Source organism: Bradyrhizobium sp. (assembly GCF_030697065.1).
Lineage (GTDB): Bacteria > Pseudomonadota > Alphaproteobacteria > Rhizobiales > Xanthobacteraceae > Bradyrhizobium.
In genome coordinates this window covers 1-57671 of the sequence record NZ_JAUYQU010000205.1, presented here as the reverse complement: position 1 = coordinate 57671, position 57671 = coordinate 1, and the positions used below count along the sequence as shown (strand labels likewise).

Here is a 57671-nt window from a genome sequence, read left to right as displayed (position 1 = left end):
ATCGCGTCGATCGGTTGATAGTCGACGTCGTTGCGGACCAGATAGCGCGCCGCATCGCGCGGCGACATCGCGATATCGGGTAGATGTTCTGCAAGGAATTGCTTCGCCTGCAGCATGCTCACGCCGGCGTTGCGGAAAAAACGATGCATGTCGGCGCAAAGATCGCGCAGCCGCACGCCGGCATAGCGCGCCGACCGGCGGTTATGGAACTCGGGAATGACCTCTTCCAGCGGCGCATTGTCATCGTGCAGCTTCTTGAAAGCTACGAGGCCGCTGATCAGGGTGCCGGCCTTGCTGGCCTCGACGCCGGGGGTGAGCAGAAACAACAGCGAGTTCAGGTCGTTCTTTTCCGCCACGATGCGGTTTTCGCGCAGATACTGCGCCACGACGGGAGCGGGGATGCCGTGTTCGGCATAGGCGCCCGTCGCAGGGTCGAATCCGGGCGTCAGGACCGTCAGCTTGTTGGGATCGGTCATGGCGAAGCCCGCTGTCAGACCCGGAAAGCCGTGCCAGAGGGAGTCCGGCGCGAGTTGCCAATAGGAAGGGTTGGTGGCGAGAAGGTCGGTGCTGATGCTCTCCCAGGCGACGTTGTGCACGGCGCCCTCGCGGGACACGTCCGGGATCGCCACGCGGTCCGGCACGAACGGCTCGAAGAACCAGCGGCGTTCCGGACGCGTCTCCTTGTCCTCGAATTCGCGCCGGACCGCGCGCAACTTCTTGCGCAGTTCGATTCCGAGGCGGATCGTGTCGTCCCACAGCACTTCGCCGGAGCGGCCTTTCATCATCTGGGCGCCGACATCCAGCGAGGCAAACAGCGGATAGAACGGCGAGGTCGACGCGTGCTGCATGAAGCTCTCGTTGAAGCGCCGATGTTCGATCCGGCGTTTCTGCCCCTTGATGTGGCGGTCCTTGATGTGGATTTGCGAGGCCTGCGAGAAGCTCGCCAGCTGCTTGTGGGTCGACTGTGTCGCGATGATGCCGGGCGCGTCGGGACCGAGATCCGACAGCCCCATGGCGAAACGTCCGGCATAGAGCGGATGGAACTTCATGAAGCCGGCCCAGGCTTCGTCGAACAGGATATAATCGCAGAGATGGCCGATTGCCTTGAGGATCATCTCGGCATTGTGAATGGTGCCGTCATAGGTGCACTGTTCGACGACGGCGACGCGGAACGGGCGCGGCTTGCGCCAGGTTTCGGGGTCCGTGACCAGCGGATGGTTGCGGATCTGCTCGCGCAAGACGGTTTCGTCGAGAGCGTCCCAGCGCATCGGGCCGATCAGACCCCAGGCATTGCGTACCGTCGGAATATAGACCGGAAGCCCGCCGGCCATCATCAGGGCGCCATGATGGGCCGCCTTGTGATTGTTTCGGTCGAACAACACGAGGTCACCATCGGTGACGAGTGCCCCCAGCACCACCTTGTTGGACGTCGAGGTGCCGTTGAGCACAAAATAGGTTTTTTCCGCGCCGAAGATTTTCGCCGCTTCCTTTTGCGCCTGCAGCGCCGGGCCTTCGTGGGTCAAGAGGTCGCCGAGGTCGAGAACCGAATTGTCGAGGTCGTCGCGGAAAATGGCTTCGCCGAGGTGCTCCACGAACACACGGCCGATCGGGCTGCGGCTATAGAACACGCCGCCATTATGGCCCGGGCAGGTCCACAACTGGTTGCCCTCTTCGGCATAGTCGACCAGCGCGCCGAAAAACGGAGTCTTCAGGGTCTCGGCATACTGCTTCAGGCGGCTGATCAGGTTCTTGGCAATGAACGGCGGCGTCTCTTCCGACAGGAAGACGTAGCCGTCGATGAAGTCGAGGACCTCGACCGGCAGGTCCTCGAACCTTTTGCGGCGGATCAGCAGGATGATCGGGAAGTCGAGGCCACGTCGACGCATCAGATTGATCAGGGCCGCGGTCTTGCCTTCCAGGCCCTTCTTGCCCCAGTCGACCACCATGCAGCCGATGGCTGCATCGGTCTGCACCGCGATCTCGGCATCCTCCAGCCGGCGTGCCCTCACGACTTCGAAGCCGGAGCGCTCGATCTCCGCGATGATCTGGTTGAAACGCAGCCCCTCGAGGTCGTCGGTATCGAAGACGGGTGCTGCGAACAGAAATGTGAAGCGCCGGAAGTAGTCCATCACGGTCCTCTAAATGTATGCTGGAACAAGCTGTTGGCGCATTCGATGACAGATCGATGACAGTGATTTGCCGGCCCCATGGTGTCGAAATATCTACTTGAAAGAAAGCGACTTTAGACAGTGCGCCCGTCCAATCCGCCCGCCGTCCAGTTCGGCGCAAAATCCAGCGTGAAGTTCAGGAAGCTCTCCACCGCGGGCGAGAGCGAGGCGCGGCGACGGGCGAACAGCGCGATGCTCCATTTGACGGTAGGCTGCTTCAGCGGCAGGAATGTCAGCCCGAAGCCGGCCACCAGCGCGGCCGCCATCGACGGACAGATCACCGCGCCTTCTCTCACCCGCAGCATCGACAGCGCGGTGTTGACCCGGTGCACCGGCACCATTTCCTTCGGATGATGCCGCGGCGGCACGTGGCTCAGCACATTGATGGCGATATTGGGCATGTAGTTGATCAGCGGCCGCTGGCGCAGGTCCTTCCAGCTGACCGACGGGCCCTTCGTCAGCGGGTCGTCCGGTCGCAACGCCACCCAGATCGGGTCGGCGCAAATCAGATGGGCTTCCACCGACTCGTCCGCCATCACGCCCGCCGGCCCGAAGCCGATGTCGGTCGAACCGTTCTGCAGGCCGGCCAGTACCTGCTGGATCGGCACGTCGTCGAACCGCACATCGACGCCGGGATGGCGGCTGCTGTATTTGGCGATCAGTTCCGGCAGCAGCGTGCAGGAGAGCGTCTCCGGCGCCGCCACCCGCACCAGCCCGCGGCGCAGCTCCTTCAGGCTGGTCACGCTCTCCAGCGCCTCGTCGAGATTGGCGAGCACGCGCCGCACCATCGGCTCGAACGCCTCGCCGACCACCGTGCGGGAAACGCTGCGGGTGGTGCGGTCGAACAGGCGCACGCCCATCCGGTTCTCGAGCTCCTTGATCAGCCCGCTGAGGGCTGCCTGCGACAGGTGCATCGCCTTGGCGGCTTCCGAAAAACTGGCGGCCTCCAGCACGGCGACATAGGCGCGCAACTGCCGCAGCGTCACATCCATCGTCATGCCGTGCTCCCGCGCATCCATCCTTATTCATAAACATAACCTATAAATTGGTCAGAAAATACACATTGTCCTATAGAGCCCGCCTACCTATCGTTGCCATGCTGGTTACGCGACGCAGTTCCCGAGCCAGCCGTGCTATCGCGGCTTGATGTAGCGCAGCGGTCGTGCCGGGCGGCGGCCGCGGCTTGCGGCGGCTCGCCGGTTTTCAGGGGAGGGATTCATGAACGTCACACGCCGTACGGTGCTGGGCACCATCGCCGCCGGTCTCGCCGCCGGCTCCGGTTTCCGGGCGCACGCCCAGAGCGATTGGCCTTCCCGCGTGGTGCGCTTGATTTCGCCCTACGGGGCCGGCGGGGCCAACGACATCTCGTTGCGGATTCTCGCAGACCAGCTGGAACGTCGGCTGGGACAGAAGTTCATCGTCGAGAACAAGGCGGGCGCCGGCACCCGCATCGCCAATGAATCCGTCGCCCGCGCGGCGCCGGACGGCTACACGTTTCTTTACGTGGCCGCCCCCTATGCGACGGCCGAAGCCCTCTACGGCAAACTGAATTACGAGCGCAAGGATCTGCAGCCGGTGGCGATGGCCGTTTCCGCGCCGATCTTCCTGATCGTCAATGCGGACGCGCCGTTCAAGACGCTGAAGGAACTGATCGCCCATGGCAAGGCACAGCCCGACGGCCTGACCTTCGGTTCGCCGGGCGCGGGTTCGCAACCGCATCTGGCCGCCGAACTGCTGTTTCGCGACGCCGGCGTCAAGGGCCTCAACGTCCCGTTCCGGGGCGACAACATGGCCTACACCGAACTGCTGGCAGGCCGCATCGACGCCACGCTGACCGCGATCAGCACGGCCCTGCCGCACATCCAGACCGGCAAGTTGCGCGTGCTGGGCGTGGCATCGGCCGCCCGCAGCCCGATCTATCCCGAGGCGCTCACCCTGCGCGAGCAGGGGCTGCAGAACGTGGTTGCCGCCGGCTGGTACGGTTTTCTGGCGCCCGCCGCCACGCCGGGCACGATCGTCAACCGGCTGCAGGATGAAGTCGTGCGCATCCTTGCCGATCCCGAGGTGAAACAGAAGCTGCTGGTCCAGGGACTGGAAGCACGTGGCGGCACCGCCGCCGAGTTCGGCAAATTCGTCGACGACGAAACCCGCAAATGGACCGAGGTCATCCGCGCCGCGGGCCTCAAGGGGGAATAGATCCTTTCGAAATTGCGGTAGCTGCCGTGCGAGATCGGTTAAGGCCCGTCATTCCGGGATGGTCCGAAGGACCAGACCCGGAATCTCGAGATTCCGGGTTCGCTTCGCGCCCCGGAATGACGAACAGGACATGATTCCGGCTACGGCCTCAGCCGCCCGCCCTCAGGCGGCGCCGCCGAGATAGAGCCGCTTGACGATGTCGTTGCCGCGCAATTCGTCGACCGAATCGGCCGCGACCACGATCTCGCCATGGACGATGATGTAGCCGCGGTCGGCGATCCGGATCGCCTGGTTGAAGTTCTGCTCCGCCATCAGCACGGTGAGGCCGAGATTCCGGTTGAGTTCGCCGATCTTGGCGATGGTCTGCGAGACCAGCAGCGGCGACAGGCCGACCGAGGGCTCGTCGATCAGCAGGAAGCGCGGCGACGACATCAGCGCGCGTGCGATCGCCAGCATTTGCTGCTGCCCGCCCGACATGGTGCCGGCCAGTTGTTTCTGCAGGTCCCTGAGCGCCGGAAAGGTTTCGAAGGCGAGCGCCAGATTGCGATCGATGTTCTGCCGGGCGGCCTTGCGGAAGGCGCCGAGCATCAGGTTTTCCAGCACGGTCAGCTTCGGAAACAGCCGTCGTCCCTCCGGCACCATCGCGACGCCGAGATCGACGATGGCTTCGGCCGACAGCCGGCTCAGATCGTGCGCGGTGCCGTCGATGGTGAGGATCATGCTGCCGCGCTCCGGCCGCACCAGGCCGGCGACGCATTTCATCAGCGTGCTCTTGCCGTTGCCGTTGGTGCCGAGCAGGGCGACAGTCTCGCCGGCCTCGACGTGCAGGCTGACGCCGCGCAGCGCCTTGACGGCGCCGTAGCCCGCATCGAGGTCGCTGATGGCGAGGCTAAGTGCCAAGATAGGCCTCCTGCACGCGCTGGTTGGCCATGACTTCGTCCGGCGTGCCGATCGCGATGATCCTGCCGGCCTCGAGACACATCACGCGGTCGGAAAACCGCATCACTGCCTGCATGATGTGCTCGATCATGATGATGGTGATGTCCTGCCCCGCCAGACTCATCAGCAGGTCGAGTACCTCGTCGACTTCCGAGCTGGAAAGCCCGGCCATCGCCTCGTCGGAAATCAGCAGTTTCGGGTGCGTCGCCATCGCGCGCGCCAGCTCCATCTTGCGCAATTCCACCTGGCTGAGCTGGTTGGCGGATACGTTCGCCTTCGAGGCGAGGCCCATCCGCGTCAGGATCGACATCATGGCCTCGCGCCGTTGCGCCTCCGAGACGATGACGCTGGTGTCCGCCGCGAAGTCGAGCCCGACCATCAGGTTCTCCGCGACCGTCATGCTCCGGAACGGGCGCGGGATCTGGAAGCTGCGGGCGATGCCGCGGCGCGTGCGCATGTGCGGCTGCAGCCGCGTGATGTCCTCGTCGCGGAACGTCACGGTGCCGGGCTCGGTGCGGAACGCGCCGGAAATGCAGTTGATCAGCGTGGTCTTGCCCGAGCCGTTCGGGCCGATCAGCCCAAATCGCTCTCCCGGTCGGATGTCGACGCTGACATTGTCGAGCGCTGTGAAGCCGCCGAAACGCTTTGTCAGCGCCGATATCCGCAGCAAGGGGGCCTGGATTGCCTGGGGCTCGGCTTCCATCATCCTTCGCCCTCGTTGCGTTTGCGGCGAACCTTGCGGACCAGGCCGATGATGCCCTCCGGCGCCGCCACCACGAACAGCACCAGCATGACGCCGAGCACCAGCACGTTGACCTCCGACGAGATGGTGACGGTGAGCAATTGCTGCGTGGTGCCCAGCACGATCGCGCCGATCACCGGACCCGCCCAATGCGCGGTGCCGCCGATCAGCGACATCGCAAGGGTCGAGACGGAATAATTGAGGTTGAACGCAGAGGAGGGGTCGGCATATTGCAGGTACATCGCACCGGGAGCGCCGGCCGCGCACATCAGGGCGCCGGAAATGACGCACGCCATCAGCTTCAACCGCAGCGTCGGCACCCCGGTGCATTCCGCGGCGAGTTCGTCGTCCTTCAGCGCCTGCAGGCCGCGGCCCATCCATGATCTCTGGATGTAGCGCGAGATCGCCACCGCCAGCACCACCAGCATCGCCTGGACGAAGAACAGCATCTCGACGTAGTTGTCGAACGGCGCCGTCACCGCCGGCCGCTGCAACTGGATGCCGGCCGCGCCGCCGACATAGCGCCAGTTGGTGATCGCGGTCTCGATGATGATCGTCGCCGCGATGGTCGCGATCGAGAAGAAGATGCCCTGCATCCGCAGGGTCAGCAGGCCGAGCGCAAATCCCATCAGCGCACCGATGGCGGCGGCTGCCGCGATCTGCACCGGCAGCGGCGCGCCGGTCGCCTTGAATAGGAAGACGGAGGTGTAGACGCCGATGCCGAAGAACGCGGCGGTGCCGAAATTCACATAGCCGGCGTAGCCGCCGAGGATGCTCCAGGCGACCGCGAGCACGATGAACTGCAGGATCACATAGCCGGCAAAGAACGGGTATTGGTTGCCGATCACCTGCGTCATCAGCAGGGCGGCGCCGAGAAACAGCGCCGCGCCGGTCCAGAAATAGATGCCGGTGCGCTTCATGATCGCCTGCCGAACAGGCCCTGCGGCCGGACGGCGAGCACGCCGAGCAGCATCGCAAAGGAAATCGCCGGGGCCCAGGAGGCGCCGAACAGGGTGAGCACGATGGTTTCGGCGACGCCGAGGATGATGGCGGCGACCAGCGTACCCGACATGCTGCCGAGCCCGGCCATCACGACGACGCAGAAGGTCCGCCCGATATAGGCCCGGTCGAGCGTCGGCTCGACCGGGGCCACGATAATGAGCAGGGCGCCGGCGATGCCGAGCACGGCGGTGGCGATGCCGAACGCCCATTGCTTGATCCGGATCGGATTGGCGCCCATCAGCCGCAGCGCCTCCTGGTCCTGCGCCACCGCACGGATCGCGCGTCCCATGAAGGTGCGCGACAGATACAGCGTCAGCAGCACCGTCAGCGCCACCGCGACCACGAACGCGACCACCAGCCGGAACGGAATCCGCATCTCGCCGATCCGCCAGGCCTTGCCGACATAGTCGGCGGTGACCGAGCGCTGGTCGACGCCGAACTGCAGGATGATCAGGACTTCGATGATGAAGGCGATGCCGAAGAAGAACGCGATGCCGCGCACGCCGGCGTCGCTGCCGCGCTTCTCGAAGGTTTCGTAATACAGCCGGTAGGCGACGAGGCCGAACAGGAAGAACAGCGGCGTGATCAGCAGTCCCGCCAGCAGCGGATCGACCCCGTAATGCTCGTTGAGGAAGTACACGACATAGGCCGCCAGCACCAGGAAGGCCGGGTGCGCGACGTGGGGAACGTCGAGCAGGCCGAACGCGATCGACAGCCCGAGGCTGACCGCCGCATAGAAGCAGCCGAGCAGCACCCCGATCAGCACCGCATCGCGCAGCAGTTCAAATGAAAACACGTAAGGTCCCCCCTGACCCGCGCTTCGGCCGCCGTTTTCCGGTCACGCCGTCCATCCCGTCCGGTTGCCGAAGGCGCCGGTGCGCCGATCCCCGATCGGCGCACCGCGGTCGGCCGCGAGTGCTACTTGCGCGCGGCCTCGAAGGGCGTGATCAGATCGCCCGATTTCAGTTTCGCCGGGAACAGGATCACCTGCTTGCCCGGGCTGCGGAACTGCTCGATGTTTTTGTCCTTGACGCCGCGGAACTGGGCCTGCACGACCCCGCTTTCCTTCCACTCGCCGTCCGCCGCGAAGGTGATCGATCCCACGATGGTCTTGTGGGTGTTTTCGCGCAGGTATTTTGCCAGCGCCTTCTGGTCGAGCGATCCCACCGCCTTGATGGCCTGCTCGATCATCTGGCCGCTGGCATAGCCATAGGGCGCCAGATAGTAGCCGAGCGGATCCACCTTGGCTTCGACGGCGCGCTTGGTATAGGTCTCGAAGAACGCCTTGGTGCCGTCATTGTACATCTGCGGTTCGGGCAGCCAGGTATTGTAGTTGACGACGCCGTTCAGCAGCGAGCCGAGGTTCTCCATCACCGTGCCGAACTGTAGGCCCACCATGCCGCCGCCGAACAGCTTGACGTTGTCGCCGATCCCGATCTCGTTCACGGCGCGCAGGATGCCGGCCGAATCCGGCGGATAGGACGCGACATAGACGATGTCGGGCTTGGCGGCCTTGAGCGCGCGCAGGATGCCGGAGAATTCCACCGTGCTCGGCGGATAGGCCTGGTCGAACACGACCTGCATGCCGAGCTTGGTCGCGACTTCCCGGGCGGTCTTGGCCAGGTTCTGGGCGAATTCCTGGTCCGCGGCGAGCAGCGCGATGCTCTTGCCGCCGGCCTTCTGGCCGAGATCGAGGAAGGAAGACGCCCAGCTGTCGGCCGGTCCCCACGGCGCGTTGTTGAACCACATGTCGTGGCCGACCTTGCTGTTCACCTGGAACGAGAAATTGCCGATCAGCAGCATGCCGCGCTGCTTGACCAGCGGCATCAGCGGCGCCGTCGGCACGGTCGCGTAGGGTGCAAAAAGGATATCGACCTTGTCGACATCCAGCAGCTTCGAATAGATCGCCGGCGTCTCCGAAGCGCTCGATTTGTCGTCATAGACGACCAGTTCGACCTTGCGGCCGAGCAGGCCGCCCTTGGCGTTGACGTCGTCCCGCCAGACCTCGATGCCGAGCAGCGAGGCCTTGCCGCCGCCGGCAAGGCCGCCGGTCTGCGCCATGCTCATGCCGATCTTGATCGGCGCCTGTTGTGCGAGTGCGGCTGAATCCAGCCCCAACAAAGCGACGGCGACCGCGCCGCCGAGAAGCGTCCTGCGTTTCATGTGATCCTCCCCTGTGTTTCATTGCCGTTGCCTGGCCGCGTTCGGATGCTTCGCCCCGATTGCCGCGGACAGGATGGTGCCGTGCCGAAATTGGTCTCTTCGTCAGGTTAGAACTAAAGATGGTCTGGCCACAAGCCACGATGAAACCGGGCGCGGCGTATGGGACCGGACAGGGGTATGGCCAGCCTACAGGGGCGCGGGTGCGAAGGTCGAACCGCCGCCAGCCGCCGTAGCCGGTGGGAATTGCCCATTCCGGGTGCAGCCGCCGGCGCACATCAGCCAAGGCGCTTGCTGGAAGCGGGCCCTGCGAAACCCATCATCTCTTGCAACGCAACGACGTTTGCGCCACGCGATGGGTATCGCTGCGCTCCCCCATCTTGCCTCTGCACTTCTCGGCGGCATTTCTCGGGTTTTCGGCGGTAACGAGACCGCCGAATTGCCGGCGTCGCCGCGCCGCTTCGCGTCTCACTTCATCTCCTGGAGCAACTTCCGCACTTCCCCCAGCAACGCCCCGATCTGCTTGCGCTCCGCGATCGCTTTCCCCGTGAACAGTCCGTGCCGGAATGCGTTCCGGTTTCCCCTCGGTGCGCCCGATCCCGGCGCCCCGCCGTGCATGCGGCAGCGCCGCTTGCCGCGCAACGCCGGCGCGCGGCACGACGCGCCAGTGCGGGTTTTGGCGCCGCAACGGCGGCTCGCCATCATCGGATGGACATCGGGTGCGTGATTGCTCAAGTCTGTGCCTTCCGCCGCTGGGCGTCCGCGTCCGAAACCATCACGCTGGCACGCTGCATGTGCCGACGATGGCGTTGCCGCCGTCCTGCACCTGCAACCTCAATGGCCGTGATATTTGGCAGGGTCCATCGGCGCCGCCGAAGCCTAACCGGACCGTGTGCACCATCCCGCGGCAAGTCTCGCGTAGATGTCGGAGGCTTCGCGAATGCGTTGAACGGAACAATACTCATCGGTCTGATGTGCCTTCGCCGCTTCGCCCGGGCCCAGGATGATGGTCGGAGGATTGCCGAAGGCAGGCGTCAGGGCGGACGCATCGGTGAAGTAGGGCGCTGTCCGGGGTTCGGGGCCGGCGTCTTCACCCGTGACGTCGCGGACGATGTCGTAGACCTGCTGGATCCACGGCGAGGACGGGTCCGTCCAGACCGCGCCGACATCGACAATCGGCTCCAGCAGGATCTCGTCTCCCAGCTCGGCCTTCAAATGCTCCTGAATGCGGGAATGATCCAGTCCCGGAATGCTGCGGATATCGATACCGATTTCAGCGAGATCGGGCACCGAGTTCACGTTAAGGCCGGCGCGAACGGTGCCAACGTTGAGGGTCGGCAATCCCAGATAGCGATGCGGCGCCACGTTGAACTGAAAATTCTCCAAGGCCGTGAGGACGCGCGCGGCCTTGTAGGCTGCATTGACGCCCAGATGCGGCATTGACCCATGCGCGGTGACGCCTTTGAGCGTCAGCCGAAGCCAGAGAGCGCCCTTGTGTCCGACCAGTGCCGCATTCGAGGTCGGTTCGGCCACGACGATCGCGCCGGCGGGTCCGAGAACGCCGGCCCGTGCGAGATGAAAAGCGCCCTCGCAGCCGATTTCCTCCCCCGCAGTTATGACGAGAACGGCGCCGCTGGTCTCTTCCAGTTGCCCGGCCATGTTGCCGATGGCCGCTACGAAAGCGGCGACGCCGCATTTCATGTCGGTCGAGCCACGGCCGTACATCTTGCCGTCGATGATCTCGCCCGCAAACGGATCGACGCTCCAGGAAGCGTTTCCGAGCGGGACCGTATCGACATGCCCGGTAAAGCACAGCGGGGATTTGCTGCCAGAACCTCTTGTCCTTGCGATCAAATTGGCGCGTTCCGGAGCGAACTCCTGCAGCGACGTCTGCAGCCCGGCGCCGGCAAGCAGCTTTTCAATGTGCCGGATGCAACTGAGCTCATTGCCGGGCGGGTTGATGGTATTGAACGCAATGAGTTCGCGCGAGAGTTCGACGGGATCAATCGGCATGGGACGTTGCGGCCTCCGCTTGGTGCTCGACTGTATCGATCGGCGCAACTGCCCACCACAAATTCCGTCGTTTCGCCCGTCCGATGGAATGGCAACAGGGGGTAGCCTGCAATCGCGCCGAACAGCTCGTCGGGCGGGAGCGCGAGCGCCTGAAAGTGGTGCGATGCTGCAAAAGTGCCGGTGATTTGCCCGACGTGTCAAAGTTTTCTTCGCGCAAGCCATTGATGCCGGCTGCCCGCGTATCTGTGCATGGGGTTGTTTTCGATATTTTGGTCGGAAGCGGGCAGCAGTCCGTCTGCGCTTTCGCTTCGCTCAGCTCCGCCGGACACCACGCTTCGCCCTTCGGTCTCCGCGCGGCCGCGCCACGCGTAGCCCGAAGGGCGAAGCGTGGTGGGCCCGGCAGGACTCGAACCTGCAACCAGACCGTTATGAGCGCAGCACCCTGGCGGAAAACTCGAACAAAATCAGTGATTCCCGATCAGGATCGTGCACGTTCGTGCGCGTTTGTTCACGGGGTTTCTGCCGGATAGCTGGTGGCATGGAAGACCGCCGCAAGCCGCAACAGGTAGCGGATGGCACGCACGGAATAACGGGGCCCGTCTGTTGATGTCTGTTGTTGGAGGTAGACCGGAAGTGACTCGTGGAGGGCCACACTGACGCGATTGAACCAAAGCGGTCATGGGCTGTGTCTCATGTTGCTATGACGGCTCCAGTCTCTGTGCAGTTGCGTTCTGATCTTCGAGGCTCGGCGACTGAAGGCTTGCTGGACCGGAGCCTCACGCCAAATGCCCCTTTATTGTTGTGACCGGGTGTGCCACAATTATTGGAGGGCGCATGCCCGGTCCGCCTCAATGTTGGGGATGACGATGCGTCTGGGCATTTTGAAGGTGGCCTTGGCAATAGGCTGTGCGGTAGCGCTGATACTGGTGCTCCCTCTTGCACAATCGACGGCGAGAGCGACGACGCCGGTTCGCCCGTCCGACACCGGACTGGTGCTCAAGCCGGCGCCGCCCGAATGGCCCGAAGACATTATCGACAGGTTCAGCAAGCAGACCGCGGACGCTTTGGCGCGCTGCGATGAAGCCAATTTCAATTTTTGGAGAGCGGCCCTCCTGGCGATGGCGCAGTGGGTAACGAACGCGCAACGGCTGTCAGCGCCCGTCGGCCCTACCTCTAACTTTAAGCACACTTGGGTACGCTACGTTCAAGAGGTTTCCGACTGGCAATTTGTGCGCGGACCCAAATGTCCCGGCATGGCATCCGGAACGGGCCAAGCGACGCTTGTGCCACTTCCCGAACAACCCACGCTGCAGCCACGGACCTTCCAGGGGGACGGCAATTACAACTTCGTTCAGGGGCTCGTCGGCTCCAACGTCTCGATCGACAGTCAAGCGGATTGTGAATTTTCCACGGCCACTCCCGCGTTCACCGTTCTTTTCCCGGTCAACGAATTGGGATACCCGCTGTTGCCAATCAACAACGCGCCGTCGACGCCAGACGATCCACCGGCAAATACCGGCCCGGCGCCTCCTGATGGGCCGCCGGCGCCTGCTGCTCCGGAAAAGCTGGCGAGCGCTCCTCATACGCCGCCCTACGATGACGACAACAATAGTTTGGGCGGAACTCCGGGCATCGATCATCTGACCGGTGGAGCGGGAGACGATGAATTTCGATTTGGAGTCAATCCTGACTTCCCGACTGCGACAGGTCCCTCGGTGACGCTGAGCGATGGCGATCGCATCACCGACTACGAGCCGTTTGAGAAGATCATCATCGAAGGCGTTCCACTGTACGGTGAAAACGTCAAGATGCACTATGACCCGGTGAAGAATGAGACTCACATTGACGTTCACTTTGATGATTCTGCGGGACGTCCAAGTGTGGCCCCCAGCAAAACCATAATCCTCAACGGTAAAATCGAGGGCACCGTTCATATTGCCAACGAGTGTTGTCCGGGCTTTGCCAACCAGACCACAATCAGGATTGGCGTCGGGGAACCACCGCCAGCATCCCAACCTCCAGCTTCGACTCCGCCGAAAGTATCGACGCCCGGTGGCGACAAGAGCGTGTCGCCGTCCGACAAATCCGCGCAGGAAGACAAGGCAGACAACAAGGCAGAAGACAAGGCAGTGGAGAAACAGCCAGTAAACTACGAGTCCGGAGATACCATCACGATATCCTTCAAGGCGACACCGACTGCTATTCAGGCTGGGCTGGAAGGCGAGGAGCAGTCGAGCGCGCTGGTGATGCTGATGTCAGCCGAGCCGTCGCAGCCGGGGGCCGACAAATCGGTCAAGACCTCGCTGGACAAGGACTTCGACAAGAAGCCGGTGAAGTGCGCATTGGGCAAGGAGAAGGAATGCACGGTGCCACTTAGTCCCGCGGAGGCCGCATCGCTCGGCATCCCGGTCAACGGCCCGCGGAAGTATCAGGCCTTTGTCGCCCCATCCAGTTCCGGTAGCGGCGTGATTGAAAGGCCCGCCGGGGCCAAGGTGAAACCTGTTGAAACTCCGGCGGGCGCGCAGGTCACAGAGACGGCATTCAGTATTGGCCCGCAGAGCTTCATCCAGGTCGATGTTGTGGGAACGGCCGCCGCCGTAGCCTTGGCAATGACTTCCTATAGCCAAATCTATGGCCCGCTGTTCGCGATCAATTTTTGCCGAGAAAAGAGACTTAACCACTGCAGCGACGAGGATCCGCGATTGCGTCTTGATGCCGAGCCGGATTCCAGCGGTGCATACCCGGCCGAGTTGCCGCATGGAAAGGTCATGGTCGTCACGGGTGCGCGCGTGACGAGCGTGCAGCCATGATCGGACATTCTGTTTGCGTTGTTTTTGGAGTCTTGCTCGGCGCATTGCTTCCCGCAAACGCGCAAACACCGATGCTGGCGCCGCCCGACAATCATTACTTTGTCAACACGGGATCGTGGGGCCAGGCCTATCCAGACCAATGGGCGCTGCAACGCATAGGCTTCGACGCCTCGGCGCAATCGGCGTGGCGGCTGGTCAAGCGCGATGCCGAGCCGGTCATCGTTGCGGTGATCGACACGGGCCTGGACTGGAACCACAAAAGCATCGATTGGGACAAGATTTGGCGTAACCCCAGGGAAATCCCGGATAACGGAATCGACGACGACAAGAACGGCCTTGTCGATGACGTCATCGGATGGGATTTCCTCAAAGGCGAAGCAAAGCCGTGGGACCATGACGGCCACGGGACCTTGATCTCGGGCATTATCGCCGGCGACTGGAACGACAAGTCCGGCGTCGCCGGCATTAATCCGTTTGCTCGTTTGATGATTCTCAAAGCACTCAACAATTTTGGCCACACCCGCGCATCCTACGTGGCGCGAGCAATCGCCTATGCGGCCGACAATGGCGCTCGGGTCATCAATCTCAGCGTGGGCGGCAAGCACATCAGCAAGGTCGAACAAGTCGCTATCGACTACGCCTATTCAAAGGGAGTTGTCATCGTTGTCGCCGCTGGCAATGAAGGCTCGGACGTCAGCAAATTCGGGCTGGCCGGTTCGGATAAGGTTCTTACGGTCGCCGCAACGGGCTTCGACGATCATAGAGTGGTGTTTTCCAACTGGGGCAAGGTTTCCGTAGCTGCGCCGGGGATTGATGTATTGAGTCTGCGCGCACGGCGCACCGACACGATGCTTGGGATTCAAGATGTGAAGTACACGGCGGGCGAGGCTTATGTCGGCACGGACAACCGCTATTACCGCGCGAGTGGAACATCGTTTTCGGCCCCGATGGTGAGCGGTCTGGCTTCGCTGATGATTGCAAACAATCCCAGCCTTACCAATAGACAGGTATTGAACATCATCAAGAGCACTGCACGCGATGTCGGACTTCCCGGCGTCGATCAGTTCACTGGCTACGGGATCATCGATGCGGTGGCCGCGCTCAAGGCCCCGAAGGACTATTTCCTGTTTGCCGGCATCAACCGCGTCGAAGTTGTGCAGACCGGCAAGGCGCAGGCTGTGCGGGTGCGCGGCGCGGCCGATGCAAACTCGCTGAAGGCGGCGCGGATCGAAGTCGGTCAAGGCGAAACGCCCACCAGTTGGAAGCGCGTGAGCGCTGCACGGAAGAACGCGGGGCCGGACGGCGTACTTGGGGATATCCCAGCGGCAGCCCTGCAGGGAGCGAAAGTCTGGCAGATTCGTGTGGTAGTTGAGCACAAGAATGGTGCTGCGAGAGAAGCACGGTTTAAGCTGAGTTTGGGGTAGCAGCTTTCTTTCAGGGGGCGAAGATGAGGAAGTTGAAATTCACGATCGTGGCCTTGGCGGTTCTGGCCTGGATACCTCCAGCATTGGCTGTCGTCGGAGAAACCACCGTCAAGGTCGCCGACGGTGCGGCTCCGATCCCGCAGGCCACGATCACGATTACATTCAAGGACAAGGCGGGCAAGCCACTCCGGACGGTCAAGCGTCCGGCGCTCCGCACCGGGCCGAAGGCGGGAACCCGAACGGTCAAGATTCCCGACAACACGACCACCGCCGATATTACCGTGACGACAGCAACCGGCAGGACGCAGACGCGTAACGGCCTCGACGTTGCGCTGCTTACCGGCAGGGAGATCGTCATCGATGTCCCGGGCGGCGCGCCGCTGCAAATTGCGGGGCCTGCGCCGCGCACGGGCCCTCCGGCCGAATCATTTCCGGCGGTGGTTTATCCGGGGGCCGGTGGATTGCCGGTTGCGTTCGGTAGTAGCTCGACGCAGATTCCGCAGGTCTCCGGCGGGACACGGTTCACCCCGACCGGCGGCGAGACTTCGATCGTCGATAGCCGGCGCCGCATTCCCGGCGTGAGCGCCGCGCTGGGCCTCGATATTCCGACGCCCAGGGATAGGGTCTTCTGGACCGGCGATTATTTCACCATCGCCGCCGGCTTCAACGGTTTCAATGACAGCGTCCGTGGCGACGTTCCGGTCGGCACGCCCTCTGCATTCACTTACATCTTCCCGAACCCGACAAGCAATTCGACTGGCCTCGGCCCCACCGCGACCGGTCAGAGCGTGACGCTCGCTACCAAGGGACAGATCTGGGATCTTGCGCTCGGTACCACGACCCGCGTTCCCGCGGGTCCGATCTTTGCCAGCCCGACCGGCTCGTTCTGGACTTACGGGTTCGGCGTGCGCTACCGCCACATGAATATCGAGCACAACATCACGCAGCAAAGCCTTACCTTCCCGGATCTCAACGTCGCGATTGACCTCGATCTGCAGTCGCATTTCATAGGGCCGAATTTCACAGTCGGCTTCGAAGCGATGCAGCCCTTGCCGTCCGGAGTGTTCGGAGGCGCTTCGGCCTTCGTCTCACCGGGCGCGTTGATTACGGATGCGAGCGCCCGGCAACAAAGCCGATGCGGGCCTTGCGGCGTCGCCAGCCCGGAATTCGACCTCGTCCTGCAGCGCAATTTCAGCGACACCACGTTTGCGGTGATGACCGGCGTCAACGGCTTCATCGGTTACCGGTTCAACCCGAATTTCAGGATTCAAGGCGAAGCCTCTTACCAGTATCTGAGCCACCTGAAGTCCCTCGCTGTGCCTACCTCGCCGGTGCGCCAGCCGATCGGGCTGACCTCGAATTCGTCCGATGTCTTCTCGGTCGGCGGAAGGGTGGTTTTTGACTTCCTTCCGCCCCAGGGTTTGATGCAAGCCGCGCGGTAGCCCGCAGCGCGCAAACGACTGCCGCAGTGCGTTTTCCGCTGATATCCGCTCATCGGCACTTTTCGGAACTGCGGATGTCACCACCGAATGTCCGATCATCGAACAGAAACAGACATCGGTGCGTGCTGACTTCCGCTGTCGGCAAGACCTGCAAGCGCACCGTCGCGCACGGCCCGCTTGTCGTAGGTGCCATTGAGATGACTTGGTTATTTGCGCCGAGATCGTTCCTGATCCTGTCGGAATTTCTGACGGCGTAAAAGTTCAATACCAATAAGTCGTTGATATGTTGGTGGGCCCGGCAGGACTCGAACCTGCAACCAGACCGTTATGAGCGGCCGGCTCTAACCATTGAGCTACAGGCCCCGCCGGGGTGCCGCTGCGGGCGGCACGCAACGGTGCCGCCACCCCTTAACCCGTGGCCGGCGATCCCGCAATGCCGTGTTCCCGGCCGGGAACTTATGCTTGCCGGCGTGCGTTAGCTGGCGAATCGATCACACGGAAGGGTGCGGAATGCTTCGCTGGGCCATCATCTGTCTCGTCATCTCGCTGATCGCGGGCGGCCTCGGGCTGACCAACATTTCGGCCTTCGCCAAGAAACTGTCGATCATCTTCTTCGCATTGTTCTTCCTCGGCTTCCTGGCACTGCTCGGGATTGCCTACCTCTTCACTGCGGCGGTCGCGCAGAGCGAGCTGGTGCCGGCGCTGGTGGCGGTCAGCGTTTAGCCAGTCGTTCCCAATCGTCATTGCCGGGCTTGACCCGGCAATCCATCGTGTTCGGAATGAGCGCTTCGTGCGAAGCCGGCCTCAATCCACCGACACCCCCGCGAACTCCACCACCTTGCGCCACTTCTCGGTCTCGTCGGCGACCAGTTTGCCGAACTCGGCCGGCGTCATCGGCTTCGGGATGCCGCCGACATCGGCCAGCCGCGCCACCAGCTTGGGATCCTTCAGCGCCACGCCGACCGCCTTGTTGAGGGTTTCGATGATCTCGGGCGGCATGCCCTTGGGTCCGGAGATGCCGTAGAATCCGACCGATTCAAATCCCGGCACGGTTTCGGCGACCGTCGGAATTTCGGGCACGGTGGGCCAGCGCTTCGGCGAGGTGACGCCGAGCCCGCGCAGGGTACCGCCGCGCACCTGTTCCAGCGCCGACGGCAGGTTGTCGAACAGCACCTGCACCTTGTTGGAGATCAGGTCCGGCATCGCCGCCGACGAGCCCCGATACGGCACGTGGGTCATCTCGACCTTGGTCAGCGCCTTGAACAGTTCGGCCGACATGTGCACCGAGGTGCCGTTGCCGGAGGAGGCATAGGAGACCTTGCCGGGATTGGCCTTGCAGTAATCGATGAACTCCTGGACGGTTTTGACCGGCAGCCCCATCGGCACCACCATCATGTTGGTCAGTTGCATGATGCTGGCGACCGGCGCGGTGTCGCGGATGAAGTCGAACGGCAGCTTCTTGTAGAGCGAGGTCGAGATCGCGTTGTTGGGCGCGACGAACAAGAGCGTGTAGCCGTCCGGAGCCGAATTGACCGCCGCAGCCGCCGCGATATTGCCGCCGGAGCCGGCACGGTTTTCGACCACGAATTGCTGGCCGAAATGCTCCGAAAGCCACTGCGCCATGATCCGCGCCACGGTATCGACCGGACCGCCGGCGGTGAAGCCGATCAGCCATTTGACCGGGCGGGTCGGGTAGTCGGCGGCGGTGGCGGGCGCGGCGCCGGCCGCAAGGCCCGCCAGGCAGATCAGACTGAAAATCATTGTGCGAAAAAATCGGAGCATCTCTTTCCCTGTCATTTCTTGTTGTTGCCGTCGATAAGCATGCTTCCATAAAATGGCGCGCTTGCCTACAACTCGAGTTGCTCGATGATTGGTCACTTCGACGCTTGAAACGTTGCCGGAGGCCGAAACATGAAACTCGCCCGGATCGTCTGCGTCGGCATTTTGCTGTTTTCGGGCGGTGCTGCGGCGCAGGATGGAGGCAAGGCCATTTCAAAAACCGTGATCAGCCTCGGGACGGCCACGCCGGGCGGCGGCTTTCCGGTCTATGGCAACGCCTTTGCCGAGATCATGAACGGCGCCGATGCGACGCTGTCGATCGAGCCGCGCAACACCAAAGGCAGCAGCGAGAACATTCCGCTGCTGGAATCCGGCGGGCTCGACATCGCGCTGGTCGCGGGCGAGCCGGCCTATCAAGCCTTCATGGGCATCGGGCGGCCGGCCATCCGCCTGAAGATCCTCACCGCGATGTATTCCTCGCCCGGCATGTTCGTGGTGCGCGCCGACAGTCCCTACCGGACCATCCGCGATCTCGTCGGCAAGCCGGTGGCGTTCGGCGCCAGGGGATCGGGTCTGCCGATCCTGTCGCGCTACATGCTCGACGGCATCGGCTTGAAGCAGGACGAGGATTTCCAGTCGATCTACCTCGACCGCGCCGGCGACGGCCCGGCCATGGTGCTGGACGGCCGCGCCGCGGCGCTGTGGGGCGCCGGCGTCGGCTGGCCTGGATTCAAGACCATGGCCGAAAGCCCCGGCGGCGCCCGATTCATCGCCCCGGACGCCAGCGAGATCGCGCTCATCCGGGCCAAGCACACCTTTCTGAAACCGCTGACGGTGCCGGCCAACAGCTATCCGAACCAGCCCGCGCCGATCGCCTCGGTCGGCTCCTGGAGCTTTGTGCTGACCCGCGAAAACCTGCCGGACGATGTCGCCTACCGGCTGGCCAAGTCGCTGCACGGTGCCGAGGCCGCGCTGTGCAGGAAACTGCCGCAGGCCTGCGAAACCACGGCGGTCAATACAATGGCCGCGGCGATCAGGCCGGAACTGATCCATCCCGGGGTGATGAAGTATTTCAGGGAGATCGGGCTGGCGAAGTAAGGAGCCGAATAGCGAGCAGCAAGCGGGCTGCTCGCATTCGCTTGGGTCGCTCATGCCGCGAAGCGGATTTGACCTGCCGGCGTGGCGTCATAGCCGGTGAGTTCGGCGGCGCGCTGCTTCAGCCGTTTCCCGCCGAGGAATCCGATCAGTGCCTGCACCTGCGGGCGGAAATAGCTGCGCTGCCGCATCAACAGATCGAAATTCTCCCAGAGCAGCGGGACGAAATCGAGCCCCGCCGATGTGGCCGCGGCGCGGGTTGCGATGCCGCAGTCGGCCCTGCCGGCGCGGATCGCCGCCGCCAGATCGGGGCCGGTGAGGCATGGCGGCTCGAGCCGGCGCAGATCCTTCGGGCCGGCGCCGGCGCCATTCAGCAGCATGTCGAGCAGCATCTGTGCTCCGGCACCGGGCTGCCGCACCGCCATCTGCGCGCCCGAGGCCAGCACATCCGCCAGGCTGAGCAACTGTTTGGGATTTTCCGGCGCAACCAGCAGCCCCTGTTCGCGCTGCACCATTCCGACCAGCACGGCGTCATGCAGGCCCGGCATCGCGCGCAACGCCGCGATATTGCCGTCCGCCGCAGCGACATCCCTGCTGTGGAAATGCACCGCGGCGGCGATCACCTCGCCGCGCTGCAGCCGCTCGACGCCGCGCGCGGTTCCTTCGGTCAGCGACGCCAGGCCTGAACCGGACTCGCGCAAGGTCCATTCCAGCAGGTCGTCCTGGCTGCCCCCGACAATCGGCGGCGGATCCGCCGCGATCATGCCCGCCGGGCGCGAAAGTCCCGAGAGCACCCACAGATCGAGTTCCTGGCGCGGGAACAGCCACTTGCCGGTGACCTTGCTGCAGGGAATCTCGCCGGAGGTCACGAGCTCATAGAGCTTGCGCTCTCCGAGCCGGACATAGTCGGCTGCTTCGCTGGTGGTCAGAAAATCCATCCTGCATTGATATGCATATTCCTGTTCTTGTTCAACCATTTGACACAGGCGGAAATTGTGCTGAACAACGTGCACGGAGGAAGCGATGTCCGACCAGTTCAGCGCGTGGCAATTGATCCTGAACGGCGACGCCGCGCTGTTTGCGATCGTGCGGCTGTCGCTCGCCGTCAGCCTGTCCGCGGTGGCGCTGGCCGCCATGATCGGCATGCCCCTGGGCGCGCTGATCGCGTTGACCCGCTTTCCCGGACGCTCCGTTCTGGTGGTGCTGCTCAACGCCATGATGGGGCTGCCGCCGGTGGTGGTCGGACTTGCGGTCTACCTGCTGCTGTCGCGATCCGGGCCGCTGGGATCGATGGGCATCCTGTTCACGCCGACCGCGATGATCATCGCCCAGACCATCCTGATCGTGCCGATCATCGCCGCACTGACGCGCCAGACCATCGAGGATCTGTGGGCCGAGTATCGCGATGAACTGACCGCGATGGACGTCAGCCGGACCGGGCGCATGGCGACCTTGCTGTGGGATGCGCGTTTCAGCCTGCTGACGGCGTTGCTGGCCGGGTTCGGTCGGGCCGCCGCCGAAGTCGGCGCCGTCATGATCGTCGGCGGCAATATCGACGGCTTCACCCGCACCATGACCACGGCGGTGGCGCTGGAGACCTCCAAGGGCAATCTGCCGCTGGCGATGGGACTGGGACTGGTGCTGGTCGCGATTGTGCTGGCGATCAACGCCGCGGCCTGGGGAACGCGCATCTGGTCCGAACGGCAGGCGGGCTGACGATGCGCGCAACCGTCAGCGATCTCCCCCTGGTTCTCGACGGCGTCTCGCTGCAGGTGGGGGCCACCACCATCCTCGCTGGCTTGAGTCTTTCCATCACGCCGGGCGCACCGACGCTGATCGTCGGGCCGAACGGATCGGGCAAGACCAGTTTGCTGCGCCTGATGATGGGGCTCGCGGCGCCCACGGCCGGGCGGGTCAGTTGGGGAGGCCGGACCGGGAGCAAGCCGGTGCGGCGCGCCATCCTGTTTCAGCGCCCGGTGATGCTGCGCCGAACCGCCGCCGCCAATGTCGCCTATGCGCTGTCGCAGGCCGGCACGCCGCGCAACGAGCGTGCGGGGCGCGCCGCGGCGTTGCTGGAACGCGTCGGGTTGTCCGACCTGGGGCAGCGTCCGGCGCGAAAACTCTCGGGCGGCGAGCAGCAGCGGCTGGCGCTGGCCCGCGCGCTGGCGCGCGATCCGGAAATCCTGCTGCTCGACGAGCCCACCGCCAGCCTCGATCCGGCCGCGACCCGCGGCGTCGAGGAGATCGTGCTGATGGCAGCGCAATCCGGCATCAAGATCGTGATGGCCTCGCATGATCTCGGCCAGGTCCGGCGGCTCGCGGGCGAGGTGATGTTCATGGTACGCGGCAGCTTGCGCGAGCGCGCCGCCGCCGCCGATTTTCTCGACCGTCCATCGACCCCGGAAGCCACCGCGTTCTTGCGCGGCGATCTCGTGATCTGATTTCGACAACAGGAGCACACCATGGCATCTCGCTTTGCGTCATTTGCATCAGCCCTCGTGTTCGGCGTCCTCGCCGGTCTCGTATCGGCCGGCGCGCAGGATCGTTCCATCGTGGTGGCGTCCACCACCTCGACGCAGGATTCCGGGCTGTTCGGTTATCTGTTGCCGCTGTTCAAGGCCAAGGCCAACATCGACGTCAAAGTGATCGCGCAGGGTACCGGCCAGGCGCTCGACACCGCCCGGCGGGGCGATGCCGATGTGGTGTTCGTTCACGCAAAATCGCAGGAGGAGAAATTCGTCGCCGACGGATTTGGCGTCAAGCGATTCGACGTGATGTACAACGACTTCGTGCTGATCGGGCCGAAGAGCGATCCCGCCGGAATCAAGGGTACCAAGGACATCGTGGCGGGGCTGAAGGCGATCCAGGCCAAGGCCGCGCCGTTCGTCTCGCGCGGCGACAAGTCCGGCACCCATTCGGCCGAATTGGCGTTGTGGAAAGTGGCCGGCGTCGATATCGCCGCGACCAAAGGTCCCTGGTACCGCGAGATCGGACAGGGCATGGGCCCCGCGCTCAACACGGCCGGCGCCATGAACGGCTATGTGCTGGCCGACCGCGGCACCTGGATCTCGTTCAAGAACCGCGGCGACCTCGCGATCGCGGTCGAGGGCGACAGGCGGCTGTTCAATCAATACGGCCTCATCCTGGTGAACCCGGAAAAGTTTCCGAGCGTGAAGAAGGAATTCGGCCAGGCCTTCATCGACTGGCTGATCTCCACGGACGGCCAGGCCGCGATCGCCGCCTACCAGATCGACGGCCAGCAGCTGTTTTTCCCCAACGCGGAGAAGAAGGGGAGCTGACGAGTCGCACGCGGAACCCATCTCAAACGTCGCCCCGGCGAACGCCGGGACGACGTGAGATGGTTGCCAAGGCGACGATCTCTAGTCCACCATCGCCGACATGATCTCACCCCAGCGTCTGCCTGCTTCACTCACCCCGCTCGACGTCGCGCTTGCCGCCTTGACACGCGACCTCGCGCCGGTCGCGCCCACAGAGCTTCAGCTGACCGACGCTCTCGGCTGCATCGCGGCCCAGATGCCGCCGCTCAAGCCACATCCCCCGCATGACGTTGCCGCCGCCGATGGCTGGGCGCTGCGCGCCAACGACCTCGTCGGTGCGTCGTCCTATTCGCCGCTGCCGCTGGCGACATCGCCGGTCTGGGTCGAAGCCGGCGACCGTATGCCGGAGGCATGCGATTGTGTGCTCGATTCCGGTTCGGTCGATCAGTCAGGTCCGCTGGTTCAGGTATTGGCTGATTCGATACCCGGGCAGGGCGTTCGCCGGGCGGGGGGCGATATCGCCGGCGGAACCGCGGTCGCCGAGGCCGGGCGGCGCGTGCTGGCGCGCGAACTCCTGATCGCGCGGGCGGCGGGACTGCAGAAATTGAGCGTGCGCCGGCCGCGTGTGCGCGTCGTCAATGTTCCCGGGCCAGGCGAGTCGGTGACGGCGCATTTGATCGCCGAGGGCGCCCGCAAGGCGGGGACCGACGTCACCTGCGTCGTGGCCGCTTCCCGCGACACAGCCTCCATTGCGAAGGCGCTCGACACCGGCGGATGCGACCTGCTGCTGACGGTCGGCGGCAGCGGTGTCGGCCGCAGCGATGCGACCGTGACGGCGCTGGCGGAGCGTGGCGAACTGATCGCGCATGGCATCGCGTTGCAGCCCGGCCGTACCACCGCGGTCGGCCGAATCGACAAAACGCCGGTCATTGCGCTGCAGGGGGCGCCCGACCAGGCGTTCGCGGCGTGGTGGACGCTGGCGCTGCCGGTGCTCGACCTTCTGGCGGGTCGCCTTCCGCGCAAGTCGCTCAGGCTCCCGCTGCACCGCAAGATCGCCTCCGGCGTCGGCATCGCCGAAGTCGTGCTATTGCGGCGCGAGCACGGCGCCTGGGTGACGCTGGCGGTCGGTGAACTCTCGCTCGATGCCATTGCCCGTGCCGAGGCGTGGCTCGTGGTATCAGGCGGTGCAGAAGGCTTCGCTGCGGGCGCGCCGGTCGATGGCTATATGTTGCGGGAATGATAAAGAGTTGCCGCATGACCAATCCATTGCTGCCCCAAAGCCGCAAAGACGTGGAGCAGGACCAGTTCCTGACCATCCTGTCGCGCGAGGAGGCGCTGGCGCGTTTCGAAGCTGCACTGTTCCCGCGCCCTGTTCCCGCTGAACAGCGATCGCTGGCCGATGCACTCGGCTGCGCTCTGTCGCAGGACATCGTGGCGCCGATCGACGTGCCGCCGTTCGACCGTTCCAATGTCGACGGGTTTGCCGTGCGCTCCGCCGATCTCACTTCCGCCGGCGAAGCGACGCCGGTGCGGCTGATGCTCAACGACGAGGTGATCGCCTGCGGCGTCGCCCCGACTCGGCCGGTGCTGTCGGGCACCGCGACCTCGATTGCAACCGGCGGCCCGGTGCCGCGCGGCGCCGATGCCATCGTCATGGTCGAGCACACCCAGCCCGCGGGGGCGCGCGCGGTCGAGGTTCGCCGCGCCGCCTCGCCGGGGCAGTTCGTGTCCTATGCCGGCTCCGACATCGCGCGCGGCGAGAATCTGTTGCGCGCCGGCACCGTGATCGGCTCGCGCGAGATCGGCATGCTGGCCGCCTGCGGCATCGCGCAGGTGTCGGTAGCGCGCCGGCCGCGCGTCGCCGTCATCTCCACCGGCGACGAACTGGTGCAGCCGGGACAAAAGCTGCGGCCTGCCGCGATCTACGACACCAATGGCGCCATCGTCACCGCGGCCGTCAGCGAGAACGGCGGCGAAGCGCTTTTTCTCGGCGCCATCGCCGATGACGAGGCAAAGCTCGAAGCCGCGATGCGCGAAGCACTTGAAACCAGCGACATGCTGGTATTGTCCGGCGGCACCTCGAAAGGCGCCGGCGACGTCTCCCATCGCATCATCGCCCGACTCGGACAACCCGGCATCATCGCCCATGGCGTCGCGCTGAAGCCGGGAAAACCGCTGTGCCTTGCGGTCTGCGATGGCAAGCCGGTGGTGATCCTGCCGGGATTTCCGACCTCGGCTATGTTCACCTTCCACGACATGATCGTTCCGGTGCTGCGCCGGATGGCGGGCCTGCCGCCGCGCTCCGATGCCAAAGTGTTTGCAAATGTCCCGGTGCGGATCGCCTCGGAACTCGGCCGCACCGAATTCGTCATGGTGTCGCTGGTCGAAGGCGACAGCGGCCTGATCGCCTATCCCTCGGGCAAGGGAAGCGGGGCGATCACCTCGTTCGCGCAGGCCGACGGATTTTTGAAGATCGATGCGCTGGCCGACCAGATGCCCGCCGGCACCGCCGCCGAGGTGACGCTGTTCACGCCACATGTGCGGGTACCGGATCTCGTCATCATCGGCAGCCACTGCACCGGGCTCGATCTCGTCACCGCGCCGCTGGCGCGCGCGGGTGTCGTCGTGCGTTCGATCGCGGTCGGCAGCCTTGGCGGATTGGCGGCGGCCAAGCGCGGCGAATGCGATTTTGCGCCGATTCATCTGTTCGATGAACAGACCGAGAGCTACAACACGCCTTTCCTGTCGGATGGTCTCGAACTGGTGCCGGGCTGGCGGCGGATGCAGGGCATCGTGTTCCGGTCAGGTGATGCGCATTTCGAAGGCCTGAGCGCGCAGGACGCGGTGCGCGCCGCACTCGCCGACCCCGCCTGCATCATGGTCAACCGCAACCAGGGCGCCGGCACCCGCATCCTGATCGACCGGCTGCTCGGCGATATCAGGCCCGATGGTTACTGGAACCAGCCGCGCTCGCACAACGCCGTCGCCGCCGCTGTGGCGCAGGGCCGCGCCGACTGGGGCATGACCATCGCGCCCGTCGCCCATGCCGTGGGGCTCGGCTTTATTCCCTTTGCTGAAGAGCATTACGATTTTGCGCTGGTGACAGCGCGCAAGCAAAGGCCTGCGGTGCAGTCGTTCCTTTCGGCGCTGGCATCGGAGGAAGGGCATGCGGCGCTGACGGGGGCGGGGTTTCGGCCAGCGTGACGGGTTTTCCCGAATTCGGCTCGCGCTCGCAAGGGCTCAATTAAACGCCATGCCGCCATTGAGCATGATCGTCTGCCCGGTCATGTAGTCATTCCCGAGCACCATCAGCACCGCCTGCGCCACTTCGTCCGCCCGGCCCAGTCGTCCCAGCGGGATTCGGGCCGCCAGTTCCGGCCGGCCGCGCATCATGTCGGTTTCGATCAGCGACGGCGCTACCGCGTTGACGGTGATGCCTTCCTTCACCAGCCGCGCCGCATAGCTGCGCGTCAATCCCTCCATGCCGGCCTTCGATGCATTGTAGTGCATGCCGATCGCACCGGCGCCGCGCGCGGCGCCCGAGGAAATGTTGACGATGCGGCCCCATTGCTTTGCCCGCATCGCCGGCAGCACCGCTTGTGTACAAAGAAAAGCCGATTTCAGGTTGACTGCAATGGTGGTATCGAACTCGGCCTCGGTCAGTTCATCGATGCCGCGCACGATCGCGATGCCGGCATTGTTGACGAGAATGTCGATCGGGCCCAGCGCGAAAGCGACGTGATCGACCATTTCGGTAACGGCCGCGGCCTGTGAGACGTCTGCGGCCACCGCGATGGCGCGGCCGCCCCTGCTCTTGATGTCGGCCACCACCGCGTCGGCTTTCGCCGATCGCTCCAGGTAATTGACGGCGACGGCGGCGCCGGCCTCGGCCAGCGCCATCGCAATCGCGGCACCGATGCCGCGCGAACCGCCCGTCACAAGGGCTACGTGGCCGTTCAGGTTGGGCGTGATGGTCATGATCGAATTCCCTCCGCTTAAAAATCAACCTCCATCCAGCACCGCCAGCCGCTCGGCCTCGGCGATGTCGTCCATGGTGTTGGCGTTGAAGAAGGGATCGAGTTCATCTACCGGCCATTCCACCGTCGCGAGTCGGTAGCGCGCGGTCCAGCGATCGATCTTGCGGATGTCTTCCACAACCAGCGCGTGGCGAAGCTCTTCGCGCAGGGCCACGCTCCACAGTCCGATCACCGGATGCGACTGGCCGTCGGAAGCGGCCACCGCGAGTTGCGCGTCTTCCGCGATCCGCGCCGCATGCAGGCGCGCGACCAGGTCGCGCGGCAGGAACGGACAATCCGCCGCGGCACTCAGCATCCAGGCTACGTCAGGGCGGTTCGCCGCCGCCCAGTCGAGCGCCGCCAGGATACCGGCGAGCGGCCCGGGAAAATCGGCGACGCCGTCGGGAATGACCGGCAAACCAAAACTGGCGAAACGTGCCGGATCGCCGTTGGCGTTGAGGATCAGCCCGTCGCATTGCGGTTTCAGGCGCGCGATCACGCGATCGAGGATGGTGCGGCCGCCGATCTGGCGCATCGGCTTGTCGCCGCCGCCCATCCGCCGCGCGAGACCGCCGGCGAGCAGCACGCCCGGAATCTTATTCGTCACTTTCACCGCCCTTGCGCTTGTGCCGCGCGGATTCCTCCGCGACGAAAGCGAGATTTTGGTCGTAGACGATACGGTCCTGGCCTGCCAGCGCAATGAAGCGCTTGCCCTTCGCGCGCCCGACCAGCGTCAGCCCGACCTGCCGTGCGAGATCGACGCCCCAGGCCGTGAAGCCGGAACGCGACACCAGAATGGGAATTCCCATCCGCACCGTCTTGATCACCATTTCGGAGGTCAGCCGTCCGGTGGTGTAGAGGATCTTGTCGGCGGGATCGACGCCGTGACGGAACATCCATCCCGCGATCTTGTCGACGGCGTTGTGGCGGCCGACATCCTCGGTGTAGCAGACCGGTTCGCCCTCTCTGCACAACACGCAGCCATGGATCGCGCCGGCCTCCAGATAGAGCGAGGGCATGGTATTGATGGCATGCGTCATCCGGTAGAGCCAGGAAGTGCGCAACTCCGCCTCCGGAAGGGCCACGCTTTCCACGGCCTCCAGCAAATCGCCGAACGCGGTGCCCTGGGCGCAGCCCGAGGTCTGCGTGCGTTTCTTCAGCTTCGCTTCGAAATTGGTGTGATGCTCGGTGCGCACCACGACCACCTGGAGGTCGTCGTCATATTCGACCTCGGTGACCACGTCGTCGTATTTCAGCATGTTCTGGTTGAGCAGATAGCCGAGCGCCAGATATTCCGGATAATCGCCGATCGTCATCATGGTGACGATCTCCTGTGCGTTCAGGTACAGCGTCAGCGGCCGTTCCACCGGCACGTTGATCTCGACCACAGCCCCGGTCTGGTCGGTCCCGGCGACGCGTTCGGTCAGCCTGGGGTCGCCGGGATTCGGGACAATCAGGGGGACGGGGGCTTTGTCGATCTTCATCATGGGCGGCAGGCTAGCATGACATTTCAGATTGGCCGATATAAAGCATCTGACAGCAGAGGCGAAATAGGTCTAACCACGTCATTGCGAGCGCAGCGAAGCAATCCATCGTGCCGCACAAAGAAGGAATGGATTGCTTCGTCGCAAGTGCTCCTCGCAATGACCGGGTTCCGGGCCGCAGCGGAGAATATGATGAAGGTGATTGGCCTCGCCGGGTGGAGCGGCGCTGGCAAGACCACGCTCCTGAGCCGGGTTATCCCCCATTTGCTCGACGAGGGCCTGCGCGTTTCCGTGATAAAACACGCCCATCATGCGTTCGATGTCGATGTTCCCGGCAAGGATTCCTGGCGGCACCGCGAGGCCGGTGCCGCCGAAGTGCTGGTATCCTCCGGCAAGCGATGGGCCCTGATGCACGAACTGCGCGGGGCTTCCGAGCCGCTTCTGCCGGAATTGCTGGCCAAGATGTCGCGGGTCGATCTGGTGGTGGTCGAGGGCTTCAAGTCCGAGCCGCATCGCAAGATCGAGGTGCATCGGCTGGCCAATGGCAAGCCGATGCTGTTCCCGGACGATCCCGCCATATCGGGCATCGCCTCCGACACGGAGTTGAACACCGAGCTGCCGGTGGTCCATCTCGATGACATCCCCGCGATCGCCGCTATGATGCGGAAATTCGCGGTCTCCGTCGAGGACGTGCTGGCCGCAAGCGCGATCGAAAGCTAGGAAGCAGGATGGCGCAACTGTCCGACGATTGCTTTGCCTTTGGCGGGCCGATGATGTCGGTCGATGAGGCCGTTGGCATCATCGCCGCGCGCGTGAGCGCGGTGCCTGAGGTCAATGCCATTTCGCTCGGTGAAGCCGATGGGCGCATTCTCGCCCGCGATGTCAGGGCGCCGCTGCCGCTGCCGCCGTTTACCAATTCCGCCGTCGATGGCTATGCCGTGCGCGGCGACGATCTTCCGCATGGCAAGGAGCAGCCGTTCCGGATCGCCGGCCGCGTTCAGGCCGGCGCGCCGGCCGACGAAGCGATCCAGCCGGGTCAGGCGGTTCGGATTTTTACCGGCGCGCCGATGCCCGAAGGCGCCGATACCGTGTTCATGCAGGAAGATGTCCGCATCGATGATTCCGGCAGGGTGGTGCTCCCGGCCGGCTTGAAGCCCGGCGCCAATGTGCGTCCCGCCGGCGAGGACATCGCCCTGGGCCATGCCGCGCTCAAGAAGGGAAGCCGGCTGCGGCCGCAGGACGTGGCGCTTGCCGCCGCCTTTGGCCTCACCCATCTCGATGTCCGGCGACGCCTTCGCGTTGCGGTGTTCTCCACCGGCAACGAACTGGTTTCGCCGGGCAGTCCGCGCGCGGCTTCACAGCTGTTCGATTCCAACCGCTTCATGCTGACGGCGATGCTGGCGCGGCTCGGCTGCGATGTCAGCGATCTCGGCATCATCAGGGACGATCGCGCCGCGCTGACGGATGGCCTGAAGAAGGTCGCCGATGCCCACGATCTGATCCTGACCACCGGCGGCGTCTCCACCGGCGAAGAGGATCACGTCAAGGCCAGCGTCGAAAGCGCTGGATCACTGGTGCTGTGGCGGATGGCGATCAAGCCCGGCCGCCCCGTCGCGATGGGCATCATCGGCGGCACGCCGCTGATCGGACTGCCGGGCAATCCGGTGGCGAGTTTTGTCACCTTCGTGCATGTGGTGCGGCCGACCGTGCTGGCGCTGATGGGCGCCGCGCAGCAGCCATTGCTGCCGATGCCGGTCCGGTCCGCCTTCGCCTACAGGAAGAAAATCGGCCGCCGCGAATATGTCCGGGTGAACTTGCGCCAGGGCGACGGCGACGTGCTCGAGGTGATAAAGTTCCCGCGCGAGGGCGCGGGATTGCTGTCGTCGCTGGTCGATACCGATGGCCTGGTCGAACTCGGCGAGGAAGTGACGCAGGTCGAGCCGGGACAGACGGTCGGGTTTCTGTCCTATGCGAGCCTGCTGTAGGGTGGGCAAAGGCGCTCTTTGCGCCGTGCCCAGCACGTCGCAGCGTCGTCGTGGACACGACGACGCGTCGCGCATTCGCGCGCCATCGGCTTTGCCCACCTTGCGGACTACGGCGTTGACGATGCGGTCCCGCTTCGCCATGTTCGCGGGATGAGCCAGACCATACTCGATCTCACCGGCCTGAAATGTCCGTTGCCGGCGCTGAAGACGCGCAAGGCGCTGAAGTCGGTGAAACCCGGCGACGTCCTGGAAGTTCACTGCACCGATCCGCTGTCGGTGATCGACATCCCGAACCTGATCCGGGAGACCGGCGACAAGGTCGAGATATCGGAGCGAAACGAGCAGCGGATCGTGTTCCTGATCGAGAAGGCACGATTGGATACGCCGGGACCTTTGTCTTGATCGACAAACTCGAACTGCTGCTGGCGCTGGCCAGGGAACGGCACTTCGGCCGCGCCGCGGAAGCCTGCGGCGTCACCCAGCCGACGATGTCGACCAGCCTGAAGCAGCTCGAGGAAATCCTGGGGGTGATGCTGGTGCAGCGTGGCTCGCGCTTCGTCGGCTTCACGCCCGAGGGAGAGCGCACGCTGGACTGGGCGCGCCGCATCGTCGGCGACGTGCGCGGCATGCGCGAGGAAATCAATGCGCTCAAGGCCGGACTGTCGGGCGAAATCCGGATTGCGGCGATACCGACAGTGCTGGGCATGGTGGCGTCGCTGACCACGCCGTTCAGGGCCCGTCACCCCCATGTGCGCTTTCGCATCGTGTCCTGCACGTCGATCGAGGTGCTGGGACTGCTGGAGAATCTCGAGGTCGATGCCGGCCTGACCTATCTCGACAACGAGCCGCTCGGCAAGGTGCGTTCCGTTCCGCTCTATGACGAGAGCTATCGCCTGATCACCGCCCCGGACAGTCAATTCGGGGACCGCGATCAGGTGACCTGGAAGGAGGTGGGAGAGGTGCCGCTCTGCCTGCTCACGCCCGACATGCAGAACCGTCGCATCATCGACCGCGCGTTGCTGGAGGCAGGGACCGAAGCGAAACCCTCCCTGACGTCGAATTCGATCATTGTGCTCTACACCCATGTGAAGACCGGACGCTGGGCCAGCGTGATGCCGGCCAGGCTCGCCGACACCCTCGGACTGTCGGATGCCGTCAGGGCAATCCCGATTGTCGATCCCAAAGTGACCTACAGGATCGGACTTGTGGTTCCGTTGCGCGATCCGATGACGCCGATGGTCGCGGCCTTGGTCCAGACTGCCCGTGAAGTCGCGCCGACGCTCGCCGACTGAGCCGCGCGCCCCGTTCAATTTCGAATCCGTATCGATCGATTGCGATCCTTGATCGATACGCATTCCCTATCGCTGCACGGGACAGCTTTATTGATCTTTGGAATAATTCTCGCTCTCATCGCCGTGCAGATTTCTTCTTGGCATGTGGTATGCCACCAACTAAAGTTGCAATAACAGAGCTGCAAGAGCGGGATTGATAATGAGCCACGACGTCCAGACAGTCCGCTCGTTCGATCATCCCGGCGCGGGCCGCAAGCGGGCCAAGTCTACTCCCAAGGGCCGTCAGATCGATCCCCGGGCCGCGGAAGAGATCGCGCTTCTGCTGGGAGACCGGCCGCGGCGGCGCGATCTGCTGATCGAGCATCTGCACCTGATCCAGGATAACTATCGGCAGATTTCCGCGGCCCACCTCGCCGCGCTCGCCGACGAGATGAAGCTGGCCTTCGCCGAAGTGTTCGAGACCGCGACCTTCTATGCGCATTTCGACGTGGTGAAGGAGGGCGAGCCTGACATCGCTCCGCTGACCATCCGGGTCTGCGATTCCCTGACTTGCGCCATGCTGGGCGCGGAAGAACTGCTAAACGGGTTGCAGACCTCGGCAGGCCCGGGCATTCGCGTGGTGCGCGCGCCCTGCGTCGGCCGTTGCGACGCCGCGCCGGTGGCCGAGGTCGGCCATCACTTCGTCGATCGCGCCACGGTGGCGGACGTGCTGGCAGCGGCGAAGGCCGGCGACACCCACGCGCATCTGCCCGACTATGTCGGCTACGATGCTTACGTCGCCGGCGGCGGCTACAGGCTGCTCAATCGGCTGCGCTCCGGCGAATTGAAAAAAGAAGATCTGTTGAAATCGCTCGACGACGCATCCTTGCGCGGGCTCGGCGGCGCGGGATTTCCGACGGGACGAAAGTGGCGCGCCGTACTCGGCGAGCCCGGTCCGCGGCTGATGGCGATCAACGGCGACGAGGGCGAACCCGGCACCTTCAAGGATCGCATCTATCTGGAAACCGATCCGCATCGCTTCATCGAGGGCATGCTGATCGGCGCCCATGTCGTGGAAGCGGCTGACGTCTATATCTACCTTCGCGACGAATATCCGGCGAGCCGCGAAATTCTCGCCCGCGAAATCGCAAGGCTGCCGCCGGGCGGGCCGGTGCTGCACCTGCGCCGCGGCGCCGGCGCTTATATCTGCGGCGAGGAATCCTCGCTGCTGGAGAGCATCGAGGGCAAGCGCGGCCTGCCCAGGCACAAGCCGCCATATCCATTCCAGGTCGGGCTTTTCGGCCTGCCGACGCTGATCAACAATATCGAGACGTTGTGGTGGGTTCGCGACGTCATTGAGCAGGGCGCGGACTGGTGGAAGAGCCATGGCCGCAACGACCGCCACGGCCTGCGCAGCTATTCGGTGTCGGGGCGCGTGAAAAATCCCGGCATGAAGCTGGCGCCGGCCGGCGTCACGGTGCGCGAGCTGATCGACGAATTCTGCGGCGGCATGGCCGACGGACATCGATTCCACGCCTATCTGCCGGGCGGCGCCTCCGGCGGTATTCTGCCGGCGTCGATGGACGATATCCCGCTCGATTTCGGCACGCTGGAAAAATACGGCTGCTTCATCGGTTCCGCCGCGGTCATCATCCTGTCGGAGCAGGACAGCGTGAAGGGCGCGGCACTCAACTTGATGCGTTTCTTCGAGGACGAGAGCTGCGGTCAGTGCACGCCCTGCCGGGTCGGCACCCAGAAGGCGGCGCTGCTGATGCAGAATCCGGTGTGGAACCGGGCATTGCTCGACGAATTGAGCCAGGCGATGCGCGATGCCTCGATCTGCGGCCTTGGCCAGGCGGCCTCGAATCCGCTGACCACGGTAATGAAATATTTCCCCGACGAGTTCAAGGAAGCGGCGGAATGACGAAGATCCAGTTTGAACTCGATGGCCGGCAGGTCGAGGCGGTCAACGGCGAGACCATCTGGCAGGTCGCCAAGCGCCAGGGCCGCGAGATTCCGCATCTGTGCCATTCGCCCGAGCCGGACTACCGGCCCGACGGCAATTGCCGCGCCTGCATGGTCGAGATCGAGGGCGAACGGGTGCTGGCGGCGTCCTGCAAGCGCACGCCCAGCGTCGGCATGAAGGTGAAATCGGAAAGCGCGCGCGCGGTCGCGGCGCAGAAGATGGTGATGGAATTGCTGGTCGCCGACCAGCCGGCGCGCGCCACCTCGCACGATCCCGATTCGAAATTCTGGCGCTGGGCCGAAAAGATCGAGGTGACCGAAAGCCGCTTTCCGGCGGCCGAGCGATGGCATGGCGACAGCAGCCATCCCGCGATGAGCGTCAACCTGGATGCCTGCATCCAGTGCGGCCTGTGCGTGCGCGCCTGCCGCGAGGTCCAGGTCAACGACGTGATCGGAATGGCCTATCGCAGCCACGAATCCAAGATCGTGTTCGACTTCGACGATCCGATGGGGGATTCGACCTGCGTCGCCTGCGGCGAATGCGTGCAGGCCTGTCCGACCGGCGCGCTGATGCCGTCCGTCATGCTCGACGAGAACCAGACCCGCACGGTCTATGCCGACCGCAAGGTGGACTCGCTGTGCCCGTTCTGCGGCGTCGGCTGCCAGGTCACCTACGAGGTCAAGGATGAGAAGATCATCTATGCCGCGGGCCGCGACGGCCCGGCCAATCACAACCGGCTCTGCGTCAAGGGCCGTTTCGGTTTCGACTACATTCATCATCCGCATCGTCTGACAAAGCCGCTGGTGCGGTTGCCCAACGTGAAGAAGGACGCCAACGACCAGGTCGACCCCGCCAATCCCTTCACGCATTTCCGCGAAGCCTCCTGGGAGGAGGCGCTGGACATCGCCGCGCAAGGCCTCGTCAGGATCCGCGACGGCAAGGGCGCCAAGGCGCTGGCCGGCTTCGGCTCGGCGAAAGGGTCGAACGAGGAAGCCTATCTGTTCCAGAAGCTGGTGCGCACCGGCTTCGGCTCCAACAATGTCGATCACTGCACCCGGCTGTGCCACGCCTCGTCGGTGGCCGCACTGATGGAAGGTCTCAACTCCGGCGCGGTGTCGGCGCCGTTCGCCGCTGCCATGGATGCCGAGGTCATCATCGTGATCGGCGCCAATCCGACCGTGAATCACCCGGTCGCGGCCACCTTCATCAAGAACGCCGCAAAGAAGGGCGCCAGGCTGATCGTGATGGATCCGCGGCGGCAGACGCTGTCGCGCCACGCCCACATGCATCTGCAGTTCAAGCCGGGCGCCGACGTTGCGATGCTCAATGCGATGCTCCACACCATCATCACCGAGGGGCTGACCGACCAGCAATACATCGCCGGCTATACCGAGGGTTTCGACGACCTCGAGGAACGCATCAAGGATTTTCCGCCGGAGAAAATGGAGCCGATCTGCGGGATTCCGGCCGAGACCTTGAAGGAAGTTGCGCGAATGTATGCGCGCTCGCGCGCCTCGCTGATCTTCTGGGGCATGGGTATCAGCCAGCATATCCATGGCACCGACAATGCGCGCTGCCTGATCGCGCTGGCGCTGGTCACCGGCCAGATCGGGCGTCCCGGCACCGGGCTGCATCCGCTGCGCGGCCAGAACAACGTGCAGGGCGCTTCCGACGCCGGCCTGATCCCGATGTTCCTGCCGGACTACCAGCCGGTCGGGCGCACCGACCTGCGCCAGCCGTTCGAAAAACTCTGGGATCAGGAGCTCGATCCGGTGCGCGGCCTTACCGTGGTCGAAATCATGAACGCGATCCATGCCGGCGAGATAGCGGGCATGTATATCGAGGGCGAGAACCCCGCGATGTCGGATCCCGATCTGCATCATGCGCGCGGGGCGCTGGCAAAACTCGAGCACCTGGTGGTGCAGGATCTGTTCGTCACCGAGACCGCGTTCCATGCCGACGTGATCCTGCCGGCCTCGGCCTTCGCGGAGAAATCCGGCACCTTCACCAATACCGACCGCCGCGTGCAGCTGGCGCGCGAGGTGATCAGGCCGCCGGGCGACGCGCGGCAGGATCTGTGGATCATCCAGGAAATTGCCAAGCGGATGGGCCTCGACTGGCGCTATGACGGGCCGGCCGATGTTTTCACCGAAATGACGCAGGTGATGCCGTCGCTGAAGAACATCACCTGGGAGCGGCTGGTGCGCGAGGGCGCGGTGACCTATCCGGTCGACGATCCGCATCTGCCCGGCAACGAGATCATCTTCACCACGGGATTCCCGACCGCCAGCGGCCGCGGCAAGATCGTGCCGGCGCATGTGATCGCGCCCGACGAAGTGCCCGACGCCGAATATCCGATGGTGCTCTCGACCGGGCGTGTGCTCGAACACTGGCACACCGGCTCGATGACGCGGCGCTCCCAGGTGCTCGACCAGATCGAGCCGGAAGCGGTCGCCTTCATGTCGCCCAAGGACATGCGGCGGCTGAAGGTCTGGCCCGGCGACAGAGTGCGTCTGGAGACCCGCCGCGGCGCCGTCGAGATCAAGGTGCGCTCCGATCGCGATGTGCCGGAGAACATGGTGTTCATGCCGTTCTGCTACGCGGAGGCCGCGGCCAATCTGCTGACCAACCCGGCGCTCGATCCGTTCGGCAAGATCCCCGAATTCAAGTTCTGCGCCGTGCGCGCCGAACGCGCCGAGGTTCAGGTCGCGGCGGAGTAGGCCGCGAAATCAAGGGCGTCACTTGCGCTCCTGAAGGGCTCTTGTTCTTTTGACGGCGTTTCCTAGCGAACCTGGTTAGCCTCGCTGATATCGAGTATCCGCAGGCGCTGCCGGCTCGCTTTCGCGTCGATCAGCATTCGCCCGGCCCAGCGGTAGACGTTCCATTCGCGGACCTGCTGGCGCATCAGCCGCATGCGTTCCTGTTGCTCGTGGCCGGGCATTCGAAGTGCGGTGTCCAGCGCCGCCGACATCTCGTGGGTGTTGTACGGATTGACGATCAGCGCCTCGGACAATTCGCGCGAGGCTCCGGTGAAACTGGACAGCACCAGAACTCCCTTCTCGTCGTCGCGCGCCGCTACGAATTCCTTGGCGACCAGGTTCATGCCGTCGTGCAGGCTGCTGACGATGCAGACGTCGGCCGCCCTGAACAGCCTGAAAACATCGGCGGCCTCGTGATGCCGGATCAGCAGAACGACCGGTTGCCATGAATCGTCGCCGTGCCGCGCATTGATGTCCCCGGCCAGCGCCACGGCCTCGCTCTGCAATGTACTGTAGCTCGCAAGCTTGCTCCGGGTCGGGGCCGCCACCTGGAGAAACGTGAATCGGCGTTTCCAGGCGGGATCGCGCGTCAGCAGGTCGTCCACCGCCTTCATGCGATCGAGAATCCCCTTGGTGTAGTCGAAGCGCTCGATCCCGACCGCAAGCTTGACGTCCGCCGCGAGCCCGAGCGATTCGCGCACCTGGGAGCGGCACAGGTCTATCGAGGGCTGGCCGGCGAGCGCCTTCGGCGGCCATTCGATTGAAATCGGGTAGGCCCTCACCATCGTCTCATGGCCGCCCGAGGTGACCGTTGCATGCTCCCGATCGATGCGGCTTTCGACGAAGCGGTCGACCGTCTCGAAGAAATTGTTGCAATGGAACTGGGTGTGAAATCCCAGGATCGTGCTGCCCAGCAGCCCGTCGATGATGCGCTCCTTCCAGGGGCAGATGCTGAATGTCTCCGCGTTGGGCCACGGGATATGCCAGAACGTGATGATCGTGGCCCGCGGCAGACGCTGCCGGATCATCCGGGGCGCTAGGGCGAAATGGTAGTCCTGGACCAGAACGATCGGATCCGGGGTCCGGGCCTCCTGGACCACGGCCTCGGCGAATCGCTGGTTGATTGCCTCATACTGCCGCCAGTCGGCTTCGCGAAACTGCGGCCGCACGAACGCAATGTGGCACAACGGCCAGAGGCCTTCATTGGCAAAACCGTAGTAGTAGCCGTCCTGCTCCTCATCCGAAATCCAGATTCGCCGCAACGTGTAGGAAGGCGCGTCTGGCGGGACACGGATCTTGTCGTCATGGTCGACCGTCTCCCGGTCGGCATTGCCGCTGCCATGCGCGATCCAGGTGCCGCCGCAGGCCCGAATCACCGGCTCGAGCGCCGACACCAGGCCGCTGGCCGGTGTCTGCAGCGAAATCTCGCCGTTCTCCCGATTGTGGATATAGGGCTCGCGGTTGGAAATGACGAGCACCTCGACATCGGGCAATGTCTTGCGCAACAGTTCCTGCAGCGCGGCTGGCGACCAGTCGATCTGTCTTGACGTGATGGTTTCACGACCGATCTCGATTTCTCCCAGCAGCTTCTTGATCTGATGATCGATCGCGGATCGGTCGCGCGCCTGCGGCGACAAGACGGCGCCGGATCGAACCTCCTCGACGGCGCGGCGCAATGACGTCATCCAGCCGCGCAGCATCACGACGACGAACACCGCGGCGACGCCGGCGATGGCGATGGCTATTCCGGCCAGGGCAGCGACCACAAAGCCATGGGCTTCGCCCGAACGGGTATCGATGAAGCTGAGATCGTGGAGGACGAGCAGATAGGCCTTCTGATTGCGCTCCACGATCGGGAAGGTGCCGACGAGGATACGCCGTCCGTCGTTGAAGATGGTGGAGAAGCTCTCGGCTTCCGATCGCGCAACCTTGTCGCAGGAGAATGTCGCCGGCATCAGCTTGGTGGGATTGATCAGTCGGCCCGATTCGTCGCAAAGGGCGACCGCCAGAATCCTGTCATCCAGGGCGACATTTTCGAAAATGGCCGCCAGCCGGGACGTATCGCCGTCCGCGATCGCCCGCACCATCGAGTTTTGAATGGCCTTGTAAACGAGGCGCGAACGGGCCTCCACATCGCTGCGCGACCACTGTTCAACCAGCCGTGTCGAAAATGGGGCAATTGCGAGCGCAAGCACGGCGATCACCGCGAATCCCAAACCGATATACTTGACGGGCCTGGCTATTCGATAAAGCATTGCAAGCCCCCCCCCGGGCGAGGCACGAGGCCCCGAAGCCAAATTGTTACTGCGCCGCACCCCATGAAAAGCGCAGTACCATCACTGTCAAGCCGTTAGTCGGCAGATGGAACTTTCGTCCGCCGCGCCCATTGCTTTCAGCAACCGGGAGAATCGACATGGCTCGAAAATATTCGAAGAAGGCCTCCGCCAAGGTCGCTCGCGCGCTGAAGAAGCGCAAGGCCGGGATGCTGAAGAGCGGCCGCTCTGGCAAGAAGGTCAAGAGCCGCAAGCAGGCAATCGCGATCGGTCTCTCCGAGGCGCGGGCGGAAGGCAAGAAGGTCCCGAAGAAGGCCGCCAAGAAACGCAAGACGGCGAAGAAGACCGCGAAGAAGCGCAAGACGAAGGCCGGAAAGAAGTAGCGGGAATCGCGACTTCGTCGTTGCGAGCGGAAAATCCCAGCATCGGCGAGTTGTTATCCGGTCTTGCGCGCCCGCGCCGTAGAACGGTGCGCTTTCTTGGCCGTGCGGCGGGGCGCCGCCCGGCGCGTCGGGGCATGGCGGCCCGGTTTCGCCGATCCCTTGCCGCCCTTCAGGCTCTGCTTCAGCGCGTCCATCAGGTTGATGACGTTGTCCCGCTTCTCCCCGGGCTCGGCGACCTTGACCGGCTTGCCGGCGGCCTTGCGTTTCACCAGCGACTTCAACGCAGTTTCATATTCGTCCTTGAACTTCGATGGATCGAAATGCGCGGCCTTGCTGTCGAGGATGTGGCTCGCCAGTTCGATCATGTCCTTCGATATCTTCGGAGTCTTGATGTCCTCGAAATAGTCAGCCTCGTCGCGCAGTTCGTAGGGATAGCGCAGCGTGGTGCCGAGCAGCCCCTTGCCGAGCGGTTCGATCGCGATGATGTGCTCGCGGTTGGTCAATACGATGCGCGCCAGCGCGACGCGGTCCTGGTCCTTCATGGCGTCGCGGATCACCGCAAACGCGTCGGCACCCGCCTTGCCGTCCGGCGCGATGTAATAGGGATTGTTGAGATAGCGCTTGTCGATCTCGTCCCGAGGCACGAAACTGTCGATGTCGATGGTGTGGTTGCTGTCGATCTGGACCGCCTCCAGCTCCTTCTTTTCGATCTCGACATACTCGCCCTTTTTCAACTCGTAGCCGCGACCCTTCTGCTCGCTTTCGACGATGTCGCCGGTCTCGGCGTCGACCATCTGCTGCTTTAGCCGGTTGCCGGTTTCCCTGTTGATCATGTGAAAGCGGGTCTTCTCAGATGACGTCGAGGCCGGATAGAGCAGGACCGGGCATGACACGAGAGAAAGCTTCAGGGAGCCTTTCCAGTAGGCGCGAGGCGGGGCCATGTTCTCTCCAACCCGTTATGTGTGCGGGAAAATTCGCGCAAAAGCATTCGGGAACTTCAACGGCAATTGAGGGTTTTGGTTCCAGGCTCTAAGGTTGTGCGAGGGTGTAACCGCGTTGCGTGGGATTTGATCGTGTCACTGAGGAATTTGTCGACCTATCGCAAGATGCGGGATTTCGAGAAGACCGCGGAGCCCTCGGGAGATGCCGGGGTCTCGCCGTCGAAGCGCCGGCGTTTCGTCATCCAGAAGCATGACGCCACCCGGCTGCATTACGACCTGCGGCTGGAGTTCGACGGCGTCTTCAAATCCTGGGCCGTGACCAAAGGTCCCTCGCTCGATCCGCACGACAAGCGGCTGGCGGTGGAGGTGGAAGACCATCCGCTCGATTACGGCGATTTCGAAGGGACCATTCCGAACGACCAGTATGGCGGCGGCACCGTTCAGCTTTGGGATCGCGGCTACTGGGATTCCGACGATCCCGAGCGTGGCTTCAGGAAGGGCGACCTGAAATTCACGCTGGAAGGCGAAAAGCTCCATGGCAGCTGGGTGCTGGTGCGGATGCGCCACGACCGCAATGGCGGCAAGCGCACCAACTGGCTGTTGATCAAGCATCGCGACGATTTCGCCAGGGAAGGCAAGGCCAACAACATCCTCGAGGCCGATCGATCGGTCGCTTCGGGCCGATCGATGGACCAGATCGCCGCCGGCAAGGGCAGGGCGCCAAAACCGTTCATGCTGGCGAAGGCCGGCCGCGGCAAGGCCGACGCGGTATGGAATTCCAACCGGGGCGATGCCGCCGAGGCACGCGCGACGAACAGGAAAGCGGCGTCGCGACCCGCTAAGGCATTGTCGTCGGCGAAATCCGCCAAGGGCAGGAAAGCCGCGATACCGGAGTTTGTCGCGCCGCAGCTCTGTACCCTGGTCGACCGCCCGCCCAACGGCGAGGGCTGGTGCCACGAGATCAAGTTCGACGGCTACCGCGTTCAATTGCGGGTCGAGGGCGGCGAGGCCGCGCTGATGACCCGCAAGGGGCTGGACTGGAGCGACAAGTTCAAGGCCATCGCGGAGGCGGGCAGTGCCCTGCCCGATGCCCTGATCGACGGCGAGATCGTGGCGCTCGACCACAATGGCGCACCCGAATTTTCCACGCTGCAAGCGGCCATCTCGGACGGCAAGACCGACGATCTCATCTTCTTTGCATTCGACCTGCTGTTTGCCGGCGGCGAGGATCTCCGCGCGCTGCCGCTCATCGAGCGAAAAGCGCACCTGAAGAAGCTGCTGGAGGCCCGGAAAGGCAAGAGCAGTCAGATCCGCTATGTCGAGCATTTCGAGAGCGGCGGCGACGCCATCCTGCAGTCGGCCTGCAAGCTGTCGCTGGAAGGCATCGTCTCCAAGAAACTCGACGCCCCCTATCGCTCCGGCCGCTCCGATAACTGGACCAAGGCAAAATGCCGGGCCGGACATGAAGTGGTGCTGGGCGGTTGGAAAACCACCAACGGCAAATTCCGTTCGCTGATGGCCGGCGTCCATCGTGGCGATCATCTCGCCTTCGTCGGCATGGTCGGCACCGGTTTCGGCCAGGACACGGTGCGGCGAATCATGCCGGAACTGAAGGCGGCGGCTTCGGACCAGAGTCCGTTCGGCGGCAAGAATGCGCCGAGGAAGACCCGCGACGTGCATTGGCTGAAGCCGGACCTCGTCGCCGAAATCGAGTTCGCCGGCTTCACCGGCGACGGCAACATACGGCAGGCATCGTTCAAAGGGCTGCGTCAGGACAAGCCGGCCGATGAGGTGGAGGCGGAGAAGCCGGCCATGACCGGAATCGCCCGGCCGGCCGGGAAAGCCGGGGCCAAAGCCGGCAAGGCGAAGGCACGTCCGGCGTCCGCCGCGACGAAATCCGCCGAGGTGATGGGCGTCGTCATTTCAAAGCCCGAAAAGGAGCTGTGGCCGGATGCCGGCGACGGCGAGGGCGTGACCAAGCTCGATCTCGGCCGGTACTTCGAGGCGGTTGGCGGCTGGATGATCGGCCATCTGAAGGGGCGGCCGTGCTCGGTGGTTCGCGCCCCCGACGGCATCGGCGGCGAAACCTTTTTCCAGCGCCATGCGATGCCGGGGACGTCGAACCTACTGGAACTGGTCAAGGTCTCCGGCGACCGCAAGCCCTATCTGCAGATCGACCGGGTCGAGGGTCTCGCGGCAGTGGCTCAACTCGGTGGCCTGGAATTGCACCCGTGGAATTGCGCGCCGGATGCGCCCGACGTCCCGGGACGGCTGGTGTTCGATCTCGATCCCGCGCCGGAGGTTGAATTTTCGGAGGTGATCGAGACCGCCAAACAAATGCGGCAGCATCTCGCGGCCCTTGGCCTCGAGAGCTTCTGCAAGACCACCGGCGGCAAGGGACTGCATGTGGTGACGCCGCTGGCTTACGGCGCCAGGGATAAGGTGACGTGGAAAGAGGCAAAAGCCTTCGCGCAGGGTGTCTGCCAGTGGATGGCGAACGAAGAGCCCGAGCGCTATTTGCTCAACATGTCGAAGAAGCTGCGCAAGGGAAAGATTTTTCTCGATTATCTGCGCAACGATCGCACGGCCACCGCCGTGGCGGTGCTTTCGCCGCGGGCGCGCGCCGGCGCCACCGTCTCGATGCCGCTGACCTGGGCGCAGGTGCGCGGTGATCTCGATCCGAAACGCTACACGGTGCGTACGGTGCCGGGACTGCTGGCGAAAACAAAGGCCTGGAACGGCTATGACGCCGCCGCGTCATCGATCAAGGCCGCCATGAAGAAACTGGCGGAGAAGGTCTAGAAGCGTCATTCCGGGGCGCGCGCAGCGCACCCCGGCATCTCATGTCAGGAATCTCTGGATTCCGGGTTCGCGAGTTTCACTCGCGCCCCGGAATGACGAGAATAGCTCAGAGCTTCCCGAGCAGAAGCAGGATCAGCAGGACGACGATGATGAGGCCGAGGCCGCCGCCGCCGTAATAGCCGGTGCCGTAGAACGGGCCGCCACCGATGCCGCTGAAACCGCCGAGCAAGGCAATAACGAGAATAATGAGAATGATCGTACCGATTGACATGTTGTGTCTCCTCAGCCCGGCAGTGGGCACTGTTGCTCTGCCTTCAGCCGAAAAAACAAACGGGAACTCATAAAGTTCCACATTTGAAACACGCAAAATCGGCTCGCCCTTCCATTCGAACGATGTGGAATTACATGCGTTCAGTGAGCTGGAGAGCCTGAAAATGTCTGCACCGCTGGTGGTTTCGATCCCGCATCGCCTCGGCCGCGAAGAAGCAGCCCGCCGCCTCAAGACGGGGCTGACGCGGGCCGCGTCGAGTGTGCCGGTGCTGAAAGTCGATGAGGAGAAGTGGGAGCAGGATCGCATGATCTTCCGCATCCGCGCGCTCGGGCAGGCGGCGTCAGGTCATCTCGATGTCGCCGACGATCATGTCAGGCTGGAAGTGACCTTGCCCTGGCTGCTGCAGCGTTTTGCCGAAGCCGCCCAGATCGCCATCAGGAAACGCGGCACGCTACTGCTCGACAAAAAGGGATGATGCATTGCGGTTGCCGCAGCGCACCATCAAAGAACTTGTCGCGGCCTGTTTTCATAAACTTGTCGGTAACCGGATCTGCGCAGAATTCAATCTTGCGGGAGAAGGGAACCGACCATGGTCGGCACAACATCCGCAAGGCCGTCCGGCCGTCGATCCCGGGCGGCCTTCCGCGTTCAGGATACCTCTCCACGAAGCCGTTTTCGCGCCGGCTTCGAGACTCCCTGAAATCCTGCTTTCATCACCGCGACCGGCAGGTGCTGGAACAGCAGGGATAGCGGGGCCTCGGTTGTCTCGCCGGCCAAGCCTTCCACGGAATAACCCTTCAGATCGACCGCAGCATCAAAAGCCTGCGCGCGCGGCCAGCTGCGACCGCCCTGCGAGAAAGCGGCGAACGATTTGGCAACCACAACGATGACGGCGTCATGGCCGCGGCGCCGCGCGAAGGCGATGACATGGTCGCGATGCGGACCCCTGACCTCGAGCGGCTGATAATCGCCATGCGCGAACAGATCGGCAAGTTCGCTCCGCAGCTTGAGGAGCCGGCGGGTCCAGGCCAGCTTGATATGGGCGTCCGGCCAATGCTGCGCGAGCCCGGCCCAATCCGGATTTTCCAGAGCGGGCAGCAACGCGGCGCGCGCCGCAAAATCCACCGGCCGCCGGTTGTCGGGATCGACCAGCGACAGATCCCAGAATTCCGTGCCCTGATAGAAATCCGGCACGCCGGGCATCGTCGCCTTCAGGGTGATCTGGCTCAGGGAATTCAGCGCCCCCAGCAGGGCGACGCGCCTGGCCAGGGTTGCGATCGAATCCAGGAATTCGGCCGAGACGGCGGGGTCGAGGATCCGCCCGATGAAGGTCCGCAATCCCGTTTCATAGGCCTGGTTGGGATTGAGCCAGCTGGTTTCCTGTTTACCCTCGCGCGCCGCCTTCAGCGCATAGGCCTGCATCCGCTCCGCGAATGTCGCGTCGGCTTCGTCCACCGGCCATGCGCCGAGCAGCGCCTGGTACAGCATGTATTCGAACGCCACCGACGGCGCCCGCATCTCGCCCTCGATCACCAGATGCGGCGCGTTCAAAACCTTCCAGCGTCCGACCGAGCTGGTCCATTCGCCGGGAATTTCGGCCAGCGACATGATTCGCGCGCGGGCGTCCTCGCCGCGCTTGGTGTCGTGCGTCGCGGTCGCCGTCATGCCGTGCGGCCACTCGCTGGCGCGGATCCGCATCATCTCGTGAAAGCTATCGACCGAAAGCGCCTTGGCCGATGGATCGCCGCCGACCTCGTTGAGCGCGAGCAGGCGGTGGTAGCGGTAGAACGCGGTGTCCTCCAGCGACTTCGCCATCAGCGGTCCGGTGAACTGCTGCACCTTCAGGGCGAAGCGGCGCACCCGCGGCGCGCCATGCGCGGGCCCGCCCGGCTTGAGCAGGTCCATGGTCAGCGCGTCGCGGAGGAAATCGAAGATGCCGTCATCGGCGGCGAACCAGTCGGCGCGTGCCTTTTCAATGGTCGCCGCAATCAGCGCGCGGTCGTGCGGCGATGGCGCGGCCGACGTCAGATAGGTGCGGTAGACCGGGAAATGCAGCACGTAGAGTTCGAACGCCTGCCGCAGGCTGTCGGCGGAATAGTCGCGGGTGGAATAGTGCCCGCCGGCGATCCGCGCCAGCAGCCGCGTCAGCACCGTGAATTCGCTGGCCAGCAGGGTTTCGAGCACCCGCCGCTTGGCGTCCTTCAGGAGCGGCTCCAGTTTCGGCGAGGTATTGCTGATCTGCCGCCATATCTCGTCGAGCGGGTCGAGGCCGTTGCCGTCGACCAGCGCCTGGGTGATGACATTCATCCACTCATAGCCCGTGGTGCCGTGCACGCCGGAGAAGGAATGCAGCTTCTCGCCTTCGCCGAGAATCTTCTCGATCACGAGGTAGAACGGCTTGGCATGCTCGCCCTGGGCGTCGCGGATCAGGCGCCGCAGGCGCTGGAAATATTGTACGGGATCGCGCAGCCCGTCGATGTGGTCGAGCCGCAGGCCCTGCAACCGTCCGTCCGCGATCAGTTGCTTGACCAGCCGGTGTATCGCCTCGAACGTCTCGGTGTCTTCGACGCGCAGCCCGGCCAGCGTATTGACGTCGAAGAAGCGCCGGTAGTTGATGTCGCTGGAGGCCAGCCGCCAGTGGCCGAGCTTGTAGTGCTGGCGCTCCAATAGATGATGCAGCGCCAGAATCTGCGCCGGCCGGTCCGGACCCGCGCGGTAGGCGTCCAGCCCGCGCGCGATGATGTCCGCGCCGCCGTCGATGCCTTTCAGCTCGGCCTTGAAGGCGGGCGCTTCCTTGCGGTTGGGATGCCGCAATCCCTTGTAGCGTGCCGCCAGTGCAAGAATGCCTTTCCCCGGCGCGCTGTCGTCGGCCCCGGCTTCCTTCACGACGTTGCGCAGAATCTCGCTGTAGCGCTCGGGCGCGATCGGCAGCCGGTGTTCGAAATACCAGGCGGAGAAACTGCCCTCGTCCGGGTCGTAGCGCAGCTCGATCTCGCCGCCTTCCAGCGCCTGCCCGTAGGACGAGCCGATCACCGGCAGCAGCACGCCGCCGCGGGCGCGGTAGGGCAGCTGGTCCCAGTCGATATCGAACGAGACGGCGTGCGGAGAGGCCGGACCCCATTCCAGCACGTCGAGCCACCACGGGTTGTCGGCGAAATGTACGCCGACATGGTTGGGCACGAAATCGAGGATCAGGCCGATGTCGTGCCGCCGCAGCGCCTCGCTCAACCGCGCGAAGCCGGCGTCGCCGCCGAGCTCCGGATTGAGCTTGGTGTGATCGACGATGTCGTAGCCGTGGGTAGAGCCCTTGCGCGCCTTCATGAAGGGGGAGGCATAGAGATGGCTGATGCCGAGCGCCTTCAGATAGGGAATGACGGTGGCAGCGGCGTCGAAGTCGAAATCGGCGGTGAGCTGCAGGCGGTAGGTCGCGATCGGTATGGCAGCGGTCATCATCGCGAATCCAGTCGCCAGAACACCGACCACGGTGGCAGCGGGCCGGCGATCTCGCCGCCCCAGAGCGGCGCGCCGGCCGGTTTGATTTCGGGTCCGGGAACCGCGTCGTTCGACAGATTGGCCATAAGGCGGAGCATGGCGCCATCGCCCATCCGCCAGTGCGCGGTCAGCAAGCCGTTGTCCGCGGCATGCGCTTCGCCGAACGTCGCGCCGGCGAGCCGCGGGATGATCGTTTCGCGGCGTATCGCGAGCAGGTCGCGCACCAGCTTCAGCCGCGCGCGTCCGCTTGCGCCGTCGCGCGAGCCCCAGTCCAGCACCGCGGATTGCGCGGTCGATGATTCGAGCGGATCGGGGACGTCGTCGCCGTGTTCCGCATAGGCGCCGGCAAATTCCCGGCGCCGCCCCTGGCGCACGGCCTCGGCGAGTTCGCCTTCGAAATCGCAGAAGAACGGGAACGGCGCCTTCGAGCCCCATTCCTCGCCCATGAACAGCATCGGTACCATCGGCGCCAGCAACAGAATCGCCAGCGCGCCCTCGATCGCCGTGGGCTCGGCAAGGCTTTCGAGCCGGTCGCCGAGCGCGCGGTTGCCGATCTGGTCGTGGTTCTGGACAAAATTGACGAAGGCAAGCGGAGTGAGGTGGCCGCTGGGCTCGCCGCGCAAAGCCCCGTCGCGGTGCGGCGAGGGTTCGCCTTGATAGACGAAGCCGGATGCCAGCGCGCGCGCGACATCCTGCAACGGCGATTGCGCATAGTCGGTGTAATAGCCGTGGCGTTCGCCGGTCAGCAGCACGTGCCAGGCATGATGGTAGTCGTCGTTCCACTGGCCGCGGTAGCTGCCGCCGTGCGGATCCTGCTCGGCATCCAGTACGCCTGCAATGTTGTCGTCATTCTCCAGCACCAGATGGATGTGGCGGCCGGTTTCGACCGCGAGTTGGCCGACGGCGCAGCTGAGATCATGCAGCATCGAGACTTCGCCGCGATGCAGGATCGCGTGCACGGCATCCAGCCGCAGGCCGTCGAAACGATATTCGCGCAGCCAGTACAGTGCATTGCCGATGGCGAAGGCGCGTACCTCCGGCACGCCATAGTCGATCGCACTGCCCCAGGGCGTCTGCGCTTCGGTGAAGAAGCCGGGCGCATAGCGGCCGATGTAATTTCCTTCCGGCCCGAAGTGGTTGTAGACCACATCCAGAAACACCATCAGCCCGCGCAAATGCGCCTCGTCGATCAGCGTTTTCAGATCGTCAGGACGTCCATAGGTGCCGTCGGGCGCATACCACAGCACGCCGTCATAGCCCCAGTTGCGCGACCCGGAAAAATCCGACAGCGGCATCAACTCCAGCGCGGTGATGCCGGTCTCCACCAGATGATCGAGTTTATCGATCATGGCGCGGTAGGTGCCGTCGGACGTGAAGGTCCCGACATGGCTTTCCAGCAGCACGGTCTCATGCCAGGGCCGTCCGCGCCAGTCCGAAGCGCGCCAGCGGTAAGCGCCGTGATCGATCACCTCGCTCGGACCCTGGATATCGTCAGGCTGAAAGGCGGAGGCGGGATCGGGCACGTCGATCTCGTCGTCGATGCGGAATTTGTAGCGCGCGCCTGCCCTTACGCCGGCGACGTCGGCGGAAAACCAGCCGTCGTCGTCGCGTTGCATCGGCCGGGGTGGATCGAGCAGCAGGTCGACACGTTTCGCCGCCGGCGCCCACAGCCGAAAGGAGGCGCCGTCGGTTGTCAGCCTTGCGCCGAATTTACGCTCATTCATGCCGAACCTGCAAAAGCGAGGACCGAGCGGGGAGATGCCTTCATCTCGCTTCCCGACGCGAAGTCCGCGATCTCCTGCCTAACGTCCGCGGTGTTCAAAAGTTGCTGCCAGCTGCTGTATTCCGGCATCTTCGGCAGTTTGAATGCGATCTCCTCGGGGGCGGCGTTCAGCACGATGAAGATCGGTTGCTGTCCATCCCCGGCAGGTCCCAGCACATAGGCTAGAAACCGGCCCTCCGGGAAATTCCAGTCGGCTTCCTTCATCTCGTCGGCGGCGGGTGTCAGCCACAACACGCCGTACGAGCCATCGGCGCGCCGCCCGTCGAGCCAGCGGCGCGCGCGGATCTGCGGAAACCGCCTTCGCAATTCCGTCATGTGACCGATGAAGCCGGTGAGGTCGTCGCCTTCGCGGCCGAGGCCTTCCCAGCCGACCCAGCCGACCTCGTTATCCTGGCAATAGGCGTTGTTGTTGCCGTTCTGGGTGTTGCCGACCTCGTCGCCGGCCAGGATCAGCGGCAGGCCCTGGGCCAGCAGCAGGCAAGCCAGCTGGTTTCTCCGAAGCTGGCGGCGCAGCGCCACGATCGCCGGATCGTCGGTCGGGCCTTCATGACCGCAATTGTTGCTGAGGTTGTCGCTGGAGCCGTCGCGATTGTCCTCGCCGTTGGCTTCGTTGTGCTTCTCGTTGTAGCTGAACAGGTCCGCCAGCGTGAAGCCGTCATGGACGGTGATGTGATTGACGCCGGCGCGCTGGCTGCGGCCGTCATGGTTGAACAGATCGGACGAGCCGGTCATGCGGCGCGACACTTCGCCGATCAGGCTGCCTTCGCCGCTCCAGTAGCGCCGCATCGCGCTGCGATAGCGGTCGTTCCACTCCGACCATTGCGATGGAAACGCGCCGACCTGGTAGCCGCCCATGCCGAGGTCCCACGGCTCCGCCACCAGTTTCACCGAGGCCAGCACCGGATCCTGGCGGACCGCGGTGAGGAAGGAAGCGTTGCGGTCGTACCCGTTCGGCCCCCGCGCCAGCGTGGTCGCGAGATCGAAACGGAAGCCATCGACGTGGCAGACCTCGACCCAGTAGCGCAGCGAATCCATCACCATCTGCAGCACGCGCGGATGGGTGAGATCGACCGAACTGCCGCAACCGGTGAAATCGTCGTAATAGCGCGGATTGTCCGGCATCAGCCAGTAGTAGGAGGCGTTGTCGATACCGCGGAACGACAGCGTCGGGCCGAGATGGTTGCCCTCGGCGGTGTGGTTGTAGACGACGTCGAGCATAACCTCGATGCCGGCGTCGTGCAGGCGCGCCACCGTGGTGCGGAAGGCGTCGAGCGGATTGTCCTGCGCGTAACGCGCCTCCGGCGCGAAGAACGACAGCGTGTTGTAGCCCCAGTAGTTCACCAGCTTCTTTTCGACCAGCGTCCGGTCATCGACGAAACCGTGGATCGGGAGCAGTTCGACGGTAGTGACGCCGAGCCGCTTGAGGTGGTCGATCATCGCCGGCGACGACAGCCCGCCATAGGTGCCGCGCAGGCCGGGCGGCACATCGTCCCGCTTCTGGGTCAGGCCCTTGACGTGGGCCTCGTAGATGATGGTGTCTTCCCAGGGGATATTGGGGCGCATTTCGCGGCGGCCCCAGTTGAAGGTCTCGTCGACAACGACGGCCTTCGGCATGCCGCGCGCATTGTCGCGGCGGTCGAATGACAGGTCCTCGCGGGCGCTGCCGGTGCGATAGGCGAAATGCGCGTCGCTCCATACCAGCCGGCCCGCCGTCCGTCGGGCATAGGGATCGATCAGCAGCTTGTTGGCATTGAAACGGTGGCCGTGCTCGGGCTCATAGGGACCGTGGACGCGATAGCCATAGAGCTGGCCGGGCGACACGTCGTTCAGATAGCCGTGCCAGACGTCCTCGGTGCGCTCCGGCAGTTCGATGCGTTCGAGTTCGCGACGCCCCTGGCCGTCGAACAGGCAAAGTTCGACCTTTTGCGCATTGGCGGAGAACAGCGCAAAGTTGGTGCCCCGGCCGTCCCAGCTTGCACCGAGGCGTGAGGACGTTCCGGCAGACAGTCGCATGCGTCAGCTTTCCGGTACGAGAAATATAGCGGCCAGCGGGGGAATCGTGAGACTGAGTTCGGGCACGAGGCCGTCCAACGTCTGGACCTCGCCGATATTCCCGACATTGCTGCCGCCGTAATGCGCGGAGTCCGAATTGAAAACCTCGCGCCATTTGCCGACGAACGGCACGCGGACACGGTAATTGTGGTAGACGTTCGGCGAAAAATTGATCACGACCAGACAGCGCGCACGGGCATCGTCGCCCTTGCGGATGAAGCCGAACACGTTGCCGGCGGCGTCGTCGGTCACCACCCATTCGAACCCGGCCTGATCGCAATCCAGCTGGTGCAGCGCCGGCAGGCTCGCATAGAGCTTGTTCAGGTCGCGGATCAGGTTGCGGATGCCGCCATGCTTGCTTTGCTCGAGCAGGTGCCAGTCCAGCGAGCGATCGTGATTCCATTCCCGCTCCTGGCCGAACTCGCAGCCCATGAACATCAGCTTCTTGCCGGGATGGGCGAACATGAAGGAGTAATAGGCGCGCAGATTGGCGAAGCGCTGCCAGTCGTCGCCCGGCATCCGCCCCAGCAGCGAGCGTTTGCCGTGGACGACCTCGTCATGCGACAGCGGCAGGATGAAGTTTTCCGAGTAAGCGTAGTGCAGGCCGAACAGGATGTCGCCGTGATGATGCTTGCGGTGGATCGGATCCTTGCTGATGTAATTCAGCGTGTCGTGCATCCAGCCCATGTTCCATTTGTAGCCGAAGCCAAGCCCGCCATGTTCGGTCGGCCGCGACACCTGCGGCCAGGCGGTCGATTCTTCCGCCGCCGTGGTGGCCTGCGGAAAGCGGGCAAACAGCTCGGTATTGAAGCGGCGCAGGAAATCGACGGCCTCGAGATTTTCGCGGCCGCCATGCTTGTTCGGAATCCAGCCGCCGGCGGGCCGGCTGTAATCGAGATACAGCATCGAGGCGACCGCATCGACACGCAGGCCGTCGATGGCGTAACGCTCCAGCCAGAACAGGGCGTTCGACACCAGGAAGTTGACGACTTCGGTACGGCCGTAATTGTAGATCAGCGTGCCCCAGTCGAGATGGCGGCCCTGCAACGGGTTGGCGTGTTCATAGAGCGCGGTGCCGTCGAAATTGGCGAGGCCGTGCGGATCGTCGGGGAAATGTCCGGGCACCCAGTCCAGCAGCACGCCGATGCCTTCCCGATGGCAGGCGTCGATCAGCGCTGCAAAGTCCTCCGGCGTGCCGAACCGGCTGGTCGGCGCGTACATGCCGGTCGGCTGATAGCCCCAGGAGCCGTCGAACGGATGCTCGCTGACGGGAAGGAACTCGACATGGGTGAAGCCGAGATCCTTGACGTATTGCGGCAGCTGCTCGGCCAGTTCGCGATAGCTCAACCATTCATTGTTGTTCTTGCGCCGCCACGATCCGAGATGGACCTCGTAGATCGACATCGGTGCCGTCAGCGCATTGATGTTGGCCGGCGCCGGGCGCGGACGCGGCAGCCTTTCCTGGTCGAACACGATCGAGGCGCTGCTCGGGCGGATTTCCGCGGCAAACGCCATCGGGTCGGATTTCAGCGGCAATTGCTGGCCCTGCGGACCGATGATGTCGAATTTGTAATGATCGCCCGCGGCGGCGTGCGGCACGAACAACTCCCAATAGCCGATGCCGCGTACCCGCATCGGATGCCGCCGCGGATTCCAGAAATTGAAATCGCCGACCACGCTGACCCGCTTGGCGTTGGGGGCCAGCACCACGAAGGCAACGCCGGGAACGCCGTCGAGCGTCATCGGATGCGCGCCGAGTTTGTCGTAGATGCGCTGATGGGTACCTTCGCCCAGCAGATACAGGTCGAAGTCGGTCAGCACCGGCGGAAAGCGGTAGGGATCGTCGAGATCGACCACGGTGTCGCCGAAGCGGGCGCGCAGCTGGTAGCGCTTCGAACCGTTCGGCAGCGCTCCCGCGAACAGTCCGGCATCATGGATGCGCGAAAGCTCCGCCGTCTCGCCATGTTCGCCGACCGCTTCGACCTTCGAGGCCTCGGGCAGGAACGCACGCACGACGTTGGTTTCCCCCTCGGCATGAACGCCGAGATAGTGGAAGGGGTCGGAGTGGCGGCCTTCGACGATCGCATAGGCCTCGGCGGACAATTTGGTCATGAGGCCTCGTTGGGTTGTTGAGACAGGATACGAAGCGCGCCGGTCAGCGGGACGCGCAGCCAGTCGGGCCGGTGCGCGATCTCGTACTCGATCTCATAGATGGCTTTTTCAAGCAGGAAGAAATTCAGGATCTGTTCGCTCGCCTGCGGTACGGCGGGCCACAGCAGCGGGTTGGTCATGGTCTCGCGATAGGCGACGAGGAATGCCGAGGACGCCCGGTCGCGCCATTCCGACAGCGCCGCGTTGAGCTTGCCCTGCTCGTCGGGCGCCAGATTGAGCGCGCGCTCCAGCGCGGCGGTCGCCGAATAGTCGATCGACCGGATAAGGCCGGCGACGTCGCGCGCGGCGGGAGCCTTGCGGCGGCGATCGGCCAGGCTGCGACGTGGCTCGCCCTCGAAGTCGATGATGAAGATGTCGTCCTTGGCGATCAGCATCTGCCCGAGGTGGAAGTCGCCGTGGTGACGGATGTTGAGGCCGCCGATATCCTCCGGCAGCAGCGCGTTGATGCGATTTTTCAGGTTCGTGCGCTCGGCCAGAAATTGATCGACCAGCCCGCGATCGGAATCCCGAACCGTCGACCGGCGCTGCTGCAAGGCCTCGCAGACGCGCTCGGCGCGGTCGATGCTTTCCTGGGCCCAAAGTCGCACATGTTCGGGCCGGATCGGTTCCGGCGTGAAGTCGGCCAGTTCGCCGCTGCCGGCGAGCGCCAGATGCATCTCGGCCACGCGCCGGCCGGTCTGCGACATGTAGCGCAGATAGGGGATCTGTTCTTCGCTCTCACCGGGATGCTCGCTCGCCGCCAGCAGACGCTGCTCCTCGACGAAGCGGTCGAGATAGGCCGCGGTCACGGTCCAGGCATCGCCCTGATTTTGCACGAAGGCGTGGACGACGGCGATCGCGCTGGTGTTGTCGCCCTCGACCAGTTCGACGCTGCCGAGCAATGCCGGCGTGTTGGCGAAGCCCGCGACTTCGGTCAGGAAGCGGCCGAGTTCGATCTCCGGATTGATGCCGGGCTCGAGTTTTCGATAGATCTTGACGACGTGGTCTTCATCGACCAGCGCCGTGGAGTTGGATTGCTCGGTCTCGACGGCGCGAATATGGACCGGCGGCTTGACGGGCTGTTCGAGAAGCCTGGAGGTCGGCCTGAATTCGAGACGGATGCCTTCCAGTTCATCGACAACAAGGGATTCGCGCAGATTGTGCAGCAGCAAGGCGATGAAAATCTGATCGGTGGCGACGTCCAGCAGCGTGCCTTCGCGGGCGCCCTGGCGGACCGCGGCAAAGGCGCGGGGATTGTAGCGCTCGCGGTCGAAGCGGACCCATTCGATCTGCATCGGCAGCACGTAGCGCGAACGCTCGCCGTGCTCGGTGGTCGCCTCGAAAAAGGCCAGCCAGGGCCGGTTGTCGCCGACATCGCAGAACGGCACCGCCGACGTCACGTTGGGGCGAATCTCCCGGGCCGAACGTTCCGGATACCAGCGGGTTCGCGCCAGATAGGTCGGCAGCACGTCGCGCTCGAACACGCCGCGGGTGCGGGCCAGCGACATCCAGGTGGCGCCGAGCGGCACAACCAGGGTTTCGAATTCCGGAACGACGGTCGGCTCGACCGGCTCCGACTTGTCGCGCTCCTTGAGCTGGAACCAGTAGAACCCGTACGGCGCCAGCGTGATCATGTAGGGCAGTTCGCCGATCGCCGGGAAGCGGGTACGGCCCAGCATTTCCAGCGGAATGCGGCCCTTCCAGGCCGATAGATCGAGTTCGGTCGCCTGCGCGGACCGCGACAGATTGGCGACGCAGAGAATGACTTCGTCCTGGTACTGGCGGATGTAGCACAGCACCGAGCGGTTGACCGGACGGATGAAGGTCATGGTGCCGCGGCCGAACGCCAGGGTGGATTTGCGCACCGAGATCAGGCGCTTGGTGGCGCTGAGCAGCGAGGACAGGCTGCGAGACTGCGCTTCCACGTTCACCGACTCGTAGCCGTAGACCGGGTCCATGATGGTCGGCGCGTAGAGCCGCGCGGGATCGGCACGGGAGAACCCGCCATTGCGGTCCGGCGACCATTGCATCGGCGTACGCACGCCGTTGCGGTCGCCGAGATAAATATTGTCGCCCATGCCGATCTCGTCGCCGTAATAGATGATCGGCGTGCCGGGAAACGACAGCAGCAGCGAGTTCATCAATTCGATCTTGCGCCGGTCATTGTCCATCAGCGGCGCCAGCCGCCGCCGGATGCCGACATTGATGCGCGCGCGCGGATCGTTGGCGTAGGTCGACCACAGATAGTCGCGCTCGACGTCCGTGACCATTTCCAGCGTCAGTTCGTCGTGGTTGCGCAGGAACAGCGCCCACTGGCAGTTCGCCGGAATATCCGGGGTCTGGCGCAGGATGTCGGTGATCGGAAAGCGATCCTCCTGGGCGATCGCCATGTAGATCCGCGGCATCAGCGGGAAATGATAGGCCATCTGGCATTCGTCGCCGCGGCCGAAATATTCCTGCACGTCCTCGGGCCACTGGTTGGCTTCCGCCAGCAGCACCTTGCCCTTGGCATAGGCGTCGAGTTCGGCGCGCAGTTTCTTGATGATCGTGTGGGTCTCGGGCAGATTCTCGTTGTTGGTGCCGTCGCGCTCGCAAAGATAGGGAATGGCGTCGAGACGGAAGCCGTCGACGCCGGTGTCGAGCCATCGCTTCATCACCTGCACCAGCGCGCTGACCACGCGCGGGTTGTCGAAGTTAAGGTCCGGCTGGTGCGAGAAGAAGCGGTGCCAGTAGAACTGGCCGGCTTCCGGATCCCAGGTCCAGTTCGATTTCTCGGTGTCGGTGAAGATGATCCGCGTGCCCTGGTACTTCTGGTCGGTGTCGCTCCAGACATACCAGTTGCGGGCGCTCGATTTCGGATCGCTGCGGCGGGCCCGCTTGAACCAGTCGTGCTGGTCGGAAGTGTGATTGATGACGAGTTCGGTGATGACGCGCAGGCCGCGCGCCTTGGCCTCGGCGATGAAGCGCTTGAAATCCTTCATGGTCCCGAAATCGGGATTGATCGCGCCGTAGTCCGCGATGTCGTAGCCGTCGTCGCGGCCGGGCGAGGGATAGAACGGCAGCAGCCAGAGCGCGGTGACGCCGAGTTCCTGCAGATAGCCGAGCTTTTCCGTCAGCCCCGCGAAATCGCCGATGCCGTCATTGTTGCTGTCGGCAAAGGCCTTGACGTGGAGCTGATAGATGATGGCGTCCTTGTACCACAGCTCGTCGTTCACGTCCTTGACGGGGAGTTCATTGGAATCGATCGATGACATCACGTTCATGGCGCGCCTCACGCCAGGCAGCGGAAGAGCAAGGCAGGATCGCGCGCCGGATCGATTCGCAGCCGGATGCCGCCCCATTCGACCGGATAGCGTTCGCCGGTCATCAGGTTCTCCACCGCGGCGACGTTGCGGCGATCGCCGGGCATGCCGACCTGGACATCGCCGAGCGGCAGCCAGAATTCATGGACGTCGCGCGACAGCGCGATGGCGGTGATGACGCTGTTGGTCTGGTTGACCGATTCCTTGACGAAGGCGATGATGTTGATGTCCTCGACTGGGAGAAATTTCAAATTGCTGATCTGCTGCAGCGCCGCGTTGTCGCGGCGCGCGCGGTTGAGATCGCGGAGGTAGGGCTTGATGTTGCCGGGCTTGTCCCAATCCCGCACCTTGATCTCGTACTTTTCGGAATCGAGATATTCTTCCTTGCCGGGAATTGGCTCGTGTTCCAGCAGTTCGAACCCGCTGTAGACGCCGTAGGTGCTCGAAAGCGTGGCGGCGAGCGCCGCGCGGGACTTGAACATCCAAGGCTCGCCGCCCTGCAGATGATAGGGCAGGATATCGGGCGTATTGACGAAGAAATTGGGGCGATAGTAATCGCGCTCCGGATAGCCGGTCAGTTCGGTCAGATACTGCTCCAGCTCCCACTTCTGGGTTCGCCAGGTGAAGTAGGTATAGGACTGGGTGAAGCCGAGTTTGGCGAGGCCCTTCATCAGCTTCGGCCGCGTAAAGGCTTCGGCGAGAAAGATCGCGTCGGGATGCAGCAGCTGGACCTCATGGATGAGCCATTCCCAGAACGGGAACGGCTTGGTGTGGGGATTGTCGACCCGGAAGATGCTGACGCCCTGATCGATCCAGAACAGGATGACATCGCGCAACGCGTTCCACAGCGCGCCGGCGTCCTCGGACGCGAAATCGGGATTGACGATGTCTTCGTATTTCTTGGGCGGGTTCTCCGCATAACGCATCGATCCGTCGGGCCTTTTCCTGAACCATTGCGGATGGTCCTTGAGCCAGGGATGGTCGGGCGAACACTGCACGGCGATGTCGAGGGCGACTTCCATGTCCAGTTGCTTGCAGGCCGCGACGAAACCGCGAAAATCCTCCAGCGTGCCCAGTTCCGGATGCACCGCATCGTGGCCGCCGTCGGCCGAGCCGATGGCGTAGGGGCTGCCGGGATCGCCTTCCGCCGCCTTCACCGCATTGTTGCGGCCCTTGCGGTTGACCTGGCCGATCGGGTGGATCGGCGTCAGATAGACCACGTCGAAACCCATTGCCGCGATGTCGGGCAGCCGCGCGATGCAGTCCTGGAACGTGCCGTGCTGGCCGGGGTGGACGCCCTGGCTGCGTGGCACCATTTCGTACCAGGCGCCGTAGCGCGCCCGCGGCCGGTCGGCCACGAACGGAAAAAGCTGCGACCTCGTCAGATCGGGCCGCGACTGGCTCTCCGCCATGGCGGTTTTCAGTTCATCGGTCAGCAACGGCGCGGCTTCGCCGGTCTGCAGAAAATCCTCGCATTGCCGCAGGATCAAGGCCGCCGCGGCCTGTCCACCGGATTGCGCTTTGGTCAGCAGGCCCGCGCCTTCGATGGCGTCGAGGGTGAGATCGGCGCCGGCCTTTTGCTTCAGTTCAAACCCATGCCGCCAGGTGGCGAACTCGTCGGTCCAGGCTTCGATAGCATAGACATAGCGGCCGGGAGCGTCGGGCACGAACGAGCCGCTCCAGCGGTCATTG

General features: G+C 64.1%; 42 protein-coding genes, 1 tRNA gene and 1 pseudogene (1 of these 44 running past the window's edge). 20 read left to right on the top strand and 24 right to left on the bottom strand.

The window, feature by feature from the left end:
* Both Q8R73_RS16220 and Q8R73_RS16215 read right to left on the bottom strand, forming a co-directional pair.
* Window positions 1-2129 carry the 5' portion of an Orn/Lys/Arg decarboxylase N-terminal domain-containing protein gene (locus Q8R73_RS16220; RefSeq protein WP_305720565.1) on the bottom strand. The gene continues 229 nt to the left of window position 1, outside the view, so the window shows 2129 of its 2358 coding nt (coding positions 1-2129); the start codon lies at window positions 2127-2129; its stop codon lies beyond the left edge, outside the window.
* A gap of 113 nt (window positions 2130-2242) precedes the next feature.
* Window positions 2243-3166, bottom strand: coding sequence for a LysR family transcriptional regulator (locus Q8R73_RS16215; protein WP_305720564.1), 924 nt, complete (start codon window positions 3164-3166; stop codon window positions 2243-2245).
* A 220-nt stretch (window positions 3167-3386) separates the two neighbouring features.
* Between Q8R73_RS16215 and Q8R73_RS16210 the strand changes: the two genes are divergently transcribed.
* Window positions 3387-4364 carry a tripartite tricarboxylate transporter substrate binding protein gene (locus tag Q8R73_RS16210; protein WP_305720563.1) on the top strand — a complete coding sequence of 326 codons (978 nt, stop codon included), beginning with the start codon at window positions 3387-3389 and terminating at the stop codon, window positions 4362-4364.
* Window positions 4365-4526: 162 nt separating this feature from the next.
* Here Q8R73_RS16210 and Q8R73_RS16205 read toward each other — a convergent pair whose 3' ends face one another.
* The 7 genes from Q8R73_RS16205 to Q8R73_RS16175 form a co-directional block, all read right to left on the bottom strand.
* The gene (locus tag Q8R73_RS16205; protein ID WP_305720562.1) at window positions 4527-5264 is read right to left on the bottom strand and encodes an ABC transporter ATP-binding protein; all 738 of its coding nucleotides are present in this window, start codon (window positions 5262-5264) and stop codon (window positions 4527-4529) included.
* Window positions 5254-6009, bottom strand: a complete 756-nt coding sequence (locus Q8R73_RS16200) for an ABC transporter ATP-binding protein (RefSeq protein ID WP_305720561.1) — start codon at window positions 6007-6009, stop codon at window positions 5254-5256. The genes Q8R73_RS16205 and Q8R73_RS16200 overlap by 11 nt, the downstream gene beginning before the upstream one ends.
* A complete protein-coding gene (locus tag Q8R73_RS16195; protein ID WP_305720560.1) occupies window positions 6006-6965 on the bottom strand; it encodes a branched-chain amino acid ABC transporter permease in 960 nt (319 codons plus the stop codon). The genes Q8R73_RS16200 and Q8R73_RS16195 overlap by 4 nt, the downstream gene beginning before the upstream one ends.
* Entirely contained in the window at window positions 6962-7843 is an 882-nt protein-coding gene (locus tag Q8R73_RS16190) for a branched-chain amino acid ABC transporter permease (protein WP_305720559.1), read from the bottom strand. The genes Q8R73_RS16195 and Q8R73_RS16190 overlap by 4 nt, the downstream gene beginning before the upstream one ends.
* 122 nt (window positions 7844-7965) lie before the next feature.
* Window positions 7966-9210, bottom strand: a complete 1245-nt coding sequence (locus Q8R73_RS16185; protein ID WP_305720558.1) for an amino acid ABC transporter substrate-binding protein — start codon at window positions 9208-9210, stop codon at window positions 7966-7968.
* Window positions 9211-9675: 465 nt separating this feature from the next.
* Entirely contained in the window at window positions 9676-9909 is a 234-nt protein-coding gene (locus Q8R73_RS16180; RefSeq protein WP_305720579.1) for an HGGxSTG domain-containing protein, read from the bottom strand.
* A 177-nt stretch (window positions 9910-10086) separates the two neighbouring features.
* Complete coding sequence (locus Q8R73_RS16175) at window positions 10087-11442, bottom strand: M20 family metallopeptidase (protein WP_305720557.1); 1356 nt, start codon at window positions 11440-11442, stop codon at window positions 10087-10089.
* Between the two features lie 644 nt (window positions 11443-12086).
* Between Q8R73_RS16175 and Q8R73_RS16170 the strand changes: the two genes are divergently transcribed.
* The 3 genes from Q8R73_RS16170 to Q8R73_RS16160 are packed head-to-tail and all read left to right on the top strand — an operon-like array spanning window position 12087 to window position 16896.
* Entirely contained in the window at window positions 12087-14030 is a 1944-nt protein-coding gene (locus Q8R73_RS16170) for a hypothetical protein (protein WP_305720556.1), read from the top strand.
* Window positions 14027-15454, top strand: coding sequence for a S8 family serine peptidase (locus tag Q8R73_RS16165; RefSeq protein WP_305720555.1), 1428 nt, complete (start codon window positions 14027-14029; stop codon window positions 15452-15454). The genes Q8R73_RS16170 and Q8R73_RS16165 overlap by 4 nt, the downstream gene beginning before the upstream one ends.
* A gap of 23 nt (window positions 15455-15477) precedes the next feature.
* Window positions 15478-16896 (top strand): hypothetical protein, encoded by a 1419-nt coding sequence (locus tag Q8R73_RS16160; protein ID WP_305720554.1) that lies wholly within the window; start codon window positions 15478-15480, stop codon window positions 16894-16896.
* A 287-nt stretch (window positions 16897-17183) separates the two neighbouring features.
* On the opposite strand, the gene Q8R73_RS16155 is transcribed toward Q8R73_RS16160, so the two are convergent.
* A tRNA-Ile gene (locus tag Q8R73_RS16155) sits at window positions 17184-17259 on the bottom strand.
* Window positions 17260-17406: 147 nt separating this feature from the next.
* Between Q8R73_RS16155 and Q8R73_RS16150 the strand changes: the two genes are divergently transcribed.
* Window positions 17407-17619 (top strand): DUF1328 family protein, encoded by a 213-nt coding sequence (locus Q8R73_RS16150; protein WP_305720553.1) that lies wholly within the window; start codon window positions 17407-17409, stop codon window positions 17617-17619.
* An 81-nt stretch (window positions 17620-17700) separates the two neighbouring features.
* Here the strand turns inward: Q8R73_RS16150 and Q8R73_RS16145 are convergent, their stop codons facing one another.
* Window positions 17701-18678 (bottom strand): Bug family tripartite tricarboxylate transporter substrate binding protein, encoded by a 978-nt coding sequence (locus tag Q8R73_RS16145; RefSeq protein WP_371126109.1) that lies wholly within the window; start codon window positions 18676-18678, stop codon window positions 17701-17703.
* Window positions 18679-18807: 129 nt separating this feature from the next.
* Here Q8R73_RS16145 and Q8R73_RS16140 point away from each other — a divergent pair, with 129 nt between their 5' ends.
* The gene (locus tag Q8R73_RS16140; protein ID WP_305720551.1) at window positions 18808-19773 is read left to right on the top strand and encodes a TAXI family TRAP transporter solute-binding subunit; all 966 of its coding nucleotides are present in this window, start codon (window positions 18808-18810) and stop codon (window positions 19771-19773) included.
* 50 nt (window positions 19774-19823) lie between these two features.
* On the opposite strand, the gene Q8R73_RS16135 is transcribed toward Q8R73_RS16140, so the two are convergent.
* Window positions 19824-20708: a helix-turn-helix transcriptional regulator gene (locus tag Q8R73_RS16135; protein ID WP_305720550.1), complete on the bottom strand. Its 885-nt coding sequence runs from the start codon at window positions 20706-20708 to the stop codon at window positions 19824-19826.
* Between the two features lie 85 nt (window positions 20709-20793).
* Between Q8R73_RS16135 and Q8R73_RS16130 the strand changes: the two genes are divergently transcribed.
* The 5 genes from Q8R73_RS16130 to Q8R73_RS16110 all read left to right on the top strand — a co-directional run bounded on the left by Q8R73_RS16130 (window position 20794) and on the right by Q8R73_RS16110 (window position 26252).
* Entirely contained in the window at window positions 20794-21486 is a 693-nt protein-coding gene (locus Q8R73_RS16130) for an ABC transporter permease (protein WP_305720549.1), read from the top strand.
* Window positions 21487-21488: 2 nt separating this feature from the next.
* On the top strand, window positions 21489-22211 hold the full coding sequence (locus Q8R73_RS16125) for an energy-coupling factor ABC transporter ATP-binding protein (RefSeq protein ID WP_305720548.1): 723 nt from the start codon (window positions 21489-21491) through the stop codon (window positions 22209-22211).
* 21 nt (window positions 22212-22232) lie between these two features.
* Window positions 22233-23069, top strand: coding sequence for a substrate-binding domain-containing protein (locus tag Q8R73_RS16120; RefSeq protein ID WP_305720547.1), 837 nt, complete (start codon window positions 22233-22235; stop codon window positions 23067-23069).
* Window positions 23070-23169: 100 nt separating this feature from the next.
* Window positions 23170-24288 (top strand): molybdopterin-binding protein, encoded by a 1119-nt coding sequence (locus Q8R73_RS16115; RefSeq protein ID WP_305720546.1) that lies wholly within the window; start codon window positions 23170-23172, stop codon window positions 24286-24288.
* A 14-nt stretch (window positions 24289-24302) separates the two neighbouring features.
* Window positions 24303-26252 (top strand): molybdopterin biosynthesis protein, encoded by a 1950-nt coding sequence (locus tag Q8R73_RS16110; protein WP_305720545.1) that lies wholly within the window; start codon window positions 24303-24305, stop codon window positions 26250-26252.
* Between the two features lie 36 nt (window positions 26253-26288).
* Here the strand turns inward: Q8R73_RS16110 and Q8R73_RS16105 are convergent, their stop codons facing one another.
* The 3 genes from Q8R73_RS16105 to Q8R73_RS16095 are packed head-to-tail and all read right to left on the bottom strand — an operon-like array spanning window position 26289 to window position 28551.
* Window positions 26289-27026, bottom strand: a complete 738-nt coding sequence (locus Q8R73_RS16105; protein WP_305720544.1) for an SDR family NAD(P)-dependent oxidoreductase — start codon at window positions 27024-27026, stop codon at window positions 26289-26291.
* Window positions 27027-27050: 24 nt separating this feature from the next.
* A complete protein-coding gene (gene mobA, locus Q8R73_RS16100; RefSeq protein WP_305720543.1) occupies window positions 27051-27671 on the bottom strand; it encodes a molybdenum cofactor guanylyltransferase MobA in 621 nt (206 codons plus the stop codon).
* Window positions 27661-28551 carry a formate dehydrogenase accessory sulfurtransferase FdhD gene (locus tag Q8R73_RS16095; RefSeq protein ID WP_305720542.1) on the bottom strand — a complete coding sequence of 297 codons (891 nt, stop codon included), beginning with the start codon at window positions 28549-28551 and terminating at the stop codon, window positions 27661-27663. Before Q8R73_RS16095 ends, mobA begins: the two co-directional genes overlap by 11 nt.
* A gap of 189 nt (window positions 28552-28740) precedes the next feature.
* Between Q8R73_RS16095 and mobB the strand changes: the two genes are divergently transcribed.
* The 6 genes from mobB (at window position 28741) to fdhF (ending at window position 36490) form a co-directional block, all read left to right on the top strand.
* Window positions 28741-29268: a molybdopterin-guanine dinucleotide biosynthesis protein B gene (gene mobB / locus Q8R73_RS16090; RefSeq protein ID WP_305720541.1), complete on the top strand. Its 528-nt coding sequence runs from the start codon at window positions 28741-28743 to the stop codon at window positions 29266-29268.
* Window positions 29269-29276: 8 nt separating this feature from the next.
* Window positions 29277-30533 (top strand): gephyrin-like molybdotransferase Glp, encoded by a 1257-nt coding sequence (glp, locus tag Q8R73_RS16085; protein ID WP_305720540.1) that lies wholly within the window; start codon window positions 29277-29279, stop codon window positions 30531-30533.
* Window positions 30534-30683: 150 nt separating this feature from the next.
* Window positions 30684-30935, top strand: coding sequence for a sulfurtransferase TusA family protein (locus Q8R73_RS16080; protein ID WP_305720539.1), 252 nt, complete (start codon window positions 30684-30686; stop codon window positions 30933-30935).
* The gene (locus tag Q8R73_RS16075; RefSeq protein WP_305720538.1) at window positions 30932-31825 is read left to right on the top strand and encodes a LysR family transcriptional regulator; all 894 of its coding nucleotides are present in this window, start codon (window positions 30932-30934) and stop codon (window positions 31823-31825) included. The genes Q8R73_RS16080 and Q8R73_RS16075 overlap by 4 nt, the downstream gene beginning before the upstream one ends.
* 199 nt (window positions 31826-32024) lie before the next feature.
* A complete protein-coding gene (locus tag Q8R73_RS16070; protein WP_305720537.1) occupies window positions 32025-33728 on the top strand; it encodes an NADH-ubiquinone oxidoreductase-F iron-sulfur binding region domain-containing protein in 1704 nt (567 codons plus the stop codon).
* Window positions 33725-36490 carry a formate dehydrogenase subunit alpha gene (gene fdhF, locus Q8R73_RS16065; protein ID WP_305720536.1) on the top strand — a complete coding sequence of 922 codons (2766 nt, stop codon included), beginning with the start codon at window positions 33725-33727 and terminating at the stop codon, window positions 36488-36490. Before Q8R73_RS16070 ends, fdhF begins: the two co-directional genes overlap by 4 nt.
* 62 nt (window positions 36491-36552) lie before the next feature.
* Here fdhF and Q8R73_RS16060 read toward each other — a convergent pair whose 3' ends face one another.
* Window positions 36553-38784, bottom strand: coding sequence for a trehalose-6-phosphate synthase (locus tag Q8R73_RS16060; protein ID WP_305720535.1), 2232 nt, complete (start codon window positions 38782-38784; stop codon window positions 36553-36555).
* 158 nt (window positions 38785-38942) lie between these two features.
* Here Q8R73_RS16060 and Q8R73_RS16055 point away from each other — a divergent pair.
* A pseudogene (locus Q8R73_RS16055) lies at window positions 38943-39182 on the top strand (DUF6496 domain-containing protein); the annotation flags it as partial.
* A 56-nt stretch (window positions 39183-39238) separates the two neighbouring features.
* On the opposite strand, the gene Q8R73_RS16050 reads toward Q8R73_RS16055, so the two are convergent.
* Entirely contained in the window at window positions 39239-40126 is an 888-nt protein-coding gene (locus Q8R73_RS16050) for a Ku protein (protein WP_305720533.1), read from the bottom strand.
* 165 nt (window positions 40127-40291) lie between these two features.
* Here Q8R73_RS16050 and ligD point away from each other — a divergent pair, with 165 nt between their 5' ends.
* Entirely contained in the window at window positions 40292-42928 is a 2637-nt protein-coding gene (gene ligD, locus Q8R73_RS16045) for a DNA ligase D (protein ID WP_371126111.1), read from the top strand.
* Between the two features lie 106 nt (window positions 42929-43034).
* On the opposite strand, the gene Q8R73_RS16040 is transcribed toward ligD, so the two are convergent.
* Window positions 43035-43199, bottom strand: coding sequence for a DUF3309 family protein (locus Q8R73_RS16040; protein WP_305720531.1), 165 nt, complete (start codon window positions 43197-43199; stop codon window positions 43035-43037).
* A 163-nt stretch (window positions 43200-43362) separates the two neighbouring features.
* On the opposite strand from Q8R73_RS16040, the gene Q8R73_RS16035 reads away from it, so the two are divergent.
* Complete coding sequence (locus Q8R73_RS16035; protein WP_305720530.1) at window positions 43363-43674, top strand: polyhydroxyalkanoic acid system family protein; 312 nt, start codon at window positions 43363-43365, stop codon at window positions 43672-43674.
* Between the two features lie 173 nt (window positions 43675-43847).
* On the opposite strand, the gene treY is transcribed toward Q8R73_RS16035, so the two are convergent.
* The 6 genes from treY to Q8R73_RS16005 form a co-directional block, all read right to left on the bottom strand.
* The gene (treY, locus tag Q8R73_RS16030) at window positions 43848-46649 is read right to left on the bottom strand and encodes a malto-oligosyltrehalose synthase (protein ID WP_305720578.1); all 2802 of its coding nucleotides are present in this window, start codon (window positions 46647-46649) and stop codon (window positions 43848-43850) included.
* On the bottom strand, window positions 46649-48415 hold the full coding sequence (treZ, locus tag Q8R73_RS16025; protein WP_305720529.1) for a malto-oligosyltrehalose trehalohydrolase: 1767 nt from the start codon (window positions 48413-48415) through the stop codon (window positions 46649-46651). Before treZ ends, treY begins: the two co-directional genes overlap by 1 nt.
* Window positions 48412-50487 (bottom strand): glycogen debranching protein GlgX, encoded by a 2076-nt coding sequence (gene glgX, locus Q8R73_RS16020; protein ID WP_305720528.1) that lies wholly within the window; start codon window positions 50485-50487, stop codon window positions 48412-48414. The genes treZ and glgX overlap by 4 nt, the downstream gene beginning before the upstream one ends.
* 3 nt (window positions 50488-50490) lie before the next feature.
* A complete protein-coding gene (gene glgB / locus Q8R73_RS16015; protein ID WP_305720527.1) occupies window positions 50491-52638 on the bottom strand; it encodes a 1,4-alpha-glucan branching protein GlgB in 2148 nt (715 codons plus the stop codon).
* Window positions 52635-55940: a maltose alpha-D-glucosyltransferase gene (treS, locus tag Q8R73_RS16010; protein WP_305720526.1), complete on the bottom strand. Its 3306-nt coding sequence runs from the start codon at window positions 55938-55940 to the stop codon at window positions 52635-52637. Before treS ends, glgB begins: the two co-directional genes overlap by 4 nt.
* An 8-nt stretch (window positions 55941-55948) precedes the next feature.
* The coding region (locus Q8R73_RS16005) for an alpha-1,4-glucan--maltose-1-phosphate maltosyltransferase (RefSeq protein ID WP_305720525.1) at window positions 55949-57671 on the bottom strand (1723 nt) is incomplete at its 5' end.

What these genes read in the sequence shown, in the direction of transcription:
- Q8R73_RS16180 (WP_305720579.1), bottom strand. Translation starts at nt 9,909, where the DNA reads ATGGCGAGCCGCCGTTGCGGCGCCAAAACCCGCACTGGCGCGTCGTGC.
- Q8R73_RS16195 (WP_305720560.1), bottom strand. Translation starts at nt 6,965, where the DNA reads ATGAAGCGCACCGGCATCTATTTCTGGACCGGCGCGGCGCTGTTTCTC.
- Q8R73_RS16080 (WP_305720539.1), top strand. Translation starts at nt 30,684, where the DNA reads ATGAGCCAGACCATACTCGATCTCACCGGCCTGAAATGTCCGTTGCCG.
- treS (WP_305720526.1), bottom strand. Translation starts at nt 55,940, where the DNA reads ATGAACGTGATGTCATCGATCGATTCCAATGAACTCCCCGTCAAGGAC.
- fdhF (WP_305720536.1), top strand. Translation starts at nt 33,725, where the DNA reads ATGACGAAGATCCAGTTTGAACTCGATGGCCGGCAGGTCGAGGCGGTC.
- mobB (WP_305720541.1), top strand. Translation starts at nt 28,741, where the DNA reads ATGAAGGTGATTGGCCTCGCCGGGTGGAGCGGCGCTGGCAAGACCACG.
- Q8R73_RS16150 (WP_305720553.1), top strand. Translation starts at nt 17,407, where the DNA reads ATGCTTCGCTGGGCCATCATCTGTCTCGTCATCTCGCTGATCGCGGGC.
- glp (WP_305720540.1), top strand. Translation starts at nt 29,277, where the DNA reads ATGGCGCAACTGTCCGACGATTGCTTTGCCTTTGGCGGGCCGATGATG.
- treY (WP_305720578.1), bottom strand. Translation starts at nt 46,649, where the DNA reads ATGACCGCTGCCATACCGATCGCGACCTACCGCCTGCAGCTCACCGCC.
- glgX (WP_305720528.1), bottom strand. Translation starts at nt 50,487, where the DNA reads ATGCGACTGTCTGCCGGAACGTCCTCACGCCTCGGTGCAAGCTGGGAC.
- Q8R73_RS16095 (WP_305720542.1), bottom strand. Translation starts at nt 28,551, where the DNA reads ATGATGAAGATCGACAAAGCCCCCGTCCCCCTGATTGTCCCGAATCCC.
- Q8R73_RS16175 (WP_305720557.1), bottom strand. Translation starts at nt 11,442, where the DNA reads ATGGCTTGCGCGAAGAAAACTTTGACACGTCGGGCAAATCACCGGCAC.
- Q8R73_RS16105 (WP_305720544.1), bottom strand. Translation starts at nt 27,026, where the DNA reads ATGACCATCACGCCCAACCTGAACGGCCACGTAGCCCTTGTGACGGGC.
- Q8R73_RS16050 (WP_305720533.1), bottom strand. Translation starts at nt 40,126, where the DNA reads ATGGCCCCGCCTCGCGCCTACTGGAAAGGCTCCCTGAAGCTTTCTCTC.
- Q8R73_RS16170 (WP_305720556.1), top strand. Translation starts at nt 12,087, where the DNA reads ATGCGTCTGGGCATTTTGAAGGTGGCCTTGGCAATAGGCTGTGCGGTA.
- glgB (WP_305720527.1), bottom strand. Translation starts at nt 52,638, where the DNA reads ATGACCAAATTGTCCGCCGAGGCCTATGCGATCGTCGAAGGCCGCCAC.
- Q8R73_RS16040 (WP_305720531.1), bottom strand. Translation starts at nt 43,199, where the DNA reads ATGTCAATCGGTACGATCATTCTCATTATTCTCGTTATTGCCTTGCTC.
- Q8R73_RS16125 (WP_305720548.1), top strand. Translation starts at nt 21,489, where the DNA reads ATGCGCGCAACCGTCAGCGATCTCCCCCTGGTTCTCGACGGCGTCTCG.
- Q8R73_RS16210 (WP_305720563.1), top strand. Translation starts at nt 3,387, where the DNA reads ATGAACGTCACACGCCGTACGGTGCTGGGCACCATCGCCGCCGGTCTC.
- Q8R73_RS16185 (WP_305720558.1), bottom strand. Translation starts at nt 9,210, where the DNA reads ATGAAACGCAGGACGCTTCTCGGCGGCGCGGTCGCCGTCGCTTTGTTG.
- Q8R73_RS16120 (WP_305720547.1), top strand. Translation starts at nt 22,233, where the DNA reads ATGGCATCTCGCTTTGCGTCATTTGCATCAGCCCTCGTGTTCGGCGTC.
- Q8R73_RS16110 (WP_305720545.1), top strand. Translation starts at nt 24,303, where the DNA reads ATGACCAATCCATTGCTGCCCCAAAGCCGCAAAGACGTGGAGCAGGAC.
- Q8R73_RS16130 (WP_305720549.1), top strand. Translation starts at nt 20,794, where the DNA reads ATGTCCGACCAGTTCAGCGCGTGGCAATTGATCCTGAACGGCGACGCC.
- Q8R73_RS16215 (WP_305720564.1), bottom strand. Translation starts at nt 3,166, where the DNA reads ATGACGATGGATGTGACGCTGCGGCAGTTGCGCGCCTATGTCGCCGTG.
- Q8R73_RS16135 (WP_305720550.1), bottom strand. Translation starts at nt 20,708, where the DNA reads ATGGATTTTCTGACCACCAGCGAAGCAGCCGACTATGTCCGGCTCGGA.
- ligD (WP_371126111.1), top strand. Translation starts at nt 40,292, where the DNA reads ATGCGGGATTTCGAGAAGACCGCGGAGCCCTCGGGAGATGCCGGGGTC.
- Q8R73_RS16070 (WP_305720537.1), top strand. Translation starts at nt 32,025, where the DNA reads ATGAGCCACGACGTCCAGACAGTCCGCTCGTTCGATCATCCCGGCGCG.
- Q8R73_RS16160 (WP_305720554.1), top strand. Translation starts at nt 15,478, where the DNA reads ATGAGGAAGTTGAAATTCACGATCGTGGCCTTGGCGGTTCTGGCCTGG.
- treZ (WP_305720529.1), bottom strand. Translation starts at nt 48,415, where the DNA reads ATGAATGAGCGTAAATTCGGCGCAAGGCTGACAACCGACGGCGCCTCC.
- Q8R73_RS16060 (WP_305720535.1), bottom strand. Translation starts at nt 38,784, where the DNA reads ATGCTTTATCGAATAGCCAGGCCCGTCAAGTATATCGGTTTGGGATTC.
- Q8R73_RS16145 (WP_371126109.1), bottom strand. Translation starts at nt 18,678, where the DNA reads ATGCTCCGATTTTTTCGCACAATGATTTTCAGTCTGATCTGCCTGGCG.
- Q8R73_RS16200 (WP_305720561.1), bottom strand. Translation starts at nt 6,009, where the DNA reads ATGATGGAAGCCGAGCCCCAGGCAATCCAGGCCCCCTTGCTGCGGATA.
- Q8R73_RS16115 (WP_305720546.1), top strand. Translation starts at nt 23,170, where the DNA reads ATGATCTCACCCCAGCGTCTGCCTGCTTCACTCACCCCGCTCGACGTC.
- Q8R73_RS16035 (WP_305720530.1), top strand. Translation starts at nt 43,363, where the DNA reads ATGTCTGCACCGCTGGTGGTTTCGATCCCGCATCGCCTCGGCCGCGAA.
- Q8R73_RS16165 (WP_305720555.1), top strand. Translation starts at nt 14,027, where the DNA reads ATGATCGGACATTCTGTTTGCGTTGTTTTTGGAGTCTTGCTCGGCGCA.
- Q8R73_RS16140 (WP_305720551.1), top strand. Translation starts at nt 18,808, where the DNA reads ATGAAACTCGCCCGGATCGTCTGCGTCGGCATTTTGCTGTTTTCGGGC.